The organism is Pseudomonas sp. efr-133-TYG-103a, from assembly GCF_030209235.1.
Classification (GTDB): Bacteria; Pseudomonadota; Gammaproteobacteria; order Pseudomonadales; family Pseudomonadaceae; genus Aquipseudomonas.
This window is the reverse complement of the sequence record NZ_JARVSK010000022.1, coordinates 57,672-115,342: the sequence shown is the minus strand read 5'-3', so window position 1 is coordinate 115,342 and position 57,671 is coordinate 57,672. Positions and strand designations below refer to the sequence as shown.

At 61.8% G+C, this 57,671-nt stretch carries 39 protein-coding genes (2 of these 39 cut by a window edge); 21 read left to right on the top strand and 18 right to left on the bottom strand.

Features of this window, described 5'->3' with window-relative positions; all coding sequences use genetic code 11:
* Positions 1-1,952: the 5' portion of a transcription-repair coupling factor gene (mfd, locus tag QRN36_RS19080; RefSeq protein WP_285425488.1), read on the bottom strand. It extends 1,510 nt beyond the left edge of the window; the window shows 1,952 of its 3,462 coding nt (coding positions 1-1,952); the start codon lies at positions 1,950-1,952; its stop codon lies beyond the left edge, outside the window.
* A 169-nt stretch (positions 1,953-2,121) separates the two neighbouring features.
* On the opposite strand from mfd, the gene QRN36_RS19075 reads away from it, so the two are divergent.
* The gene (locus QRN36_RS19075) at positions 2,122-3,585 is read left to right on the top strand and encodes a glyceraldehyde-3-phosphate dehydrogenase (protein WP_285425487.1); all 1,464 of its coding nucleotides are present in this window, start codon (positions 2,122-2,124) and stop codon (positions 3,583-3,585) included.
* A gap of 252 nt (positions 3,586-3,837) precedes the next feature.
* On the opposite strand, the gene QRN36_RS19070 is transcribed toward QRN36_RS19075, so the two are convergent.
* Positions 3,838-5,127, bottom strand: a complete 1,290-nt coding sequence (locus QRN36_RS19070; RefSeq protein ID WP_285425485.1) for an MFS transporter — start codon at positions 5,125-5,127, stop codon at positions 3,838-3,840.
* 292 nt (positions 5,128-5,419) lie between these two features.
* On the opposite strand from QRN36_RS19070, the gene QRN36_RS19065 reads away from it, so the two are divergent.
* Together QRN36_RS19065 and sthA are read left to right on the top strand one after the other, a co-directional pair.
* Entirely contained in the window at positions 5,420-9,976 is a 4,557-nt protein-coding gene (locus tag QRN36_RS19065) for a dermonecrotic toxin domain-containing protein (RefSeq protein ID WP_285425484.1), read from the top strand.
* Positions 9,977-10,375: 399 nt separating this feature from the next.
* A complete protein-coding gene (gene sthA / locus QRN36_RS19060) occupies positions 10,376-11,770 on the top strand; it encodes a Si-specific NAD(P)(+) transhydrogenase (protein ID WP_093459313.1) in 1,395 nt (464 codons plus the stop codon).
* Between the two features lie 42 nt (positions 11,771-11,812).
* On the opposite strand, the gene QRN36_RS19055 is transcribed toward sthA, so the two are convergent.
* Both QRN36_RS19055 and QRN36_RS19050 read right to left on the bottom strand, forming a co-directional pair.
* Complete coding sequence (locus QRN36_RS19055) at positions 11,813-12,535, bottom strand: glycerophosphodiester phosphodiesterase (protein WP_093459312.1); 723 nt, start codon at positions 12,533-12,535, stop codon at positions 11,813-11,815.
* 37 nt (positions 12,536-12,572) lie between these two features.
* The gene (locus tag QRN36_RS19050) at positions 12,573-13,160 is read right to left on the bottom strand and encodes a PilZ domain-containing protein (protein ID WP_285425483.1); all 588 of its coding nucleotides are present in this window, start codon (positions 13,158-13,160) and stop codon (positions 12,573-12,575) included.
* 126 nt (positions 13,161-13,286) lie between these two features.
* On the opposite strand from QRN36_RS19050, the gene QRN36_RS19045 reads away from it, so the two are divergent.
* From QRN36_RS19045 to QRN36_RS19035, 3 genes are all read left to right on the top strand, one after another.
* Positions 13,287-14,537, top strand: coding sequence for a lipoprotein-releasing ABC transporter permease subunit (locus QRN36_RS19045; RefSeq protein ID WP_285425482.1), 1,251 nt, complete (start codon positions 13,287-13,289; stop codon positions 14,535-14,537).
* 7 nt (positions 14,538-14,544) lie between these two features.
* The gene (gene lolD, locus QRN36_RS19040; RefSeq protein WP_177182059.1) at positions 14,545-15,228 is read left to right on the top strand and encodes a lipoprotein-releasing ABC transporter ATP-binding protein LolD; all 684 of its coding nucleotides are present in this window, start codon (positions 14,545-14,547) and stop codon (positions 15,226-15,228) included.
* Positions 15,229-15,293: 65 nt separating this feature from the next.
* Positions 15,294-16,538, top strand: coding sequence for a lipoprotein-releasing ABC transporter permease subunit (locus QRN36_RS19035; protein ID WP_285425481.1), 1,245 nt, complete (start codon positions 15,294-15,296; stop codon positions 16,536-16,538).
* 193 nt (positions 16,539-16,731) lie between these two features.
* On the opposite strand, the gene QRN36_RS19030 is transcribed toward QRN36_RS19035, so the two are convergent.
* Together QRN36_RS19030 and QRN36_RS19025 are read right to left on the bottom strand one after the other, a co-directional pair.
* Positions 16,732-18,093, bottom strand: coding sequence for a heavy metal sensor histidine kinase (locus QRN36_RS19030; RefSeq protein ID WP_285425480.1), 1,362 nt, complete (start codon positions 18,091-18,093; stop codon positions 16,732-16,734).
* Complete coding sequence (locus tag QRN36_RS19025) at positions 18,090-18,770, bottom strand: heavy metal response regulator transcription factor (RefSeq protein WP_093459306.1); 681 nt, start codon at positions 18,768-18,770, stop codon at positions 18,090-18,092. Before QRN36_RS19025 ends, QRN36_RS19030 begins: the two co-directional genes overlap by 4 nt.
* A gap of 159 nt (positions 18,771-18,929) precedes the next feature.
* Between QRN36_RS19025 and QRN36_RS19020 the strand changes: the two genes are divergently transcribed.
* Together QRN36_RS19020 and queF are read left to right on the top strand one after the other, a co-directional pair.
* Entirely contained in the window at positions 18,930-19,460 is a 531-nt protein-coding gene (locus tag QRN36_RS19020; protein WP_093459305.1) for a plastocyanin/azurin family copper-binding protein, read from the top strand.
* Between the two features lie 76 nt (positions 19,461-19,536).
* Positions 19,537-20,367, top strand: a complete 831-nt coding sequence (gene queF / locus QRN36_RS19015; protein ID WP_285425479.1) for an NADPH-dependent 7-cyano-7-deazaguanine reductase QueF — start codon at positions 19,537-19,539, stop codon at positions 20,365-20,367.
* A 77-nt stretch (positions 20,368-20,444) separates the two neighbouring features.
* Here queF and QRN36_RS19010 read toward each other — a convergent pair whose 3' ends face one another.
* Both QRN36_RS19010 and QRN36_RS19005 read right to left on the bottom strand, forming a co-directional pair.
* Positions 20,445-20,708 carry a DUF4404 family protein gene (locus tag QRN36_RS19010; protein WP_285425478.1) on the bottom strand — a complete coding sequence of 88 codons (264 nt, stop codon included), beginning with the start codon at positions 20,706-20,708 and terminating at the stop codon, positions 20,445-20,447.
* A 109-nt stretch (positions 20,709-20,817) separates the two neighbouring features.
* Positions 20,818-21,453 carry an HAD family phosphatase gene (locus tag QRN36_RS19005; RefSeq protein ID WP_285425477.1) on the bottom strand — a complete coding sequence of 212 codons (636 nt, stop codon included), beginning with the start codon at positions 21,451-21,453 and terminating at the stop codon, positions 20,818-20,820.
* A gap of 203 nt (positions 21,454-21,656) precedes the next feature.
* Here QRN36_RS19005 and QRN36_RS19000 point away from each other — a divergent pair, with 203 nt between their 5' ends.
* Positions 21,657-22,358 carry a VacJ family lipoprotein gene (locus QRN36_RS19000; protein ID WP_285425476.1) on the top strand — a complete coding sequence of 234 codons (702 nt, stop codon included), beginning with the start codon at positions 21,657-21,659 and terminating at the stop codon, positions 22,356-22,358.
* Between the two features lie 99 nt (positions 22,359-22,457).
* On the opposite strand, the gene QRN36_RS18995 is transcribed toward QRN36_RS19000, so the two are convergent.
* Complete coding sequence (locus tag QRN36_RS18995) at positions 22,458-22,757, bottom strand: PilZ domain-containing protein (RefSeq protein WP_093459300.1); 300 nt, start codon at positions 22,755-22,757, stop codon at positions 22,458-22,460.
* Between the two features lie 267 nt (positions 22,758-23,024).
* Between QRN36_RS18995 and rssB the strand changes: the two genes are divergently transcribed.
* Together rssB and rssC are read left to right on the top strand one after the other, a co-directional pair.
* The gene (rssB, locus tag QRN36_RS18990) at positions 23,025-24,206 is read left to right on the top strand and encodes a two-component system response regulator RssB (protein WP_285425475.1); all 1,182 of its coding nucleotides are present in this window, start codon (positions 23,025-23,027) and stop codon (positions 24,204-24,206) included.
* Positions 24,206-24,688 (top strand): anti-sigma factor antagonist RssC, encoded by a 483-nt coding sequence (rssC, locus tag QRN36_RS18985; protein WP_037009276.1) that lies wholly within the window; start codon positions 24,206-24,208, stop codon positions 24,686-24,688. The genes rssB and rssC overlap by 1 nt, the downstream gene beginning before the upstream one ends.
* A gap of 83 nt (positions 24,689-24,771) precedes the next feature.
* Here rssC and tal read toward each other — a convergent pair whose 3' ends face one another.
* Complete coding sequence (gene tal, locus QRN36_RS18980; protein WP_285425473.1) at positions 24,772-25,698, bottom strand: transaldolase; 927 nt, start codon at positions 25,696-25,698, stop codon at positions 24,772-24,774.
* A gap of 298 nt (positions 25,699-25,996) precedes the next feature.
* Between tal and dhaL the strand changes: the two genes are divergently transcribed.
* Both dhaL and dusA read left to right on the top strand, forming a co-directional pair.
* Positions 25,997-27,712, top strand: a complete 1,716-nt coding sequence (gene dhaL / locus QRN36_RS18975) for a dihydroxyacetone kinase subunit DhaL (protein ID WP_285425472.1) — start codon at positions 25,997-25,999, stop codon at positions 27,710-27,712.
* Between the two features lie 302 nt (positions 27,713-28,014).
* The gene (gene dusA / locus QRN36_RS18970; RefSeq protein WP_285425540.1) at positions 28,015-29,016 is read left to right on the top strand and encodes a tRNA dihydrouridine(20/20a) synthase DusA; all 1,002 of its coding nucleotides are present in this window, start codon (positions 28,015-28,017) and stop codon (positions 29,014-29,016) included.
* A 57-nt stretch (positions 29,017-29,073) separates the two neighbouring features.
* Here the strand turns inward: dusA and QRN36_RS18965 are convergent, their stop codons facing one another.
* The 7 genes from QRN36_RS18965 to xylA all read right to left on the bottom strand — a co-directional run bounded on the left by QRN36_RS18965 (position 29,074) and on the right by xylA (position 37,882).
* The gene (locus QRN36_RS18965) at positions 29,074-29,997 is read right to left on the bottom strand and encodes a hypothetical protein (RefSeq protein WP_285425471.1); all 924 of its coding nucleotides are present in this window, start codon (positions 29,995-29,997) and stop codon (positions 29,074-29,076) included.
* Positions 29,994-31,451 carry an AAA family ATPase gene (locus tag QRN36_RS18960; protein ID WP_285425470.1) on the bottom strand — a complete coding sequence of 486 codons (1,458 nt, stop codon included), beginning with the start codon at positions 31,449-31,451 and terminating at the stop codon, positions 29,994-29,996. The genes QRN36_RS18965 and QRN36_RS18960 overlap by 4 nt, the downstream gene beginning before the upstream one ends.
* A gap of 264 nt (positions 31,452-31,715) precedes the next feature.
* On the bottom strand, positions 31,716-32,306 hold the full coding sequence (locus QRN36_RS18955; protein ID WP_285425469.1) for a DUF4157 domain-containing protein: 591 nt from the start codon (positions 32,304-32,306) through the stop codon (positions 31,716-31,718).
* A gap of 173 nt (positions 32,307-32,479) precedes the next feature.
* Complete coding sequence (locus QRN36_RS18950; protein ID WP_285425467.1) at positions 32,480-33,616, bottom strand: sugar ABC transporter permease; 1,137 nt, start codon at positions 33,614-33,616, stop codon at positions 32,480-32,482.
* The gene (gene xylG / locus QRN36_RS18945; RefSeq protein ID WP_285425466.1) at positions 33,617-35,188 is read right to left on the bottom strand and encodes a D-xylose ABC transporter ATP-binding protein; all 1,572 of its coding nucleotides are present in this window, start codon (positions 35,186-35,188) and stop codon (positions 33,617-33,619) included.
* 218 nt (positions 35,189-35,406) lie between these two features.
* Positions 35,407-36,408 carry a D-xylose ABC transporter substrate-binding protein gene (gene xylF / locus QRN36_RS18940; protein ID WP_285425465.1) on the bottom strand — a complete coding sequence of 334 codons (1,002 nt, stop codon included), beginning with the start codon at positions 36,406-36,408 and terminating at the stop codon, positions 35,407-35,409.
* Positions 36,409-36,565: 157 nt separating this feature from the next.
* Positions 36,566-37,882 carry a xylose isomerase gene (xylA, locus tag QRN36_RS18935; RefSeq protein WP_285425464.1) on the bottom strand — a complete coding sequence of 439 codons (1,317 nt, stop codon included), beginning with the start codon at positions 37,880-37,882 and terminating at the stop codon, positions 36,566-36,568.
* Between the two features lie 173 nt (positions 37,883-38,055).
* On the opposite strand from xylA, the gene QRN36_RS18930 reads away from it, so the two are divergent.
* Positions 38,056-39,243: a DNA-binding transcriptional regulator gene (locus QRN36_RS18930; protein WP_285425463.1), complete on the top strand. Its 1,188-nt coding sequence runs from the start codon at positions 38,056-38,058 to the stop codon at positions 39,241-39,243.
* Positions 39,244-39,329: 86 nt separating this feature from the next.
* Positions 39,330-40,256 carry a Gfo/Idh/MocA family protein gene (locus QRN36_RS18925; protein WP_285425462.1) on the top strand — a complete coding sequence of 309 codons (927 nt, stop codon included), beginning with the start codon at positions 39,330-39,332 and terminating at the stop codon, positions 40,254-40,256.
* Positions 40,257-40,536: 280 nt separating this feature from the next.
* Here the strand turns inward: QRN36_RS18925 and QRN36_RS18920 are convergent, their stop codons facing one another.
* On the bottom strand, positions 40,537-42,318 hold the full coding sequence (locus QRN36_RS18920) for an OPT family oligopeptide transporter (RefSeq protein WP_285425461.1): 1,782 nt from the start codon (positions 42,316-42,318) through the stop codon (positions 40,537-40,539).
* Between the two features lie 164 nt (positions 42,319-42,482).
* On the opposite strand from QRN36_RS18920, the gene QRN36_RS18915 reads away from it, so the two are divergent.
* From QRN36_RS18915 to QRN36_RS18890, 6 genes are all read left to right on the top strand, one after another.
* On the top strand, positions 42,483-43,061 hold the full coding sequence (locus QRN36_RS18915; RefSeq protein WP_285425459.1) for a GDP-mannose pyrophosphatase: 579 nt from the start codon (positions 42,483-42,485) through the stop codon (positions 43,059-43,061).
* Between the two features lie 422 nt (positions 43,062-43,483).
* The gene (locus tag QRN36_RS18910) at positions 43,484-44,536 is read left to right on the top strand and encodes a hypothetical protein (protein WP_285425458.1); all 1,053 of its coding nucleotides are present in this window, start codon (positions 43,484-43,486) and stop codon (positions 44,534-44,536) included.
* A gap of 327 nt (positions 44,537-44,863) precedes the next feature.
* A complete protein-coding gene (locus tag QRN36_RS18905) occupies positions 44,864-45,433 on the top strand; it encodes a sigma-70 family RNA polymerase sigma factor (RefSeq protein WP_285425456.1) in 570 nt (189 codons plus the stop codon).
* Between the two features lie 51 nt (positions 45,434-45,484).
* Positions 45,485-47,179: a multidrug ABC transporter permease/ATP-binding protein gene (locus tag QRN36_RS18900; RefSeq protein ID WP_285425455.1), complete on the top strand. Its 1,695-nt coding sequence runs from the start codon at positions 45,485-45,487 to the stop codon at positions 47,177-47,179.
* A 162-nt stretch (positions 47,180-47,341) separates the two neighbouring features.
* Positions 47,342-48,667, top strand: coding sequence for a lysine N(6)-hydroxylase/L-ornithine N(5)-oxygenase family protein (locus QRN36_RS18895; RefSeq protein ID WP_285425454.1), 1,326 nt, complete (start codon positions 47,342-47,344; stop codon positions 48,665-48,667).
* Positions 48,668-48,796: 129 nt separating this feature from the next.
* Positions 48,797-57,671, top strand: partial view of a non-ribosomal peptide synthetase gene (locus QRN36_RS18890; RefSeq protein WP_285425453.1) — the 5' portion only. 854 nt of this gene lie beyond the right edge of the window; the window shows 8,875 of its 9,729 coding nt (coding positions 1-8,875); the start codon lies at positions 48,797-48,799; its stop codon lies off the right edge, out of view.

Below are 57,671 nucleotides of genomic sequence, written 5' to 3'. Positions count from 1 at the left end.
CCGTGCACGGCAATGAACGCGGCGCGCATGGCGACTTCGGTCTTGCCGAAGCCCACGTCGCCACACACCAGCCGGTCCATCGGTTTGGGCGCCAGCATGTCCGCGCGCACGGCTTCGATGGTGGTCTGCTGGTCCGGGGTTTCCTCGAACGGGAACCCGGCGCTGAAGGTTTCGTAGTCCAGCTTCGGATCGGCGAACGCATAACCTTCCCGCGCGGCGCGCCGTGCATAGATGTCGAGCAACTCGGCGGCCACGTCGCGCACCTGCTCGGCGGCCTTGCGCTTGGCCTTCTGCCACGCCTCGGAGCCCAGCCGGTGCAGCGGCGCCAGCTCGTCATCGCTGCCGGTGTAGCGTGCGATGAGGTGCAGGTTGGCGACGGGCACGTAGAGCTTGGCGTCCTCGGCGTAAGCAAGCATCAGGAATTCGGCGACCTGATTTTCCACCTCAAGCGTTGCCAGCCCCAGATAGCGACCGACGCCATGGTCGATGTGGACCACCGGTGCGCCTTCGCGCAGCTCGGCAAGGTTTTTGATCACCGCGTCGCTGGAATGGCCATCGATGCGCTTCTCGCGGCGACGGCGCTGCATGACCCGCTGACCGAACAGCGGGCTTTCGGCGACCAGCGCCAGCGCCGGTTGCTCCAGCATCAGGCCTTCGTCCAGCGGTGCGATGGTGATCGCCAACCGTTCCTTGCTGTCGACGAATTCCTGCCAGCTGTCGAGGGTTTTCGGGCGCAGTTTCAGGCGCTCGAGCAGTTCCAGCAGCACTTCGCGGCGACCGGCGGACTCGGCGGTGAACAGCACGCGGCCCGGGAAGTCGTCAAGAAAGTGCGCCAGCGCGGCGAGCGGTTCGTTGGCTTTGGCTTCAATGGCCAGGTTCGGCAACGCCTGCGCCGGGAAACGCTCGCGGCCGACGCCGGACTCGATGTCGTCCTGACTGGTGACCACACGCGGCCAGCTCTTCAGCCGACCGAAACAGTCCTCGACGGGCAGGAACAGTTCGTCAGGCGGCAGCAGCGGCCGGTCGGGGTCGACACGGCGCTCTTCGTAGCGATTGCGCACGTCTTTCCAGAACGTCTCGGCGGCCTGCTCGATGCCCGGCAGCGAGAACACTTGCGTGTCCTGCGGCAGGTAGTCGAACAGCGTGGAAGTTTCCTCGAAAAACAGCGGGATGTAGTACTCGATACCGGCAGGCGTAATGCCGCTGTTCAAGTCCTGAAAGATCGGGCTGCGACGGAAGTCGACATCGAAGCGCTCACGAAAACGTGCCTTGAAGCGGGTGACGGCTTCTTTCTGCAGCGGGAATTCCTTGGCTGGCAGCAGTCGCACCGAATCGACCTTGTCGATCGAACGCTGGGTTTCCGGCTCGAAGGTGCGCAGGGTTTCGATCTCATCGTCGAACAGGTCGATCCGGTAGGGCAGTTTGCTGCCCATCGGGAAGAGGTCGATCAGCGCGCCGCGTACCGTGAATTCGCCGTGTTCGTACACCGTGTCGACGTAGCGATAGCCGCTGGCTTCAAGTCGCGTGCGCATCGCTTCGACGTCGAGTTTCTGGCCGACATCGAGCACCAGGCTGCTGCCCAGCAGGAACCGGGTCGGCGCCAGACGGTGCAGCGCCGTGGTAATTGGCACCACCAGCACGCCATGCTCCAGCTCAGGCAGCCGGTACAGGCTGGCGATGCGCTGCGAGATGATGTCCTGATGCGGCGAGAACAGATCGTAGGGCAGGGTTTCCCAATCGGGGAAATGCAACACCGGAAGATCGGGGGCGAAAAACTTCAATTCCTGTTCCAGTCGCTCGGCACTCTGGCTGTCGGCGGTCAAAAGCAGGGTGAAGCGTTTCGCGGCGCTGGCAGCCTCGGCGATGGCAAGGCTTTGAGCGGCACCGGGCAGGTTGCCCCAATGTTGTTTGCCTGCGGCAGCAGGAAGAATCGGTAGGCGCAGAACGGGCACGGAAGATAAAGCTCCAGGCGTTGCGGCAAAGCCGGGGATTGTAACTAAATCGGGAATCCGCTGTCAGTTTTGTGCTCACGCATTTATGTAGTGCCCGGGTTGTTCAAAACACTGGATTGCTCATAAACAAAGGCTTGGGCATAATGTAGTCCCTTTTTTCAGCCCCTACATGTGGAAGGTTCCCGTGACTCAGAAGCCCGACCAGTGTCTTGGTGAATGGATTGATCGTGAAGCCCTCGCCGAGGCGATGATCCCGCTTATCGGTCAGCTCTACCGCAATAATAACGTGGTGAGTTCGATCTATGGCCGCACCCTGATCAACCGTTCAGTGATCGCGATTCTCAAAGCCCACCGCTTTGCGCGTCATCGTCAAGCTGACGCCACCGAGTTGTCCGTACACGAGACTTTCCCGCTCATCAAAGCAATGAGCGAGCTCAAGCTGGGTGCCGCTTCGGTGGACCTGGGCAAGCTGGCCGTCAAGTACAAGGCCGAGAGCAAAGGTCGCACCGCCGAGCAGTTCGTTCGTGACGAAATGGCCGAGATCGTCGGTCAGCAGAACTCCGGCGCGCGCAAGGGCACTGACGTCGTACTGTACGGTTTCGGCCGTATCGGTCGTCTGCTGGCGCGTATCCTGATCGAAAAAACCGGTGGCGGCGACGGCCTGCGTCTGCGTGCCATCGTGGTCCGCAAGGGCGCTGAAAACGACCTCGTCAAGCGCGCCAGCCTGCTGCGCCGCGACTCGGTCCACGGCCCGTTCGACGGCACCATCACCATCGATGAAGCGAACAACACCATCAGTGCCAACGGCAACCTGATTCAGGTGATCTACGCCAAGAACCCGACCGAGGTGGACTACACCCAGTACGGTATCAAGGACGCGCTGCTGGTCGACAACACCGGTGTCTGGCGCGATGCCGACGGTCTGGGCCAGCACCTGCAGTGCCCTGGCGTCGACCGCGTGGTGCTGACCGCGCCGGGCAAGGGCAAGCTGAAGAACATCGTTCACGGTATCAACCATCAGGACATCACGTCCGATGACAAGATCATCTCGGCGGCGTCCTGCACCACCAACGCCATCGTGCCGGTGCTCAAGGCCGTCAACGACAAGTTCGGTATCGTCAACGGTCACGTCGAAACGGTGCACTCGTACACCAACGACCAGAACCTGATCGACAACTTCCACAAGGGCGATCGCCGTGGCCGTAGCGCTGCGTTGAACATGGTCATCACCGAAACCGGCGCGGCCACCGCTGCTGCCAAGGCGCTGCCGGAACTGGCGGGCAAGCTGACCGGTAACGCGATTCGCGTTCCGACGCCGAACGTGTCGATGGCGATTCTCAACCTGAACCTGGGTACCGCGACCACCCGCGAAGAAATCAACGAATACCTGCGCCACACCGCGCTGTACTCGGACCTGCACAAGCAGATCGATTTCGTGAACTCTCAGGAAGTGGTGTCCACCGACTTCGTGGGCTCCCGTCACGCGGGTGTGGTCGACGCCGAAGCGACCATCTGCAACGACAACCGCGTCGTGCTGTATGTCTGGTACGACAACGAGTTCGGTTACAGCTGTCAGGTGGTTCGCGTGATGGAAGACATGGCGGGCGTTAACCCTCCGGCTTTCCCGAAGTAAGGTCGATGCACACGCGGGCGATTGGCGGGATGCCGCACGCCGCACGCTGAGTCGAAAGAAACGCTCCGATGGTTCGGGGCGTTTTTTTTGCTCTATCGAGTGGGGATCGAGTGCTGGCAGTTGCCAGACGAGTCTCGCCTGCGGTGAGCGACGCGGGCTTCTGCGGTTGACGCTGCCGCAGGCGTGGGGCAATAAAAAACGCCCCGACAATGTCGAGGCGTTTTCGCGTATCCGGAGTGAAGCGCCGGACCCTTAACCGGCGACTGCTTCCATCCGTGCCTGACCACCTTTGCGGAACAGCACCAGCGTCGCAATCAGGCCCAGCACTGCCGCGCCGCTGAGCCAGATGCCCGGCGCTGCCTTGTTATCCAGCACGTGAATCAGGTACGTACAGGCCGCCGGGGTAAAACCACCGAACGTTGCCGTCGCCAGGCTGTAGGCCAGCGAGAACCCTGTCGTGCGCACTTCCACCGGCATGATCTCGGTCAGCGAAACAACCATCGCGCCGTTGTAGGAGCCGTAAAGGAACGACAACCACAGTTCGACCATCAGCAAGTTGGCGAAGCTCGGGTTCGAGGTCAGCCAGGACAGGGCAGGGTAAGCCGTGACGATTGCGAGAATGGTCGCCGCCAGCAGCAAGGGTTTGCGACCGATCTTGTCAGACACCGCGCCCATCACCGGCAGCCAGATGAAGTTCGAAATACCCACGCACACGGTCACCAGCAAGCTGTCCAGGTCGGACAGGTGCAGCTCGTTTTTACCGAACGTCGGGGTGTAGGCGGTGATCAGGTAAAACGACACCGTGGTCATTACCACCAGCGCCATGCCCGCGATCACCAGGCCGAAGTTCTGGCCGATCGACTTGACCACTTCACCCAGGCTTGGACGGTGGTGCCTGGCGCGCGCTTCGAACTCTGGGGTTTCTTCCAGCGAGCGGCGGATGACGAAGATCGCCGGAACGATCATGCAGCCGACCAGGAACGGAACGCGCCAGCCCCACTGACCCATGTCTTCAGGGCTCAGCCAGTGGTTGAGCGCAACGCCCAGCAAACCGGCGAAAACCACTGCGGCCTGCTGACTGGCGGACTGCCAACTGACGAAGAAGCCTTTGCGGCCCGGCGTCGAGATTTCAGCGAGATACACCGAAACGCCGCCCAGTTCCACGCCCGCCGAGAAGCCTTGCAGCAGTCGGCCGATCAGCACCAGTAACGGCGCAGCGACACCCAGCGTGGCGTAGCCCGGCACGCAGGCGATCAGGATCGTGCCCATGGCCATCATGGCCAGCGTGATGATCAGGCCTTTCTTACGGCCATGGTGATCGATGTACGCGCCGAGGAAGATCGCACCCAGCGGGCGCATGAGGAAGCCGGCACCAAAGGTGGCCAGCGACAGCATCAGTGAGGCGAATTCGCTGTCGGCAGGGAAGAAGGTTTTGGCGATGGCTGTGGCGTAGAAGCCATAGACCATAAAGTCGAACATTTCAAGAAAGTTACCGCTGACAACGCGAAAAATCGCCTTGCCTTTGCCTGTGGTCGAGGCCATCTGGAATTACTCACTTAGGCTGTCTAGCTTGGGGATCCGTTGTATTTATGCGTCCTCTGCTGCGCCGCTCGCCGGTCATCTCGCGTGGCGCAGATTTGTAACGATATGTGTAAACAACTGGGTTGGCAATCAGAAGACCATTGCCGCTGTCGCACCGTTCGCCTCGTGTCATTGCAAAACAATATTTATGTATCCCACCGTTCAGTCGGCCCATGCATTAACTCGCCGCTTCTGGTTCTCACTGCTCCTGATGCATGAGAAGAATTAGCAATAATTGCGAGTTGAATCCGAAATGAGTACAAAGTTTGACCTGATCGACGCTTTTTCAATGCGTCCAACCGTTTCCAGCGTGGCGCGTGAGCGACTGTCAGCGGCCCTCGAGCAACAGTTTCCCGGCACAGGCTTGCTTCCTGATGTCTGTGAGATCACCCGAACCACAGCAGATGGCGAAAAAAAGTCTGAAACGCTGCTGGCCAACCTGCTGTACGTCTTCGCGAAAAAGCGCACGCCGCGCTGGAGCAGCGAAAAAAACCAGCTGGTGGTCAATCCATCGGCGACGGTACCGGACGTGATCCCGATCGACTTCGAGCAGCTCGGGGTCGTTGTGGACAGTGTGGCACTGGCGTTGGCTGACGATTTCGAGCAGGCAATGGTGAAATTCTGGCGTCAACCGCAAGCGAGCGGGAAAAGTCCTTGGGCGCTTGTGTCCGATACGCTCAGGGAAAGTCTGGCGAGCGCGGTGGCGAGCCGTTCTGTCCTGAGCGACGCACAGCGCGCACTGATGATGGCGATTACCTCGTTCGGCGAGAAAAGTCAGCGAGATTTCATGCTCAAGATCACTGAAAAGGGTCAGGGCGATGTCATCCGTGCCAGTGTCGTCGATCGCGCGCCGCAGACGCAGCCCTGGCAGCTGCCGGTGCCGTGGCTGGCGGTGACCGGGAAGTGGCAGGGCGTGGAGGTGTTTCTGAGCTGGCAACCCGCTGGCGATTTGCAGACCCATGCTTCGCTGCTCGCCCTTGAAGACGCTTTGAGCCTGACCGCTGCCGACGCTGGGCAAGCCCCGGGCGCCTGCCTGCGCGAAACCGAAGATGACATCTTCGATGTGCTGGCCCAGGTGGTTTTTGAGAATCAGTTGCAGGCACTGCGCAGCGCTGACCTCGCGCAAGCCAACACCACTGCCGAACTCGAACTGTGTCTGAGCAGCATGCTGGACATCACCCACGTGCTGTATGCCCGGCAGCCGGCTGTCGCCCAGTGGCCGCATCTGCCCCAATGGTTGCGCGATGCACGCCCGGGCGACCGGCTGGATTTCAGCCGCAGAACCGCTGCACTCGCCAGTGCCCAGGCGCAGAGCGGCGGGCAAGGCTTTAACGACGGTTTGCCGTCGTTGCTGGCCTATGCGAACGAGCAACTGCAGAAGAAGATCGACATCGATCATCCAGAGGACGGCGGCCTGTCGGTGGTCAGCCTGGATGTGCTGATCAATAAGGTGACAGGCGCTGCCGTGGCGTCAGGCGGACAAGTCGTTGCCCTTGGCAGCGTCGAGCCGGAGCGAACGAGCATGGCCGAGTTCGCCCTCGGTAACCTGTCCAGCGTCCCGAGCGGCACGCTGTCGGTGGTGAGCCGCGACGGCTCGCAGGTGCCGGAATGGTTCACCTCCGATTACCTGAAACTGCTGGTCTGCCATGTCGACATCGGCCGCACCTATCCCGCGCTGGTTCAGCGCGTGTTGATTGATGATCACGCCCAGCGCACTCGTCGTCAGGCCTTGTTCGCTCGCCAGTTGAGCATCCAACTGCCGCTCAAGGCGCTCGAACAGAAGCTGCGCGGCGAGGGCATCAGCAAAAAAGGCTATCGACGCGTCGCGGCCATCATGCAAACGGCCGATCAGCGCGAAAGCGACATGCGGCATACCGTGGTCATGCCGCTGGCATTTCGTGCGTCGGCCGGGCGCGCTGCCGATAAGGTCGCCGACATGTTCGTGATCGCGGACCGTGATCCCACCGTGGGCCCGGTGGTGCTGTATCGACCCTTGTCGAGCCACGGCCTGACCGAGTTCGAATCCTGGGGCGCGCTGCGAACGGCCATTGCAGCGCCGGGCGAGTTGCAAAACGAAGTGCTGGCTTGGATGAGCGAGCAGGCACAGCCGGTCTATGCCAACGGCGGATTCGACGAGCCGCATCTGTTGCGCTTCGGCCTCGGCTCCGACTTCGCCCCGATTGAAACGCCGCAGCCCGCGCAACTGGTGCACGAGGCAGTCGTCGGTGACCTGATGACGGTCTTGTACGACGCCAATGCACAGGCGCTGGTGGAACTCGCGGACCGGCAGTCGGTGTCCGATGCGGAAAGTCGCTGGGCAATGCTCAAGCGCGGCGGATGGCTGGCGTTGAACGCCGTCATGCCGTTCATCTCCGGGTCAGCGGGCACGGCGCTCTGGCTGGTACAGCTGATGAGCGATGTGCAAGCGGTGCTGGCGCAGGCGCCAGGCGATGACGGTCATCAGCGCTCGGTGCAAATGGGCGAACTGCTGCTGAGTCTGTCCATGATTCTGCTGCATCACGGCCTGTCGTCCGGCGCCCGCAGCCTGGCCGTTCGACGACCGGAGGCTGAAGCTCAGCGCGCGGCAGTCGTTGCGCATCCCGTCGCTGAGCTCGAGCCGACGACAGCGGGCACGGTGCTCGATTTTTCCTGGACCAGCATGAACGACCGGCTGACCCCGTCGCAGTCTGCGGCCCTGCAGCGATTCAAAGTCGCGGATCGTCCCGCGCTTGAGCCGGCTTCCGACGCGCCGGAATCCGCGGGCCTTTGCCGTGGCGCCGACGCCTGGTATGCGTCGGTGGGCGACGATCTTTTTCAGGTTCAGTGGCGCGATGAAGCGCTGTTCGTCGTCGACCCGCTGGACGCAAACGTCACCGGTCCGCGCCTGCTGCGCGACGGCGCCGCGTGGCGTCTTGACCTTTCACTGCGCCTGCGTGGCGGCGCGCCCAAGCGCAACGCACGCCAGATGGCCCTGGATAACGCCGCGACCCTCAAGCGCGTCGTCGCCCAGAAAACCGCGTTGGTGCACCGTCAGGCGGCGCTGATCAAAGAGATCGCCGATTACGACAAATCCCTGCAAACCGTCCCCGCGCAGATGCGAGGGCAAGTGACCACGATGTTCGAAGCGGCGCTGCGTGAAACCATCGAGATCATCGAGAAAAAACAGGTGCTGGACCAAGAGCTCAGGCCGGCGGACCGGATGGGCGAGAAGGCCTATGGCAAGGACCTGCAAGGCATCAGCCGTCGGGTGTGCCTGTTCGAAGGCATCCTGCTCAACGACATGCTCAAGTCAGCCCGTGAAGATTCGGAGCGCATGAACGCGATGTCTGGCGATTCGGTCACGTCCAGTAACGTCGACATCTACCTGGGCCTGTTCGAAAAAGTGCTGGCGCTGCAGGAGACCGGCGTGCACTGGTCCGGCGTCCGGGAAAAACTCTGGCAGCAACTGCGCGAGGTGCCCAAGGTCGGCGAGGCCTACTGGCGCGAGGAGGTGCTGGAGTTGCACGAGAGCAACATGTTCACCGCGCTGGAATGGAAAATCAGCCGCATGTGGTCGTACCTGGAGCTGTGTTTCAGTCGGGAAAGCATTCTGCAGCGACGCGAGGCCCTCGCCCTGAAAGCCTTGCGGCTGGACGAGCCATTGCATGCCGCGCTGACGTCGCAAGTGGAGCTGGAGAAGCCCAACGACTATTCGATGGACGAGCAGATCGGCGTGCTCGAAAGTTCGCTCAGGGAATACAACCGCGCGTCGATCATCGCCATGTCGGTCTTCGAGAGCGAGCCTGCGGCGGTCGAGAAGGCCCGTTTCAGCGCCTTTCTGGACGATCTCAGTGCCATCAGTGATAACGCCGAGGCACGCCTGTCGGACCTCATTCGTGAAACCCAGGAGCCGGCGCTGAAACCATCGGAATACGCCCCGCGGGTCAAGCAGCCACGTCGCCGGGTGATCAAAACGCAGGGTCAGCGAACCTTGATCGGCCGTCTGCGCGAGGGCGAGGAGCCGCTGCACGGCGAAGTGGTCGAGGTCAAGGATACGGTCGGCAACCGGGTCATCGGTTCCTATCACCAACATGCCGAAGGCGAATGGGTCGAACTGGAGACGCGACGTCCGCTGCCCCCAGTGAGGGAAAGCGTTGTGGCGCTGTCGGAGCTTCTGCGTCGCGGCCAGGCGCTGCTCGAACGCGTGGAGCCGGATATCGCCAGCGCCCAGCGTCAGGCCAGGCGTGTCAGCGAGCCTGAAGACATGGAAGACATCCTCGTGCAGAAGGCCGACAAGCTGCGGGATCTGGCCGGCAAGCTGAGCATGCATGAGGGGGATGAGCAGTTGACCGACGAAACCCGTGCCACCCTCGCGACTGTGCTGGCCGATTTGCAGGCCGGTGAGGCGCGACTGCGTGAGCAGGGTCGCAGTCTGCGCATCGCCATGATCAAGCGTCAGCCGCCGACTGCGGCGCGGGTCAATTATCTGTATCGGCAGCGTGAAGTCGACATCGCCCGTGTCGACGGACGCAAAAACATGTCGGGGGCTCGACGTAATGACTTCATGCAGGAGTACGTCATTCGCGACAAGGATCACAGCGTGCTGTGGTGGGCGCACTTTCACTATGCCGGCGAGGCCGACGCGGACGCGGCGTTCACGGCGGCGCACCTGAAACTGCCCGACCAGCGCTTTCTCGGCTACAAGGCGCTGGTCAAGGCCGCCAGAGACAATAAAGAGGTGGTGAGCATTTATCGCAGCTCGATCGGCAAAGAACTGGCCAAGCGCCTGTTTCTGCAGCCGGCCGTTAGTCCGGTGCAGCCCAACGACTAAGCGTCGGCAGGGTTGAGCCGCGTTGTATCGCGATCCGCAGCCGTGCGGTTGAGGCTCGCCGCAGACCAGACCGCCAGCCCCTGATCGGGCTGGCGGTTTCGTTGTGGACGACAAAAACGTACGGGTTTTCGCGCAATCGCACAAAATCGCAGCTTTTTTCATGCGCAGCCACGCCAACGGATTTATCATCCGCTGCAATTTGTCGCGCGACGGCTTTTCCAGCGTCCCGCGCACTGTTGCGCAGACACGTTTGGCCCGGGACGCGACCAAGGGTTAATGTTCGCTCCGCCGCCGGGCGTTTAGACTGCGCCGCGAATATCGATTCTTCATGCCGCCGGCTGCGGCGTGAGTTAGCCAGAGACGCCAGAGTGGTGTCTCGGCCTGTTCTGAGGAGTACGCATGGCTGTCTACAACTACGACGTAGTGGTGCTGGGTTCGGGTCCGGCAGGTGAAGGCGCGGCAATGAACGCCGCCAAGGCTGGGCGCAAGGTGGCCATGGTCGACAGCCGCCGGCAGGTCGGCGGCAACTGCACTCACCTGGGCACGATTCCGTCCAAGGCGCTGCGTCACTCGGTCAAGCAGATCATCCAGTTCAACACCAACCCGATGTTCCGGGCCATTGGCGAGCCGCGCTGGTTTTCCTTCCCTGACGTGCTGAAAAACGCCGAGAAGGTCATCAACAAGCAGGTGGCCTCGCGCACCGGTTATTACGCGCGCAATCGCGTCGACGTGTTCTTCGGCACCGGCAGCTTTGCCGACGAGCGCACCATCGACGTGGTCTGCAACACTGGTGTCGTGGAAAAACTGGTCGCCAATCAGATCATCATCGCCACCGGCTCGCGTCCTTATCGTCCTGCCGATATCGACTTTTCCCACAAGCGCATCTACGACAGCGACACCATTCTCAGCCTCAACCACACCCCGCGTAAGCTCATCATCTACGGCGCAGGCGTGATCGGCTGCGAATATGCGTCGATCTTCAGTGGCCTGGGTGTGGACATCGAGCTGATCGATAACCGCGACCAGTTGCTGAGCTTCCTCGACTCGGAAATTTCCCAGGGCCTGAGCTATCACTTCAGCAACAACAACGTGATGGTGCGGCACAACGAGGAATACGAGCGCGTCGAATGCCTGGAAAACGGCGTGATCCTGCACCTCAAGTCGGGCAAGAAGGTCAAGGCCGACGCCTTGCTGTGGTGCAACGGCCGCACCGGCAACACCGACAAGCTCGGCCTGGAAAACGTCGGCATCAAGGCCAATGGCCGTGGGCAGATCGAGGTCGATGAAACCTACCGCACCAGCAAGCCGAACATTTATGGCGCCGGCGACGTGATCGGCTGGCCGAGTCTGGCCAGTGCCGCGTATGACCAGGGGCGTTCCGCGTCGGGCAGCGCGGTCGACAATGGCGCATGGCGCTTCGTCAATGACGTGCCGACCGGCATTTACACCATTCCGGAAATCAGCTCCATCGGCCAGAACGAACACGACCTGACCGTGGCCAAAGTGCCGTACGAAGTGGGCAAGGCGTTCTTCAAGAGCATGGCGCGCGCGCAGATCTCCAACGAGCCGGTCGGCATGCTGAAGATTCTGTTCCACCGCGAGACGTTGCAGATCCTCGGCGTGCATTGCTTCGGCGACCAGGCGTCCGAGATCGTGCACATCGGTCAGGCAATCATGAATCAGCCGGGCGAGTTGAACAGCCTCAAGTACTTCGTCAACACCACGTTCAACTACCCGACCATGGCCGAGGCCTACCGGGTCGCGGCCTACGACGGCCTCAACCGGCTTTTTTGAGCGGCTCCGGCCGGTGGCCTGAGCCGGCCGGGGAGACCGATTTCAGTAATTCCCAAGCGTGGCGCTGGCCAAACCGGGAAAGTCTGTAATCAGGCTGTCAACGCCGAAGTCGGCGAGTCTGCGCATCAGCGCAGGCTCGTTGACCGTCCACACCGAGACATGCAGGCCCAGCGCCTGCGCTTTTTTCAGGCGTTCGGGCGTGCACAGCGTCCAGTTCAGCGCCAGTATCTCGCAGCCATATCCCACCGCGACTTTCAGCGGGTCCAGCCACGCATATTCGGCCACCAGCCCGCGGGACAGATCCGGTGTCAGCTCCAGGGCGGCGCGCAGCACTTCCCGCGAGCTCGACGTGATGGTCACCTTGTCCAGCAGGCCGTGGCGCTGAGCCAGTTCGCGTATGGCCAGCACCGTGGTCGCTGCGCGCGTGCGCGAGGCGCTTTTGACTTCCAGCTGCCAGTGGTCGAAGGCGCATTGCTCGAACAATTCCTCCAGACGCGGGATGGGGCAGGGCTGCACCCAACCCGGGCCACCCTTGCGCGCGTCATAGGTCACAAGGTCGGCGGCATCGTGCTCGACCACCTTGCCGCGCCTGTCGGTGGTGCGTTTGAGGGTCGGGTCGTGAATCACCATCAGCTCGCCGTCGCGGGAGAGATGAAGGTCCAGTTCGCAACGCTTGACCCCGTGCTTGAGGCATTCCTGAAAGCTGGTCAGGGTGTTTTCCGGTGCTTCGCCCTTGGCGCCGCGGTGGCCGTAAATTAAGGTCACAATTGTTCCTCGAATGCGCGCTAAGGCTGGAATCGGTTCATTTCACTTCAGGGTCGTTTTGCTCACGGGCCTGGCGCCGTTGCGCAGCCTGTCGTTGCAGAATGTGTCGGGCCAGCAATTGACGCTGGGCATCGCTCAGGCCGATCCATTCGGTACCGACCTCGAAGTCGCCGATGGTCAGCGACTGACATTGTGTCACTTTGGCCCGCAACATCATCCCGGAGGCCTGCGGCATCAGCACCATCTTCACCGACAGCAGGCTGCCAACGGGGAAGGGCTGATGGGATTCGAATTGCAGACCACCCTCCGACATGATCACCCGCTGCGGCGCGCCCAGCTTGCCGAGCACGGTTTGAGCCACGACCTGGCCGAGCAGGTCGATGCGCTTGCTCATCGCTCGCAGGAAGCTGTTGGTGGTGCGGTCGCGGTCATCGAGCTGGCGCAGCAGGTGCTGGGATTCGAACTCGGCGACGTGCAGTTCGCTCAGCAGATCGAACAGCGTGGAGGTGTCGTGCAGAGCAGGTTCGTCGAGGGCGCCGGGACCGGGAATGCGGTTAATTTCCAGTGCGACGCTGTCCTCGATACGGTAGTATTCGCGGCGTTCTTCTTCATCTAGTGTCGGCATGGCGAACCCATGGTAGCGGCGGTTGTCAGAGTGATTGCTCAGAATCGTAACCTAGTGATTCGAGTGTAAAGCCGCAGGCCCAGGCCCGCCACAAGGACGTTCCCATTCCTCCGAACAAGCCCCTAAATGTTCAGACCTCTTTTTGTATTCATCGGCACGCGTTACACCCGTGCAAAACGCCGTAATCATTTTGTCTCCTTCATTTCCCTGACATCGATGATCGGACTCGCCCTGGGCGTAGTCGTGATGATAGTCGTGTTATCGGTCATGAACGGCTTCGATCATGAAATGCGCACCCGCGTCCTGGGCATGGTGCCTCACGCAACCATCGAATCCGGTGAGCCTATCGGCGATTGGCAGGCGCTGGCGGACAAGGTCAAACGCAACCCGCAGGTCGAAGCCGTCGCACCCTTCACACAGATGCAGGGCCTGCTCACCAATAACGGCAATGTCCAGAAAATCCTGCTCAATGCCATCGACCCGGTTCAGGAACGCAAAGTTTCGATCATCGACGGCTTCATGAAGCAGGGCAGCCTCGACGACCTCGTTGCGGGCGGTTTCGGCGTGGTGGTCGGGGACAAGGCCGCGACCAAACTGGGCGTCGGGGTCGGGGACAAAGTGACCTTCGTTTCCCCTGAAGTCACGGTCACGCCAGCCGGGATGTTTCCGCGCATGAAGCGTTTCACGGTCGTGGGGATTTTCCACGTCGGCGCGGGCGAACTGGACGGTTATCTGGGCGTGACCAACCTGCAGGACCTGGCCCGGCTGCACCGCTGGAAGCCTGAGCAGGTGCAAGGCCTGCGCCTGAAGTTCACCGACCTGTTCAAGGCGCCGCGCACCGCTTACGAAATCGCCCAGAGCCTGGGCGAGCACCAATATTATTCCCGCGACTGGACCCGGACCCACGGCAACCTGTATCAGGCAATCGGCATGGAAAAATCCATCATCGGCCTGCTGCTGTTGCTGATCGTCGCGGTGGCGGCGTTCAACATCATTTCCACGCTGGTGATGGTGGTCAACGACAAGCGTGGCGACATCGCCATCCTGCGTACGCTGGGCGCCACACCGGGCCAGATCATGGCGATCTTCATGGTCCAGGGCACCGTGATCGGCGTGGTCGGCACGTTGATCGGCGCGGGCGTGGGCATTCTCGCCGCGCTCAACGTCAGCTCGGCGATCTCCGCGCTGGAAGGCCTGATCGGTCACAAGTTTCTCAACGCGGATGTCTATTTCATCGACTATCTGCCTTCGCAATTGATGGCCGAGGACGTGCTGCTGGTGTGTGGCGCGGCCCTGGTCCTGAGTTTCCTCGCCACCCTGTATCCAGCCTGGCGTGCGGCGCGCACCCAGCCGGCGGAGGCGCTACGTTATGAGTGAGTCGGGCATGAGTGATAAAGCTGTATTGAGTTGCCGCAACCTGGGCAAATCCTACGAGGAGGGGCCGGAGTCCGTGGTGGTCCTCTCGGGCCTGCAACTTGAACTGCACGCGGGCGAGCGCGTGGCCATCGTCGGCAGCTCGGGTTCCGGCAAAAGTACCTTGCTCAATCTGCTCGGCGGCCTGGACACGCCCACCGAAGGCAGCGTCTGGCTGGCGGGCGAGGAGTTGTCCGCGCTGAATGAAAAGGCCCGTGGCCTGTTGCGCAACCGGGCGCTGGGTTTCGTTTACCAGTTCCACCACTTGCTGCCAGAGTTCACCGCGCTGGAAAACGTCTGCATGCCGCTGCTGATCGGCAAGACGCCGATCCCCGAAGCCCGTCAGCGCGCCACCGCCCTGCTGGAGCGGGTCGGCCTCAAGCACCGTCTGGCGCACAAGCCTTCCGAACTCTCCGGCGGGGAACGTCAGCGCGTTGCGATCGCGCGCGCGCTGGTCAATCAGCCCGGGCTGGTGATGCTCGATGAACCGACCGGCAACCTCGACTCCCACACCGCGCAAGGCATTCAGGACCTGATGCTGGAGCTCAGCACGTCGTCGCGCACCGCGTTTCTGGTGGTGACTCACGACATGGCGCTGGCCCGGCAGATGGACCGCGTCTGGCGTCTGGAAGAAGGCCGCCTCGTCGAGGCGTGATGCATTGAACCCGGCGCCGCCTATGGGGCGACGGGGTGATCCTATTCAGCTACGGTGCTCCACGAATGTTCAGACCGTTATCCATCTTCATCGGCACGCGCTACACCCGGGCCAAGCGACGCAACCACTTCATCTCGTTCATTTCGATGACGTCGATGATCGGGCTGGCGCTGGGCGTGCTGGCGATGATTGTCGTGTTGTCCGTAATGAACGGCTTTCAGAAGGAAATGAGCTCGCGCATCCTGGGCATGGTGCCGCACGCGGTCATCTCCGGGGTCAAGCCGCTGGACGACTGGCAGCCGGCGGCCAGGGCGGCGGTCAAGGATCCACAGGTCACCGCCGCGGTGCCGTTCACTGAAATGGACGGCATGCTGTCGTACAAGGGCGCCATGCAGCCGATCCAGATCAACGGTGTCGATCCGGCGCTGGAATCGCAAGTCTCGATCGTGACGCAGCACATCGTCCAGGGCCGTCTGCAGGACCTCAAAGCGGGTGAGTTCGGTGTGGTGATCGGCGAAATCACGGCGCGACGTTTCCGCTTGAGCGTTGGCGACAAGATCACCCTGATCGTCCCCGAGATCAGCAGCGCGCCGGGCGGTATCACGCCTCGGCTGCAGCGGCTGACCGTGGTGGGCGTCTTCAAGGTCGGCGCCGAGCTTGACGGTTCCATGGCGCTGGTCAACGTCGCCGACGCTGCCGTGATTCAACGCTGGCAACCCAATCAGGTGCAAGGCGTGCGTCTGGCGCTCACCGATCTGTACGCCGCGCCGCAGGTTTCGACGGCAATCGCCGGCGGGCTGGGCGCGGACTACAAGGCCGATGACTGGACCCACACGCAGGGCAGTCTGTTCAGCGCGATGAAGATGGAAAAGACCATGATCGGCCTGTTGCTGCTGATGATCGTTGCGGTTGCGGCGTTCAATATCATCGCGACGCTGATCATGGTGGTGAACGACAAGGGCGCCGACATCGCGATTCTGCGCACCATCGGCGCCACGCCCCGGCAGATCATGACCATCTTCATGGTCCAGGGCACGGTCATTGGCATCGTCGGCACGATCATCGGCGGCGTGCTTGGGGTGATTGCCGCGATCAATGTCAGCCAGCTGGTCGGCTGGGTGGAGCGCATCACCGGGCAGCATATCTTCACGTCCGACGTCTATTTCATCAGCAACCTGCCGTCGCAGCTGGAAGGCAGTGACGTGGTGATGATCTGTGCGGCAGGGTTGATCCTGAGCTTTCTGGCGACGATCTACCCAGCGTATCGCGCCTCGCAGATTCAGCCGGCCCATGCGCTGCGGTATGAGTAAGACGCTGGGGTCTCGCAGACTTCAGCTAACGCTCGCGCGTGACCTGTAGGAGCGTGGCTTGTCCCGCGATCTGACGCGCAGCGTCAGTGAATGCTGTCGATGCGCTTCTCCTGACACTGCTGTGGCGTATGGGTTTGCTGCCGGTTCCCGGCAGATCGCGGGACAAGCCACGCTCCTACAGGGGACGGCGGTTTCAGATGGGCAATTCAATCAAAAACCGCGTCACGCCTTCCCGCGATTCACAACGGATCGTCCCGCCATGAGACTTGATGATCGACTGGGTAATCGCCAGCCCCAACCCCGCATGTTCACTGCTGCCCTCATGACGTGCCGGGTCAGCGCGATAAAACCGGTCAAAGAGCCGCGGGAGCGCCTCCGCCGGAATGGTTGGGCCTGTGTTTTCTATACCAATCCGCACGCGCTGGACAGATGATTCCAGTTTCACCGCCACCCGGCCCTGTGCGGGCGTAAAGCGCAGCGCGTTGTCCAGCAGGTTCGACAGGGCGCGGCGCAGCATGTGCCGGTCGCCTGCCAGTGTCGCTTCGCCCTCACGGCTCAGACTCACATCGGCCTCTTCGGCGAGCGGCAGAAAGAATTCCAGCAGCGCGTCGGTTTCATCCGCCAGTTGCAGCCGTTCGCGGTCGGGATTGAGCAACCCGTGCTCGGCCTTGGCCAGGTAGAGCATGTCGTTGACCATCTGCGCCATCCATTGCATCTCCTCCAGATTGCCCAGCAGTGCCTCGCGGTATTCCTCACGGTCGCGCGGACGGGTCAGGGTGACCTGGGTGTGCGTCAGCAGATTCGACAATGGCGTGCGCAGTTCATGGGCGATGTCGGCTGAAAACGCCGACAGCCGCTGGAAGGCATCGTCCAGGCGCCCGAGCATCGCGTTGAAAGCCTGACTCAACTCCGCAAGCTCCGCAGGCATTTCCTGATGAGGCAGGCGCGTGGTCAGCGAACTGGCGGAAACGCTGGCGGCAATTTCGCTCATGTTGCGCAAGGGGCGCAGGCCGCTGCGGGCCGCCCAGGCACCGAGCAGCGCAGTGGCCAGCGCAGACAGGCTGACGGTCAGCCAGATCAGGCGCTGCATGCGTTCGAGGAAGTGCTGGTGATGGGTGATGTCCAGTAGCAACGTCAGCGTTGGCGATTCAGGCCGATGGGGTTGCAGGGCAACGGTGTAAGCGCGGTAAGACGTCTGGTTATCGTTCAGGGTGTGCAGGCCGGTGTGGGGCGCCGTGTCCGGCAGCGCGCTGTTCAGGCTGTCGAACCACAGCGAGCCGTCGGGACCGCGGACCTGCAGCGCAAGGTCGGGCGAGTGACTCAGCTCGGCCTGCAGCGCCGGTTCGCGTGCGGTCAGCTGTTCGACGCTGGAGACGTCTGCCAACGCCCCGCGCAAAGTCGGCAGTTTGCTGTCCAGCAGTTGCTGATCGAGCTCCAGAAAGTGGGTTTCACTGGCCTGATTGAACAGGATGCCTGCGGTAAGCGAGACCACCGAGGTGCAGGCGGCGAACAGCAGCGCCAGCCGACTGCCCAGTGAAATACGCCTGAGCCTCACAGGCCGCGCTCTTCGAGCACATAGCCCATGCCGCGCACAGTGTGGATCAGCTTGTCGGGGTAATCGTCATCGACCTTAAGACGCAGACGGCGGATCGCCACTTCAATGACATTGGTGTCGCTGTCGAAATTCATGTCCCAGACCTGCGAAGCGATCAGCGACTTGGGCAGCACTTCGCCCTGACGGCGCAGCATCAACTCGAGCAGGGCGAACTCCTTGGCGGTCAGGTCGATGCGCTGGCCATTGCGCTCGACGCGGCGCCGGAGCAGGTCCAGTCGCAGGTCGGCAAGCTGCAGATGAGTTTCCTGATGGCTGCTGCTGCCGCGCCGCAGCAGGCTGCGCACTCGGGCCAGCAACTCGGAGAACGCGAATGGCTTGACCAGGTAATCGTCCGCACCCAGTTCCAGGCCGCGAACCCGGTCGGCCACGGCGTCGCGAGCGGTCAGAAACAGCACCGGAGTGTCCAGGCCCGCGCCGCGCACGGCTTGCAGGATCTGCCAGCCGTCGCGGCCGGGTAGCATGACGTCGAGAATCAGCAGCGCGTATTCGCCGGTCAGCGCCAGGTGCTGACCGGTCGTCCCGTCTGCGACCAGTTCAGTGTTGAAACCGGCTTCGTTCAGGCCCTGACGCAGGTATTGGCCGGTTTTCGCTTGATCTTCGATGATCAGTAATTTCATGGGTGGCTCGTGTTCATGAGGACGCCTGGCAGGCACGCTTTATAGCGTGAGCGGACAGGGCAGGGGCCAAGCTTACAAAGTTGTAATCCTGCGGTCAGCTCATTGCCAGCGGCCAAGGTCTAAGGTATGCCTATCGATTGTCGTTGACTGGAGATCCACATGTTCGCTCGTTTTGTCGCTGCTGCCCTGTTGCTGGGCGCGAGCCTGTCGTCGCAGGCCTCGCCGGGTGAGCACTTCGCTTTCGGTCATCCGGCCAAAGCGGAGCAGGCTACGCGCACGGTCGAGCTGACCTTGGGCGATATGTATTTCGAACCCAAGACGCTGACCGTCAAAGAAGGCGAAACGGTTCGCTTCGTCCTCGTCAACAAGGGCCAGCTGTTGCACGAGTTCAATCTGGGAGACGCCGCGATGCACGCGGCGCATCAACAAGAAATGCTGAAAATGGTCGCCAGCGGCATGCTGACCTCCACAGGCATGAACCACGATGCGATGAAACACGATGACATGCCGGGCATGGACCACGGCGGCGCAGGCATGAAGCACGATGATCCCAACAGCGTGCTGGTCGAACCGGGCAAGACCGCCGAGCTGACCTGGACGTTCAGCAAAGCCACCGATCTTGAATTCGCCTGCAACATCCCCGGGCATTATCAGGCGGGCATGGTCGGAAAAATCGCCATCGCCGAGTAATCGCTGAAAGCGCGGGACAAAACCTATAAACTCCTGGCCTTGGTCATTACATCCGTTTTCAGGTTCAGGTCCCGTCATGCATCCCGCAGCCGAACACTCGCCGCTGGGCAAGTCCAGTGAATACATCGCCACCTACACGCCGTCTCTGCTGTTTCCCATTCCGCGCACCGCCAAGTGGGCGGAACTGGGGCTGACTGCCGAGACGTTGCCGTATCAGGGCGTCGATTTATGGAATTGCTACGAGCTGTCCTGGTTGTTGCCGTCGGGCAAGCCGGTGGTGGCGATCGGGGAATTCAGCATTCCCGCCGATTCGCCGAATATCATCGAATCGAAGTCCTTTAAGCTGTACCTCAACTCGCTGAACCAGACGCCGTTCGCTTCCCAGGCCGATCTGGTCGCGACACTGGAACAGGACCTGTCGACAGCTGCCGGCAAACCGGTGGGCGTGCGCATTCGTTCGCTCAAAGACATCGAGTCAGCGGGCATTGAAGCGGTACCCGGCGTCTGCGTCGATGACCTGGACGTGTCCATCAGCAGTTATGACCGGCCTCAGCCGGAGCTGTTGCGCTGCGACGAATCACAGGTGATCGAAGAGGCGCTGCACAGTCATCTGCTCAAGTCCAACTGCCCGGTGACCAGTCAGCCGGACTGGGGCAGTGTAGCGGTGCACTATCGGGGCGCGGCGCTGGATCACGCGAGTTTTCTGGCCTACATCGTAAGTTTCCGCCAGCATTCGGATTTCCACGAGCAGTGCGTGGAGCGAATCTTCATGGACCTGCAGCGTTTGCTGAAGCCTGAAAAGCTGACGGTGTATGCGCGGTATGTGCGTCGCGGCGGACTGGACATCAACCCCTATCGCAGCACCGAGACACTCACGCTGGAAAATGGGCGCCTGGCGCGGCAGTGATCTGTAGCCTGGGTGAAACCTGGCACAAGACAATGCCCGCCATTACGACGGGCTTTTTCGGCTATGCAGCAGGGTGTTCAGATACCGATGCTGCCCAGCGTGTTCATGATGTTGCGCAGGGTTCCGGCGATGGTGGGGTGCTCGACCTCGAATCGCTCTACGGCCAGATTCACGCCATCGGCCAGATTATTGTTGGGCGTTGCTGACTCAAGCTCGATCTGAGCCTGGATCTGGGCCATCAGCTCCTTCAAATGCACGTGTTCTTCAGCAGTCAGCGGCGGGTTCTGCTCCAGTTGCTCGCGCAGGGTGTCGAGTTGTGCTTGCAGTTCGCGGGCGGGCATAGGGTGCTCCCTTCATTGATAGTCTCAGCATGGACCGCAGCGTGTGGGCAAAGGTCCTTTACATCGTAAGACTAATCCACTCTTGGCGAGCTTGCATGACACCTTCGTGCTAGGGCTTTTCTGACTTCTGACGGCGAAGGGTGATGTCTGCGAGGCAGGAATCCAGTTCGCCCAGGTGGTCGATGACCGAGTGCGCACCGCTGGCGTACAACTCAAGGGTGGCCCTGGCGCGACGGCGTTCGCGATCCAGGTCGCTGAGGTTTTCCCACTGCGCGGGCGACAGGCCACACAACGGGCCGCACGAGGCCAGACCGACCGTCCACAGGCCTGCGTTGAGGCCGGCCATGAGCAGGCGCGGGTCGCCGCTGACCAGTACACAGCCATCGAGCTGACCCACGTTGAGTGTCATCAGCGCCTGCCAGCAAGCGTCCGGCGCGGGCCAGTGATGGTTCGGTGCAGGCGTCGGCTGAATCAGGCCGTGCAGCGGCTCGGCCAGTTGTTCTGCGATAGCGGCGGGGTATTCATCGATCCAGGCACAGGGAATGCCCTGCTGCCTGAGCTGTTTCAGCGCATGCAGCGCACCGGGAGTGGGTGTGGCGAAGGGCTGCGCATTGTGGGAATGAAAGGATTTGCCATCGACGCTGCGCAACGTCCGCGTCTGCGCCCCGAAGTCGACCAGACAGCCACTCAGGCCGAACAGCACGGCGGTAAAAGACGGGGCAGGCGCAGCGACGGGGGCAAGCATGGAATTCCCTCTCAAATGAGCATGACGCTAAGGGATTTGCATGACAACGCGATGACCGGAAGATGACTTGATGAGTAAATGTTTAAGCCTGACAGAACTCACCCTGCATTGGGCGGGGTAAATAATCGCAGAACGCTTTATACTCCCAGCCTTTGGTTTGGGGCGTAGCGCCCGCTTCATTACTTTGACTGGGAGTCTCAGCTATGCCCGTGACCGGTGCAGGCTTTATCAATCGTCTGGTACGAACGTGTTTCTGGGCCGGCCTGGCAGTCGTGCCGATGGCCGCTCAGGCAGCTGAAGAAGATCCATGGGAAGGCGTCAACCGCGCAATCTTCCGTTTTAACGACACCCTCGATACCTACGCGTTGAAACCGATTGCCCAGGGTTACGAGTTCATCACGCCGCAGTTCCTCGAAGACGGCATCCACAACATGTTCAAGAACATCGGTGAGGTCACCAACTTCGCCAACGATGTGCTTCAGGCCAAGCCTGAAGCGGCCGGCGTCGACACTGCCCGCCTGATCGTCAACACCACCTTCGGCCTGCTGGGCTTCTTCGATGTCGGCACCAAGATGGGCCTGCAACGCAACGATGAAGACTTCGGCCAGACGCTGGGCCACTGGGGCGTTGAAAGCGGTCCGTTCGTGATGCTGCCGTTTTTCGGCCCGAGCACCGTGCGTGACGCCGTGGCGAAATACCCTGACACCTATACGCTGCCTTACCGCTACATCGATCACGTGCCGACCCGTAACACGGCGCTCGGTGTAAGCGTGGTCGATACGCGCGCAAGCCTGTTGTCGGCTGAAAAACTGATCAACGGCGACAAGTATATTTTCATCCGCAACGCCTACCTGCAGAACCGCGAGTTCAAGGTCAAGGATGGCAAGGTCGTCGACGATTTTTAATCGTTTCCGGCCGTTGCGAGATGCAAAAAAGGCGACCTTCGGGTCGCCTTTTTCTTTTTTCGGATTTTTTCGAAACTGTGAAGTAGTTCCGCAGTGCCATCACTTCATCGCAAGGATGGTGAGGCCCAGCTTCTGCTCGCCGCCGTCGACATCGGCAATCCAGACGACTTCCGTATCGGCCTCAAGACCTTTGAGCGCCGCGTGTTCGGAGTCGATACGCACGCTGATCTTGTCCCCGACCTTGAACGTGCGCGGCGCCTGTATCTGCATGCCGGAGCTCGATAAATCCACGCACACGGCCGGGATGATCTGGCCGGCATAGATCAGGCTGATGTCGGCGTCGACCCGCATGCGGATGTAGTCTCGTTTCTCGGCGTAGTCGCGATCGATCTGGCCCATGGCTCATCCTTCGTTTTCGTTGCTGATTTAAGGGTTCTTATAACTCTCGGCGATTTGCGGTGTAAAGACGTTGGCCGACCGCTGGAGCGAGCTTGAAACGCCCGTCGGATGGGAGTACCGTCTGCGCCTTGAAGGGCACCTCTGTACACGTGAAGCGTTTGACCAAAAGTCCGCCACCTTGAACCAGAGAGGCTAGAAGCGAATCCAGTAAGCGGTCCGACAGCATCCGACCGGTTACGCCAACCTAATCTGGCGCCGTTTGCCCACATGCAAAAAACCAGTGCCACGCTGCTGATTATCGATGACGACGAAGTAGTGCGCGCGAGTCTCGCGGCCTATTTGGAAGACAGTGGGTTCAGCGTCCTGCAAGCCGGAAACGGCCAGCAGGGTCTACAGACATTCGAGCAGGAAAAGCCCGATCTGGTGATCTGCGACCTGCGCATGCCGCAAGTTGGCGGCCTCGAGCTGATTCGCCAGGTCACCAGCCTAGCGCCGGAAACACCGGTCATCGTGGTGTCCGGTGCGGGGGTCATGAGCGATGCCGTCGAGGCATTGCGTCTGGGCGCGGCCGATTACCTGATCAAACCGCTGGAAGACCTTGCCGTGCTGGAGCACTCGGTGCGACGCGCGCTGGACCGTGCCCAGCTGCTGCAGGAGAACAAGCAGTACCGGCAGAAGCTGGAGACCGCCAATCGCGAGCTCGAGGCCAGCCTGCACCTGCTTCAGGAAGATCAGGATGCCGGTCGCCAGGTGCAGATGAACATGCTGCCGACCAGTCCCTGGGCGATTGACGCGTTCGAATTCGAACATGAAATCATCCCGTCGCTGTATCTTTCCGGCGATTTCGTCGATTATTTCCGCGTCGACGAGCGCCGCGTGGCCTTTTACCTGGCGGATGTCTCCGGTCATGGCGCGTCATCGGCATTCATTACCGTGCTGCTGAAGTTCATGACCACGCGCTTGCTCTTCGAATCCAAGCGCGGCGGCAGCTTGCCGGAATTCAAGCCTTCGGACGTCCTCGGCCACATCAATCGCGGTCTGATCAGCTGCAAGCTGGGCAAGCATGTGACGATGGTGGGCGGGGTGATCGACGAAGAATCCGGGCAATTGACCTACAGTGTCGGTGGCCACTTGCCGCTTCCGGTGCTGTATACGCCTGCCGAGACCCGTTATCTCGAGGGCCGCGGTTTGCCGGTGGGGCTGTTCAATGAAGCGACTTACTCGGACCACGTGCTGGATCTGCCCGAGTCCTTCAGTCTGACCCTGCTGTCTGATGGCATTCTGGATCTTTTGCCAGGTGATACACTGAAAGAGAAAGAGGCCAACTTGCCCGAACTGGTCAAGTCGGCGGGCGGCAGCCTGGATGGCCTGCGTCGTAAGTTTGGATTGGCCACACTCGGGGAGATGCCGGATGATATCGCCTTGTTAGTGTTGAGCAGGAACCTTTAATGAGTACCGGTAGAATCCAGTTTGCCGAGCAAGATGGCACGTTCGTCCTGAAATTCGTGGGTGAAGTGCGTCTGACTCTATGCTCGGCGTTGGATGCGACGATTGAGCGGATCTTCACCTCGATGAATTTTTCGACCGTGGTGATCGATCTGACCGAAACCCGCAGCATTGACAGCACGACACTCGGCCTGCTGGCCAAGCTGTCGATTTTGTCACGTCAGAAAGCAGGGCTCTTGCCGACCGTCGTGACCACCCACGAAGACATCACGCGCCTGTTGCAGTCGATGGGCTTCGATCAGGTGTTCAACATCGTCGGCCGACCGATTCCGCGGCCCGAGGCACTGAGCGATCTTCCGTCGCAGGATCAGTGCGAAGATGTGGTCAAGGCCAAGGTGCTGGAAGCGCACAAGATCCTCATGGGCCTGAACGACTCCAATCGCGAGGCGTTTCGCGACCTGGTCAACGCACTCGAGCATCAGTAAGCTCGGCATTCGCCCGTTGTCTGAAACGCGGGCATGAAAAAGGGCGGCACCTGTGAAGGTGCCGCCCTTTTTGTGTCTGCGCGTTACTGCTTGGCGGACAGCAGCGCTTCGAGTTTTTCCTGATCGCGGGCGAACTGGCGGATACCTTCGGCCAGTTTCTCGGTGGCCATCGCATCTTCGTTGGACGCCCAGCGGAACTGGCTTTCGTTCAGCGTCACGCGAGGCTCGCCGCCGTTGCCCGGCTTGAGTTTCTGTTCCAGCGTGCCGGTGTCTTCGGAAAGTTTCTGCAGCAGGTCAGGGCTGATGGTCAGGCGATCGCAACCGGCCAGTTCTTCGATCTGGCTCAGGTTGCGGAAGCTGGCGCCCATCACGACGGTCTTGTAGTCATTGGCCTTGTAGTAGTTGTAGATGCGGGTCACGGATTTCACGCCCGGATCTTCTGCACCAACGTAATCCTTGCCTTCGGCTTTCTTGTACCAGTCGTAGATGCGGCCCACGAACGGCGAAATCAGGAACACGCCAGCGTCGGCACACGCCTGGGCCTGAGCGAAGGAGAACAGCAGGGTCAGGTTGCACTGGATGCCTTTCTTCTCCAGTTGCTCGGCCGCCTTGATACCTTCCCAGGTCGAGGCCAGCTTGATCAGGATGCGGTCGCGACCGATACCGAACTCTTCATACAGGCCGACGATACGCTCGGCGCGCGCGATACAGGCCTGGGTGTCGAACGAGATGCGGGCGTCCACTTCGGTGGAAACACGGCCCGGCACGACTTTGAGGATTTCGCGGCCGATGGCGACGGCGAAACGGTCGCTCGCCAGATTGATGTCGCCCTTGGCGCCGGTGAAGGCTTCTTTCAGGCGGTCAGCGTTGCTGTCGCTCGAACCCGCCTTGAGCAGCAGGGAAGGGTTGGTCGTCGCATCGACCGGCTTGAGCTTTTCTATGGCGGCAAAATCGCCAGTGTCGGCAACGACGGTCGTGAATTGCTTGAGTTGTTCCAGCTTGGAAGTCATGAGCGTGCTCTGTCCTGTGGGTTTGATGACATTACCCGAGCGTCGCCGGTCACTCAAGGGCGTAAACCGCAACAAACCCGCTGATTCAGCGGCCTGCGTTTGCGCAAACAGCCTGCCAGCGTTTTCGCCGGGCGATTGATTGAACAGCCCTGTTCGCGGGCTGCCAAGTGGCAGGGTTGTCGGTGGCCGAAGAGGGCGGACGCTCGATCCAGACTGGTTGGAGCATGGGCGCGGCAGGTTGTTCCCGCCACCTTCGTCTATTGTGCTGAGGACCGATTCGGGACAAGGGGCACCCACCATGAAGAAACTGATCAACGATCCGCTGAGCGTGGTTGACGAGATGCTTGAAGGCGTCGTTATGGCGGATCAGCGCCGGGTTCTGCTGGAGGGCGAAAACATCGTCGTGCGCAGCGATTATCAGGACCTGATGATGGCCGGAAAGGTGAGCATCGTCTCCGGGGGCGGGGCCGGCCACGAGCCAGCGCATGCCGGCTACGTCGGCAAGGGCATGCTCACTGCGGCGGTGGCGGGGCCGGTGTTTACATCGCCGAGCGTGGATGCGGTGCTCAGCGCGATCATGACCGTGGCCGGTCCGGCGGGCGTGCTGTTAGTGGTGAAGAATTACACCGGCGACCGGCTGAATTTCGGACTGGCAGCGGAAATCGCCTCCGCCGCCGGCGTCAGGGTCGAGATGCTGGTGGTGGGCGACGACGTGGCACTGGATGACGACGCAGGACGCGTCGGGCGACGAGGGATTGCCGGCACGGTGTTCATTCACAAGGTCGCCGGGGCGGCTGCCGAAGCCGGTCTGTCCCTCGCGCAGGTCAAGGCTGAAGCGCAGGACGCTGCCGCCGGTCTGTTCAGCATGGGCCTGGCGCTCAGCCCGTGCACTGTCCCTGCAGCGGGTCAACCGGGCTTCGCAATCGCAGACGACGAAGTCGAATATGGCCTGGGGATTCACGGCGAAAGCGGCGTGCGGCGCGGCCGGATTCAGCGAGCGGGCGACATGGTCGAGGTTCTGTTGCAGCGGATCGTCGAGCGCGGAGCGCTGGCACGGGGGGACCGCGTGGTCCTGATGGTCAACAACCTGGGTGGCAGCGCCGTGCAGGAACTCGACATTGTTGCGCGGCATGTCCTGTCAGGCTGCGCGTCTCGCGGGATCAGCGTCGAGGCGGCGATGGTGGGCACGTTTCTGACGGCGCTGGAGATGGCCGGCTGCTCCCTTTCGCTGATGCGGGTCGATGACCGGACATTGAAGCGCCTGCAGGCGCCCAGCGACGCCAGTGCATGGCACGGGATGACCGTACCTGCCGCGGCTGTCAGGCGGATTCCTCGCGTCAAGGCCGCCGAGCAGGACACGCTTCAGGGCAGCGGGTGGCCGCAGCGCAACGAGCATGTATTGCGCGCTGTCCTTCAGACTGTCAGCCAGGCGCTGCAGGACAACGAGTCCGTGTTGACCGAGCTAGATTCACAGGTGGGTGACGGCGATATCGGCATCAGCCTCGCCCGTGGCGCCAGGGCAATCGACGACGCCCTGGACTCGCTTGCCCTCGACCGCCCCGGCGTTGCGCTTCAGCAGCTGTCGGCGATTCTGCGACGCGTGTTGGGAGGCACGTCCGGTCCACTGTATGCCGTGTTCGCCCTGCGCGCGGGCGTCACCCTGGCCGCGCATCCTCATCCGGATACGATAGCGGCGTGGGCGCAGGCATTGCAGGCCGGTTGCGAGGCGATGATCAGACTCGGCGGAGCCAACGCTGGCGATCGGACGATGCTCGACGCACTGATTCCGGCAGCAACAGTGCTCGCGAGCCAGCCACAGGACGCAACGCCTCTGGTCGCTGCGACTCAGGTGGCGAGCGCCGCGCAAGCGGGTGCCGAACAGACGCGCCATCTGTTGCCGGCGAAGGGGCGGTCGTCTTATCTCGGCGAGCGGGTACTGGGCCACGTGGATCCGGGCGCTTTCGCAGTTGCGCTGTGGATGCAGGCGATCGCCAACGCGCTGGTGGCTGACTGATAAACGTCATTTTCGCGCCGCAGCCATAGCGAAAGGCTTACGCGCGCAGGCGAAAACTCGCCCTATGAAACATCGGACGACGGCGGTAAATTGGATCCATCAACTGAAGCGAAGGACCCGCTTCAGAGATCAAGGATGATCAGCCATCGCGCGGAGCGCTACCGAACGGATCTCGGGATGGCCATGAACTGAAAAAACAACCCGCTTCGGCGGGTTTTTTTATGGCTGACTGCTAAATCCTCGCGAACTGGTAAACTACGCGCCCTTTACGCCTGACCCGCCTGATCAATTCCATGTTGCCGATGACCGCCTCTTCCAATGCCAGCCAGCCCGTTCAAGCCTCGCGGCGCTTCTCCGTGGCGCCGATGATGGACTGGACTGACCGTCACTGCCGATTCTTCCTGCGCCTGCTGTCGAAGAGTGCGCTGCTCTATACGGAGATGGTGACGACGGGTGCGCTGTTGCATGGCGACGCCGAACGTTTCCTGCGCCACGACCAGACCGAGCACCCGCTGGCCCTGCAACTGGGTGGCAGCAACCCGGCGGACCTGGCGGCCAGCGCTCGCCTGGCCCAGACGGCGGGCTATGACGAGGTCAACCTCAACGTCGGTTGCCCAAGCGATCGGGTGCAGAACAACCTGATCGGCGCCGTGCTGATGGGCCACCCGCAGTTGGTCGCCGACTGCGTCAAGGCCATGCGCGACGCGGTGTCGATCCCGGTCACCGTCAAACATCGCATCGGCATCAACGGCCGCGACAGCTACGAGCAGTTGTGCGAGTTCGTCGGTACGGTGCGTGACGCCGGCTGCACCAGCTTCACCGTGCATGCCCGCATCGCCATTCTCGAGGGCCTGTCGCCCAAGGAAAACCGCGAAATCCCGCCCTTGCGCTATGACGTGGCCGCGCGTCTGAAGCAGGATTTCCCTGATCTTGAGTTCGTCCTCAACGGTGGCATCAAAACCCTGGAGGAGTGCCAGGACCACCTCAAGACCTTCGATGGCGTGATGCTGGGCCGCGAGGCGTACCACAACCCGTACCTGCTGGCTGAGGTCGACCGCGAACTGTTCGGCGACAGCCGACCGTCCATCTCGCGCGCCGAAGCGCTGGCGCAATTGCGCCCTTACGTCGCCGCGCACCTGCGCGACGGCGGAGCGATGCACCACATCACCCGCCACGTGCTGGGCCTGGGAACCGGCTTCCCCGGCGCACGAAAATTCCGCCAGTTGCTCTCGGTGGACATCCACAAGACCGATGATCCGCTGGGCTTGCTGGACAAGGCTGGGGAGTTGCTGGAAGGGCGGTGATTGGCGTGTTGCAGGCGCTCTGCCTTCAGTGCACCGATCTATACCGCCTTGACTTCTTTACCTTCTGAATTGGTTGTCTAGATCGAGATAGAGTTTTCCAAGCAGGTACTCTCGATAGTCCTCTGGCACGAAGCGCAAGAGCCGAGCCTTGAGAATTCGCGGATCCAGCTTCACTGCGGTACCGTTCGTGACGCTCAGATTCTCGATCAGCTCTCTTGTTTGGAGTTGCGCTATGGCAAAGTCGATGCCTTCTTTTTCCAGAAGTTCGTAACGCTCCCGCAGGGCGAATGTGTCCATGCTGTTTATTGCAGCGGCGGACGTAGCCTTCACGCTCAGGGTAAGGCTACTGCGCTGCGAATCGAGGAACGAAACCGTTTTCACGATAGTCCCGCCCGCTGCTGAACACCTGAATGAAACGTCCTCGTCGTCGAATAACGGATGCAAGTGTTTTTTCGTTCTGAAATTAATGCTGCCTTTTAAAGTCGAATTGCAGGTGTAGCAACTGGGTATCAGATTGGTAAGCGTCAGCGCAAGGTGTGGGTAATCGGACTTCGCGTAGTAGTGATCAAGCGTCGGTCGCAGCAAACCCATCTTGTCGCGATGCAGGGTGAATGCATAGCTGTGGTGACAGTAGGGACACACTCTGAACTTCGAAAGCGCACAGAGGTTATACGCATTCCAGATCGTCTTCTTCTTTTGTGTGAAATAGGTGTAGTTGAATAGCTCACCGAGCTCGGCGAGCAATTGCTCTTGATCGGCGTCTGACAGGGTTTCCAGTACATTGTCGAGATGATCGGCCGCACGTTCCAGATCGTCTCGACGATCTGAAATCACCCAGCGTTCTACATCGGCCACGAATTTGTCGATCAAAGCGGGAGCAAGTGTGACTCGTCTATTTTTGAAGTCATTGATGATGTTCTCCAGATAGGCAGTGTGAGGTGTCTGCGCATCCTTCCAGTTATCTTTCAGGCCAATGATCACGAGTTTTGCTCTTTCATGTAGATCAGCTCGCGCTTGATAATAGGGTCCTCAATGGCCTCGATGATGTAGTCATCCTGCTCGGTCAATGTCCCTTTTTGAATATTATCGATAGTTTCGTTGATCCGTCGCGTTGCCAACTCGCCTATCGTGCTCGAGTCAAAACCGAGGTTGAGGATTTTTTGTAGCGGCGCGGCGAAAGACGGTGCCGCAGGTAGAGGCAGCCCGCGCTCGTCCAACCGGCAAATGAACTCATTCGGAACGTCTGACGTCAGCAACGGCGAGTGGCTGGCAATGATGACTTGCACATTGAGATAGCCGAACCTGGCTTTGGTTTTCTTGAGAAACTGGTTGATCTTCTGAATGTATTGCCGCTGCCACTGGAGGTGCAGAAAAGCATCCCCCTCGTCCAGCAGAATCAGCAGTTTCTTGCGCTTACTCAGCTTTTCCATCGCCTCGTGGATGCCGATAATCTGCCTGAGGATCGCTTGCTGACCAGAGCTCATGCCTGGGGGGGCAACGTTAAATATCTGACGGATTTCGGCACGTTCGAACCAGTCCCGATCCGCATCGACGTCAAGCGTATAGCTGTAAGTCAGTGGGTAATCAGGCGTTTCTTCGAACGGAAAACGCTGAAAGGTATTGTCGACTCTGGAAATGATGTCTTCAATTTTCCGACGCGTAGGGACCCGGATCGATAGGTTGTGATTGAAAGCGTTCAGTCCGCTGATCTGCACAATCGCCCAGCAGATGGCTTGAATGTCAAAACCCTTAATTTTGAACAGGTGTTGTGCAACCGTGAGCGCGGTCAGATACGTATGTGCGTCCCGCCGTAACTCCTCTACAAGGATAGAAGCAAGCCGAGCAATGCTCGATTTGTGCCGCTTTTCTGCGTGCAGATAAGCGGCTTCATCGGAGGCGAAATCCGACAGTCCTTTGAGCTTTCGCTGGAAGTTCTCTGCTTCCTCGTAATCGAAGTCTGTTGATCCGCCGCGCAGTACCTTGTTGGAGATCAACGCTTCTGCCAGGGTTACGCCTATTCGCTTGACGTCAAGCTCGATCCGCGCGGTCAATGCCACCGAAATGTTGAAGTCGACCAGAATATCCTCATGGTCAACCAGCTCGAAAAAGTTTCGGCCTCTTGACTTCGAGGCGTCCACGAAGCGCGTATATTTGGCGAGCATGGGCCCGTTCGGCGTCGGGGAGTAATAAATTACGCCCCATTCGGACAGACTTTTCGATGAGAAATACTCTCGCTCGTTGAATAAAAGTCGACAATCTTGTAATTGCGTGCGCGAACGCGGGTTGAATTTTTCTATCGTCGCTTTGAGAAATTCCGTCTTTCCCGCACCGTTTGGGCCAATGATGAGCGACAGAGAGTCGATATCGAAAATGTTCGGCTTGTTTCGAACAGCTAACAGCAAGCGCGAATCCTTGTATTGAATACTCGTCAGCATCACTAAACTCGTTACGAAGGCCTTCCGCAGTTTATTCTTGGGCGGTGTTGGCAATGATCATGATTCTAAAGTGAGCAGCAGGCTATCTGCTAGACGCCGTCACTCACACCGTTGTGCAGATTATGTGCAGAGGTACCCGCGCCGCGTCTCCAGGCCTTAGTGCATTATTGACGCCGTTCCATGAAAGTAATCGGTTCAGGTCCGGCCTTGCGCTCCTTCCTGCACGGGGATCGTACAAGTTTACAAATGGCGGCGACAGCCGTTTCACGGGTCCAGCCCACGCACCACTCGGCTGACGGTGGTCTGTATCTCGTACGCCGGCGCTTCCACGGCGTTGAAGTCCTGGGTGTAGCGCTGGGCGAATCCGTCGACGCCCCATTCCTGATATTGCTGCACGTGTTTGAGCTCGTGGGCCCACAGGGCGACGTTGTTTTCGGCGTCACTGGCGCTGCGGAACACGATGATGTCGATCAGCGTGACGGCGCCGATATCGGGATTTTGCATCATGGCGTGGGCGGCGCTGAGTTCGCCGTCGTCGCCGACCTTGTACAGCGCTGCATCGAGGACGCTGGCAGGGTACCAGCGCAGCAGTTTCTCGCGGATCTGTTCGGGAATGGGTTGGGTCAGACCGGTTGCGGCTTCGGCGCGAGACTGGCTGAGCCACAACGCCAGGGCTGGCCCGGCGATCTGGGTGATGTCGGTGGGCATGCCGCTGCCCAGTATCTGGCCGATATCGGGCAGACAGAAGCAACCGTTCAGGCAGATGAGTTTTTCGCCGGCAGGGCAGGTGGTGGGTTCGGCGGCTGCGCTTGCGCATAGACATGCCAGGAGCAGGGCGAATAGACGTGGGCGCATCGGGTTTCCGCAGAAGGGACGAGAGCGTCAGCGTAGCCTTTTGTGCGGGATTTCAGAACCGATGTCGATGAGGATTTCGACCCGGTGGGTGCAAGCGTGCTTCTGCAGAAGCCGTGTCTGTCGCCGACCACGTTTCTGCAGAAGCCAGCCTGATTGCGCTGGGTCCCTTGGCCTCAGCGCCGTCCGCTACGCGTGCTGACATCGACCCACACGGCCAGCACCAGAATGCTGCCCTTGACGATCATCTGCCAGTAACTGTCGACGTCGAGCATCGACATGCCGTTGTCCAGGCTGGTGATGACCAGCGCACCGAGCAGCGCGCCGTAGACGGTGCCGGAGCCGCCGCGCATGGACGTTCCGCCGATGAAGCACGCGGCAATCGCGTCGAGTTCGCCCATGTTGCCCGCCGAGGGCGAGCCGGCTGCCAGCCGCGCAGTGTTGACCAGACCGGCCAGTGCGCACATGACGCCCATGATGCCGAAAATCCACAGCTTCACGGCCTGCACATTGATGCCGGAAAGGCGCGTGGCCTCCATGTTGCTGCCCACCGAATAGATGCGGCGCCCGAACACCGTCTGACTGGTGATGTAGCTGAACACCCCGAGCAACACCAGCAGCAACAGCACCGGCACGGGAATCCCGTCGTAGCTGTTCAGGGTGTAGACGAAGCCCGCCAGCACGGCGCCGATGGCCAGCACCCGCACGACATCGCGCATCAGGGCGTGCGCAGCGAGGCCGTGCAGCGCACGGTTGCGACGCTGGCGCCAGGTCAGGAACAGCGTCAGGGCGAACAGCAGCACACCCAGCGTGACGCCCGCCAGCGGCGGCAGGTAGCCCTGGCCGACATACACCAGTTGCGGCGAAACCGGGGCGATCGTCGTGCCGCCGGTGATGCCCAGCAGAATCCCGCGAAACGCCAGCATCCCGCCCAGACCGACGATGAACGAGGGTATGCGCAGGTAAGCGGTCATGCAGCCATTGACAAGGCCGATCACCAACCCGCATGCCGCGACGATGGCCAGGTTCAACGGCAGCGGCACGTGGTAGACCACGTCGAGGATGGCCGCGACGCCGCCCAGCAAACCCAGCAGCGAGCCGACGGACAGGTCGATTTCGCCGCTGATGATCACCAGCACCATGCCGCACGCGAGAATCCCCGTGATCGACATCTGCCGCAGCAGGTTGGAGAGGTTGCGCGGCGTGACGAAACCGCCCTCGGTCTGCCAGCTGAAAAACACCCAGATCAGCGCGATGGCGATGACCAGCGCAAGCATCTTGTAGCGGGTGAAGAGTTGTTTGACCTGATTCATTTACGCGCTTCTCCCCACGGCATCCGGTCGATCATTATTGTTATGTCCCTGGGGCTGGCTGAGTGCGGCAGCGAGGACCTGCTCCTGAGTCAGCCCCTGATTGAGGAAGTCGCCGCGCAACTGGCCGTCGCCGATCACCAGCACGCGGTCGGAAACGCCCAGCACCTCGGCCAGCTCGGACGACACCATGATGATCGACACACCCTGGGCGGCCAGCGCGCCCATCAGCTTGTAGATCTCGTACTTGGCACCGACATCGACGCCGCGGGTTGGCTCGTCGAGGATCAGCACGCGGGGCTGGGTCAGGAGCATTTTCGCCAGCACGGCCTTTTGCTGGTTGCCGCCGGAGAGGCTGGTGATGGGCAGAAACGGGCTCGCGGTTTTCAGGTGCATGCGCGAGATTTCCTTGTCGATGCTGCCCAGTTCGGCTTCGGCGTCGATGCGCGTCAGGTGCGCAAAGCTGTCGAGCACCGCCAGGGTGATGTTCTGACCGACGCCTAGGTCGGGGATGATGCCCTGACGCTTGCGGTCCTCAGGGACCATGCACAGCCCGGCGCGAATCGACTTGAGTGGCGTCCGGGTGTCGATCGGCTTGCCGTCCAGCCAGACTTCGGCCTGATAGCGGCCCGGATAGGAGCCGAACAGGGCCGACACCAGCTCGGTGCGACCGGCACCGACCAGGCCGGCAATGCCGAGGATTTCCCCGCGCCTGAGCACGAACGAGATGTCGTCGACGCGCTTGCGTTTCGGGTTGTCCACGTCATGACACGTGACGTGCCTGGCCTCGAAAATCACCTCGCCGATGTCGTGGGGCTCGGTGGGATAGAGGTTGCTCATTTCACGGCCGACCATCTGCGTGATGATCTGCGCGATGTCCATGTCGGCCATGGCCGTGGTTGCAATGTGCTTGCCGTCACGGATCACCGAAATGGTGTCGCACACCGCCGCGACTTCATCGAGTTTGTGGGAGATGTAGACGCACGCCACGCCTTTGGCCTTGAGGTCGCGGATGATGTCGAGCAACACGTCGATTTCCGAGCGGGTCAGGGCCGAGGAGGGTTCATCGAGGATCAGCAGGCGCGCTTTCTTGTTCAGCGCCTTGGCGATTTCGACCAGTTGCTGATAGCCGCCGCCATACTGCGAAACCGGCAGCGCGACGTTCATGTCGGGCACTTTCAGCTCGCGCATCAGGGCTTCGGCGCGGTGGATCATCGCCGGGTAATTCATGCGCCCGCCGGGCAGCGTCAGTTCGTGGCCCATGAAGATGTTTTCCGCCACCGACAGGTCGGGCACCAGGGTCAGCTCCTGATGGATGATGACGATGCCGGCCGCTTCGGTTTCACTGATGGAATGGGCTTTCAACGGTTCGCCGTCCCAGAGGACTTCACCCTCCCAGGTGCCGTATGGGTACACCGCGGACAGGACTTTCATCAGCGTGGATTTGCCGGCGCCGTTCTCGCCACACAGGCCGACGCACTCGCCGGGGCGCACCTTGATATCGATCCCGTTGAGGGCTTTGACACCGCCGAAGGCTTTGACGATGCCGTTCATTTGCAGCAGGTAATCGGACATTGCGGAGTATTCCAGGACAGACCGGAGTTCTCGAGCAGGCGCGCGGCTTGCCCTGCGACTGGCTGAGAAGCCGTCGTGAAGTCAACCGAGGCGTTGTGTCAGGCAAACCACAGCGTCAGGTTTCACGACGGGGTGCCCGCCAGCCGCGGGACAAGCCACGCTCCTGCAGGTGTCGGTGCAGGGCTCACGCTGCAGCTATGGCAGCCTGCAGAGGGTGATCACTTCCCGGCGATCTGATCCTTGGTGTAGAACCCGTCTTTTTCCAGCAGGTCGATGTTGTCCTTGGTCAGCGGCGTCGGGGTCAGGAGGATGGTGTCGACCTTTTTCGTGCCGTTGTCGTACTGCGAGCTGAACGCCGGTTTCTCGTTGCGCGCCAGCTGCACCGAAAGCTTGGCGGCTTCTGAGGCGATGAGTTTCAGCGGCTTGTAGACGGTCATTGTCTGAGTGCCGTCGATGACCCGCTTGACCGCTGCCAGGTCTGCATCCTGCCCGGAAATCGGCACTTTGCCGGCGAGTTTCTGTGCGGCCAGCGCCTGGATCGCGCCACCGGCCGTAGCGTCGTTGGATGCAACGATGCCGTCGATCTTGTTGCTGTTTTTGGTCAGGGCGTTTTCGACGATGCTCAGCGCCTCGGTCGGGTTCCATTCCTTGACCCACTGCTGACCGACAATCTTGATGTCGCCCTTGTCGATGGCCGGCTGCAAGACCTTCATCTGGCCTTCGCGCAGCACTTTGGCGTTGTTGTCGGTCGGCGCGCCACCCAGCAGGAAGTAGTTGCCCTTGGGAGCCGCCTTGAGGACGCCCGAGGCCTGCATCTCGCCGACCTTCTCGTTATCGAAAGAGATGTAGGCGTCGATGTCAGCGTTCAGAATCAGCCGGTCGTAAGACACGACTTTGATGCCGGCCTTCTTCGCTTCGGCGACGGCGTTGGTCAGCACCGTGGCGTTGAAAGGCACGATAACGATGACGTCCACGCCCCTTGAAATCAGGTTTTCGATCTGCGATATCTGCTTCTGCTCATTGGCGTCGGCGGACTGGACGTAGACTTTGGCGTCCATTTTCTCAGCGGCGGCCACGAAGTAATCGCGGTCTCGCGACCAGCGTTCCAGGCGCAGATCGTCGATGGAGAAACCGATTTTCGGATGAGCCGAGTCGGCCATGACCGGAAGGCTGAGCAGGGCCAGAGCGCTGGCGAGCAGGGTGACTTTCAGGTTCTTCATTGTGGTGCGTCCTTTTATTTTTGTTTGGGGCACTTCATGAGCGTGTACGTGTTGCCGGTAGAACTGTAGATAGCTGCCGCGCGCCGCGAGCAGGGAATTGTCGTGAGAATGTAACCGGCCTCTTTACGTGCAGAGACCGGCGTTGGCCTGTAGGACCTCAGGGATAAATAAACCGGTTCACCACGCCCTCGAGCATCTCTTGCCGTCCGCTCACCGCTTTGGGGTCGAACGCGTTTGCCAATGCATGCTGCGCGAGTGATTCAAGGCTGAAGTCGCCGGACAGCACTCCTTGGCCGAACGGCGTGTCCCAGCCGGCATAGCGCTGGGTCTTGAACTGTTGCAGGACATCGTTTTCGATCATGGCGGCGGCGCGCTCCAGGGACAGGGCGAGGACGTCCATGGCGGCGACGTGGCCGTAGAACAGGTCGATTTCGTCCAGGCTCTGGCGGCGGACTTTGGAGTCGAAGTTGTAACCACCGTTGCGGAATCCCCCGGCCTTGAGAATCTCGTAGGTCGCCAGGGTCAGCTCTTCGACGCTGTTGGGGAACTGGTCGGTGTCCCAGCCGTTCTGCGGATCGCCGCGGTTGGCGTCGATGCTGCCGAAGATGCCCAACGAGGCGGCCGTGGCGATTTCGTGATGGAAACTGTGACCGGCGAGGGTGGCGTGGTTGGCTTCGATGTTGACCTTGATTTCGTTCTCGAGTCCGAACTGGTGGAGGAAGCCGAACACCGTCGCGCTGTCGTAATCGTACTGATGCTTGGTCGGCTCCTGCGGCTTGGGCTCGATCAGCAGATCGCCCTTGAAGCCGATTTTGTATTTGTGCTCGACGACCATGCGCATGAAGCGCCCCAGCTGCTCGCGCTCGCGTTTGAGGTCGGTGTTGAGCAGCGTCTCGTAGCCCTCGCGGCCACCCCACAGCACGTAATTGGAGCCTTTGAGGCGCAGCGTGGCGTTCATCGCGTTGAACACCTGAGCGGCTGCGTAGGCGAAGACCTGCGGGTCCGGATTGCTGGCCGCGCCAGCGGCGAAACGCGGGTTGCTGAAACAGTTGGCGGTGCCCCACAACAGCTGGATGCCGGTCTGCTCCTGATGCCCTTCGAGCACGTCCACCATCTGCGCGAAGTTATCGCTGTACTCCTTGAGCGACGCGCCTTCCGGGGCCACGTCGGTGTCGTGGAAACTGTAATAGTCGATGCCCAGTTTGGAGAAAAACTCGAACGCGGCCTCAGCCTTCAGGCGCGCCAGCGCCATCGCATCGCCGGGTTTGACCCAGGGCCGTTTGAAGGTGCCGACGCCGAACATGTCCGCGCCCGGCCAGACGAAGGTGTGCCAGTAACAGGCGGCCATCCGCAGGTGTTCGCGCATGGGTTTGCCAAGGATGATCTTGTCGGCGTCGTAGTAACGGAAGGCCAGGGGCGACTGGCTGGCAGGGCCTTCGTAGCGAATTCGGTCGATATCGGGAAAGCAGGGCATCGGACGTTTCCTTGTTGTTCTGTTTTTGATCTGAGGCTGCCTGGATACTAGCAACGGCCCGATGCCCGCCGATTACGAAAATCACCAACTCGGTGTTCGATTTTGAGTATTGAGATTCCCTCGGCGCAGGCCTAGTCTGTGCCGACCTGTTTCACAGGCTCGGGGAAACAACAATGAAAACCGTCCCGCCCGTTCACCGTATTGCCCTGTTGTTCAACGGCGGCAAAATCTACGATCGCGGCATCATCACAGGCATCGGCAACTACCTGAGCAGCACCCGCGCGTCGTGGGATCTGTTTCTGGAGGAAGATTTTCTCTGCCGCCTCAAGGGCATCGAGCGCTGGCAGGGCGACGGCATCATTGCCGACTTCGACGACCCGCTGATCGGCGAGGCCTTGGCTGGCAGTCGCTTGCCGGTGGTCGCGGTGGGTGGCTCCTACGAAGACGAACGGGCCTATCCCAACCACATTCCCTACGTGGCCACCGACAATTTCGCGCTGATCAAACTGGCGTACGAGCATTTGATCGAGGCCGGACTGACCCGCTTCGCCTGTTTCAGCCTGCCCGAGGCGCAAAGCAATCGCTGGGCACAGGAACGCGAGAAGGCGTTTCGCCGATTGCTCAAGCGCGATGGGTTGACTGGCGAGGTCTATCGGGGCCTGAGCACCAGCGCGCCGTTGTGGGACAGCGCCGTTGAACAGCAGATCGCCTGGCTGCAGAGCCTGGCCAAACCGATCGGCATCATCGCCGTCAGCGACGCCCGTGCGCGTCAGCTGTTGCAGGCCTGCCTGACCGCCGGCATCGCGGTGCCGGAACAGGTCGCGTTGATCGGCATCGACAACGATCCGCTGACCCGCACGCTCACCCGCGTGCCGCTCAGTTCGGTGATTCAAGGCACCCAGAGCATGGGCCGCACGGCGGCGCGTCTGCTGCATCAGATGCTGCACGGCATGCCCGCGACGGGAAGTCAGATTCTGGTGCCGCCGGAGGCAATCAATGTGCAGGCGTCGAGTCTGCATCAGCCATTGGGCAATCCCTACGTCATGCAGGCGCTGCACTTCATCCGCCAGTACGCTTGCCAAGGCATCAAGACTGCGCAGGTGGCGGGCTACGTCGGTGTCTCACGGTCTTCGCTCGAGGCGCATTTTCGCAAGGAACGAGGCTGCAGCGTGCACGATGAAATCCTGCGCTTCAAACTGGCCGCCGCCGCGACACGGCTGGAAAAGACCGATTCGGCCATCGCCGACATTGCTCAGCATTGCGGTTTCAAGTCGGCGCAGTACCTGCACACCGTGTTCCGTCGCGAATTTGGCTGCACGCCGCGCGAGTACCAGCAAGGGGCCGGGGCAGCGATTCACTGAGCAGATTGATTACACGACGCCCCGCGGGCGCGGCGTCGGACGACAACATACGACTGCAAATAAAGACAACATCACAGGAGTCATCGATGCATCCGATTCGTTTAGGGCTGGTGGGGTACGGCAAGATCGCGCAAGACCAGCATGTGCCGGCGATCAATGCCAGTAAGCAGTTCAAGCTGGTGTCCGTCGCCACGCTGGGAGCGCCGTGCCCCGGCGTCGATAATTTCAGCTCGCTGGCCGACCTCCTGGAAAACGGCCCGCCGGTGGATGCCATCGCGTTCTGCACGCCCCCTCAAGGTCGCTTCGCGCTGGTGCAACAGGCGCTGAAAGCAGGCAAGCATGTGTTGGTGGAAAAGCCGCCGTGCTCGACCCTAGGCGAGGCCCTGGCGCTGATCGATGAGGTCAACGCGGCGGGGGTCAGCGGCCTGTTCGCCTGGCATTCGCGGTTCGCCCCGGGCGTGTCGAATGCCAGAGACTGGCTGCACGGCAAGACCCTGAAGCAGGTGCGCGTGGACTGGAAGGAACAGGTGCGCAAGTGGCATCCCGGTCAGGCGTGGATCTGGCAGGCGGGCGGCTTGGGGGTGTTCGATCCGGGGATCAATGCGCTGTCCATCGTCACGGATCTGCTGCCTGACGCGCTGTTCGTCGAAGCTGCTGCGCTGAGCGTGCCGAGCAATTGTCAGTCGCCGATCGCCGCCTCGTTGCAGATGCGTTCAGGCCCAGCGGTGCACGTGGTGGCCGAGCTGGATTTCGATCACAGCGTGAATGAGCAATGGAGCATCGAGCTGCACTGCGAGGAGGGTGTGATGCGCCTGGACGCCGGTGGCGCGCAGGTGGCTATCGACGGGGTCAGCCAGCCGGTGGCCGAGGAGGGCGAGTATCCGGCGATGTACCGGCACTTCGCGCAGCTGATCGCCGATCGGCAGAGTGATCTGGACCTGCAGCCGCTGCGCATCGTCGCCGACAGTTTTTTCGTCGGCAGCAAACAGACGGTGGCTGAGTTTCACGAGTAACGGGTGAGCGCTGGCAGGCCCCGTGAGGTGACCTGCCGGGCTTCAGAACTGGGCGACGCCTGCCAGTGCGATGGAAAACGATACGATCAGCATCAGCAGAAGGGTCATGTTGACTGTCATGGGTGAAAATCCTTGTCCGGTTTCGAATCAATGGCGCCATGATCCCGGTTTGCCGCCCTGAATTGAACGGCGCCCGTGCGGATGATGGCTATCGACACAATCGATAGTTCAGGACTTGAGCGCGTCGCAACGCCTGTGCTTGACGGGCCCGCGAACGCCGCTAGAGATTTTTCAGCATCTCCCAGAACGACGCGCCGACGCCGGTAATGCTCTCGCCGGCGATCAATCCTGCGGCAGCGGTGATCGCGAAACGCTCGGTCACGCTTGGCCACCGGCGGCTGATCGCCCAGGTCAGCACCGCGCCAAGGCCCATCATCAGCGACGTCGACGCAGGCAGCACGAATGCCAGCCCCAGCGCTGCCGTACTGGGCAGCCAGCGGGCCAGGCGCTGAGGCAGCAGGCTGTCCAGCGCACCCAACAGCACGCCGACGAATCCGCCAACAAAAATGGCCCAGCGAACATCCGGCGGCAGCGACTGCAAACCGTGGGTCAGCGTCTGCGCGACGGCCTTCCAGGTCGCGACGGCGGGCGCCGGCCATTGCTCGGTCAGCAACATGTGCTGAGGATCGGGAATGAGCGTGATGTAGACCAGCACGCCGACCACGCTGCCGATGGCGATGCCGATGCATTGAGCGATGACCTGCTTCTTCGGTGTCGCGCCAATCGCCAGGCCCACCTTGAAATCGTTCATCAGGTCTGTGGACTGTCCGGCCGCGCCGCCTGCGGTATTGGCGCTCATCAAGTTGATGCCCACCTGGCCCGGCGCGACGAGGCCGAAGGTTAGTTGCGACAGTTTGCCGATCGCGCCTATGGGAGCGATGCCCGTGGCCCCGACCACCCGCGCCGCCACCACGGCCAGGCAGATCGCCAGCGGGATGCTCAACAGCGCCATCCACACGTCGATGCCGAACAGCAGCGCCTGCAGCGTCACGACCAACGCAATCGACAGGACGAGCCCCAGCGCCGGCGGCCAGGCGAAGGGCGCCCGGGCCTGCGGCATCGTTGCGTCGGCGCCAGGTTCGGTCGAGCGTGCCGGCGGGCTGTGGAACAGCCGCACGCCCAGGGATGTGAGGGTTGCGCAAACCATCAGGCTCACGCCTGGCCACAGCAGCCATTCCACCAGCCGGGCGAATTGCGGCCCGCTGGCATCCGGGGCGAGGGTCACCAGACCGCTGTCGATCAACCACGGTCCGAGACCCGCCCACGCCAGCAATGCACCCAGCAGCAGTGTCAGCCCGACACGAATGCCGATGATGCCGCCAAAACCGATCAACAGCAGCGACGGATCCAGGGTGAAGGTCAGCCGCTCCAAGTGTGCCGTCGGCGCCCAGCGCGGTATCGCCCACACGAAGTCATCGACCCATTTGAGCAAACCCGACAACAGCGCAGCACCGAACAGCACCTTGATCCGGGACACGGCTTCGCGGCCGTGATGATAGATGTGCTGCAGGGTCTCCAGCGTCGCCATGCCCTCGGGAAACTTCAGGCCATGGTCATTGAGCAGCGTGGGACGCAGATACCAGGCGATCCAGATGCCAAGAAAACTGACGGAAAACACCCACGCCATCATCGGCAATGGGTCCAGTTGCTGACCGGTCAGCAGCGTGTACGCAGGAATCGGCGCGACCAGCCCGCTGGAGATGATCGACGCTGCCGCCGACGCCACCGTCTGGTTGATGTTGCTCTCATGAAGTGTCCAGGGCGCCAGGTTTCGGTTGCGCCCCAGACTCTGCCAGATGCCGAAACCCACCAGCAGCGCGATGATCGACATGTTGAAGGACCAGCCGATTTTCAGCCCCGCATACACATTCGAGGGCGTCAGCAGAATGCCTAACACGGCACCGGTCAACACGGCGCGAGGGCTCAGTTCACGCTCGACGCGCAGGGGCAGCGCGCTGGTCGAGCCGGACGTCGAAGCGGTTGCGGCGGGGTAAAGGCCCATGTCAAATCCTGTGCGGGAGGTCGGGAGCGGGTCTTGAACTAGGGAGCCCCGTCGCGGCGGAAGGTTCAGCCAGCCGATGACCGGGTCGCGCCCGAAGGCTCGCTCCAGACGGCCGGTGCTGCTACGGTATGGGCGTTTTCGACGACCTGCTTTCAAGGACCTCCATGCCCTCCGCACCGATCCGCATCACCGCCGAACAGACCCTCTCTGACAATTGGGGCGTGCTGAAAAAGTACAGCTTCGACCTCAAACGCCGGGACGGCAGCTGGCAGCCGCAGACACGTGAGGTCTACGACCGCGGCAACGGCGCGACCATCCTGCTGTACAACCTGGCCCGGCGCACGGTGGTCCTGACGCGGCAGTTCCGCCTGCCGGCGTACGTCAACGAGCACGACGGCTACCTGATCGAGGCCGCGGCCGGCCTGCTGGACAACGCCAGCCCCGAGGAGCGGATCCGTCTGGAAGCAGAAGAGGAGACCGGTTACGCGGTCCGCTCGGTCAAGAAAATCTTCGACGCGTTCATGAGCCCCGGATCGGTCACCGAGCGGATTCACTTCTTCATCGGCGAATACCAGCCCCACGACCGGGTCAGTGACGGCGGCGGTCTGCAGGAAGAGGGCGAGGACATCGAGGTGCTCGAGCTGGGCTTCGATCAGGCCATCGCGATGGTCGACAGCGGCGAAATTGCCGACGGCAAGACCATCATGCTGCTGCAGTACCTGGAGCTGCGATTGATGCGCTGAATGCGGTCGTCGCGAGCGCTGACTGAGGGCTGTAGGCGCTGGACATTGCAAAGGAAGTCGCAGCGGATGACGTTGAGTGCGCTCCATGCGCTCTAGCCCGGATCAGCGTCAGCGCAATCTCACGCCGTACGCTCGCACGATCTTCGAATATTGCGGCAGCGGATGTGGGTAAAGGGTTTGTCGACCTTTCATGTATTTGAGGGAACGTGATCTTGTCGCTGCAGTTTTATTCACTCATAAACAAGATAAATGTTTAGCTGACCGTCAAAGGGATATTGCCAATATGGCCGTTTGGGTAAATAGCGGTCACCCCGACGATTAGAAGTTTGTCGGCTCCAGTTTATATTTCTTCGTCCAGTGTTGACAGGGATGCTTGATTGAGCTTGAGTTTGACTATGTCGAACTCCCCGGAGGACTTGTTCATGAAACTGGCCATCATTGTCATGTGCTGTTTCGTTTCGGCATGCAGTTCCGATAGCTCACTGAATCCCGCAAAAGCAGCGCGTGATCTTGACTTGGTAAAGTCAGGACGATCCAGCGGCATTGTGGACGATGAAAGTTTGCAAAAAGAACAACTCGAAGTATTGTTCAGTCCGTCCGTGGGGCAAGCGGCCAGTCCGGCCTATCGAAATCAGGTTCAATCCCGCCTGCTGGCGAAGTCCGATATTAACTGCAATCAGTTCATCGAGGCCGTGGATACGCGACGTGCCGCCAACAACGTCAGTTTAGGTTTCTTTGCCACGGCCACTGCGACCGCAGCCGCAATAGTTGCAGGCCGCGCCGGACAGAATCTGGCGGGTGTTTCCGCCGTTACTTCCGCGACACAACAATCGATCAATGATGAGATGTTTGCAGGTATTTTAATGCCGAATATTGTAAAAGAAATTCGCACCTCCAGGTCTGTGCTGCGGGATGCCATTTCGTTGAAATTCGGCGAGCCAGTCAGCAGCTACAGTTATTATACGGCGGTCTCGGACGTTATTTATTATCACAATCTGTGCTCGTTGACCGTGGCACTGTCTTCGATCGTCAGTAAAGCCACTGCGCTGGAAGCGCGCAAGACTGTGAGCACGACGGAAATGCTTGCGGCATTGGACGCAGAAATATTAACGACCCGCAACGCAATTTTGAGTAGCGACCTTGGGTTGACTGAAGCGCAGAAAAAACAACTGAGAGAGGACCTGGTAAGGCAATACCAGCGGCGATCTGAGTTGGTGAAGACATTCGCATTGCCAAGCCGATCCGAATCCTCTTCGGAACAAGGGGAAGGCAATGGCAGACTCCCGAGTGCAGATGAGTCCAAAACGGACTTGCCGCCTGCGGGGGGGAAAGGAAACGCCCCGGTTGAACAAAAATCTCCCAATGGAACCGCTGTCACCGGTAAGGCAGGGGCCAGTGGTGGAGCGGTGCCCGAGAAGTCGCTACCCAGGCCCAGCGGTGCAGCGGCGGCAGGTGCCGAACTCTTGCTGAAGTGATGCCGCGCTTTGGTTCCCAACTCCATTCACTGCGGACGCCCGCCGACCGATGACGTTATGTATCGACACCGACACATTTTTTTCACCGCAAAAAATCCCGCCATGCGCTGAGTGGGCTGCATCGTCGCGGCAACGGCCATCCCCGCGCGAGCTTCTGATTCCGGGCATCCCGGCCGTTCTGCCACTGTTTCGCCGCCATCTTGGCGACCTCTCCGCGACATTTCCCATATATCCAAAGTTTCACTAATCGGTAAAATTTCTTACATTGCAATGAGAATCGTTTGCGTTATTCTTCGCGTTCCTTTGTAACCAGGGATGTCGAACAAGATGGATTTTCGTCCTGCAATGAGCCGGCCTGCCAAGCTGCGAGGTGCCTGTGCCGCAGAGGCCTGCGCATCGGTCGATCCTCGTCTGGATGCGTTGATGGGGACGTACCACACCCATCGCGAAGGGCTGATGCGGCTGGCTGCGAAATTCCTCGGCTGTCGCGCCCGCGCGGAAGATGTGGTTCAGGACGCCTTCGTGAAGATGCTCGAAAGCGACCTGGCCTCCACCGAGCCTGCGCGGTACATGTACCGCGTGGTGCGCAACCTGGCGATCGACCGCCTGCGTCGCCAGCGCCTGGAGCGTTACCACGGAAGCGAAAGCGAGCTGGACGAGCAGCCGCGCTTCGAGGTGTCCCCTGAACGCGTGCTGGCCGGGCGCGAATCGCTCACCCAGTTGGTCGGCGCGCTCAACGAGCTGCCCAAGCGCATGCGCATCGTGTTCAACCTCAGCCAGATTCAGGGCTACACCCAGCGTGACGTCGCCAAGGTCATCGGCACTTCGCCCACGATGGTCAATTTCCTCCTGCGCGACACCCTGTCCCACTGCCGCGCGCGCGTGGGCGAGATCTAGGTCTCGTTGAATCGACTGCACTTGTTTCTGCCTTAATTCCCGGAGTCATCCATGAAATTAATTCGTCTGGTCTTCCAGCAATACCGCTGGCCGCTCGCGATGGTGCTGCTGCTGAGCATCAGCAGCGGCCTGTTGAGCGTGGGCGTCATTGCCTTCGTCAATCAGCGCATGATCAGCACCCATGACGGTCTGGGCACCGCGTTGTGGCAGTTCGGCCTGATGCTCGTGTTGCTGCTGGCGCTGGCCTCGGGCGCTTCGCTGTCGCTGACCGCGCTGGGCCATCGCTTCGTTTACGGGCTGCGCCGGGTGATGGTCAAACGTCTGCTGGACACCAACATCGAGCGCATCGAATCCATCGGCGGCGCGAAGATTTTTGCCAGCCTTTCGAGCGACATCCGCGCCGTGACCATGGCGTTCGTGCAACTGCCGGACCTCATCTACGGCACCGTCCTGAGCGTGGCCGCGTTCAGCTACCTGGCCTGGCTGTCGCCTTCGCTGTTCATCACCACGTTGTGCTGGATGGCCTTCACGCTGGGCGTCGGCTGGCTGCTGGTCGGCAAGCTCAACGCGCACATCCGCGCCCTGCGGGAATCGGAGGACAAGCTCTATCAGAGCTATCAGGCGGTGATCGATGGCCGCAAGGAGCTGACCCTCAATCGCGATCGCGCCCGGCGTCTGTACGAAGAAACCTTCGACACCGCGGCCCTGCGTTATCGCGAGCATTTCACCCTGGCCGACCGTTATCACGGGCTTGCCAGCAACTGGGCGAACATCATGGTGCTGGGCACGATCGGTCTGGCGTTCTACCTGGCCAACGGCCTGGGCTGGGCACCCACCGAGGTGGCGGCGACGTATGCGTTGACCGTGCTGTTCATGCGCACGCCGCTGGTGCTGGCGGTGGCAGCGATTCCCGCGCAGATCTCCGGCCGCGTGGCGCTGGACAAGGTCGAATCGCTGGCGCTCGCCGAGCATCACGACAGTTTTGAGGTCGCGCCCAGTCACATCGTCGGCAACTGGCAGACGCTTGAGCTGCGCGACGTCGAGTACCACTACCCGGCGCAGGGCGATGAGCCGGGGTTCGATGTCGGCCCGGTCAATCTGACGCTGCACCGTGGCGAAACCGTTTTCCTGATGGGCGGCAACGGCAGCGGAAAATCCAGTCTGGCGCGTCTGCTCAGTGGGTTGTATCGACCGTCGGCGGGTTCGATTCTGATCGACGGGAAGGTGATTGCCTCAGGCGACTGGCTTGCGTATCGGCATTTGTTCGCCAGCGTCTTCACTGACTTCCATCTGTTTTCCCAGCTGCTGGGCGCCGATGGCCAGGACGCCGACGCCGTGCAGGTCGAGCACTGGCTGGACCAGCTGCACATGAAGCACAAGGTGCAGATCGGCGCCGGTCATCTGCTCGACACGCGCTTCTCGCAAGGGCAGCGCAAGCGTCTCGCACTGCTGCTGGCGCTGCTGGAAAAACGCGACATTCTGCTGCTCGACGAGTGGGCCGCAGATCAGGATCCGTTGTTCCGCCGCTTCTTCTATCGCGAGCTTCTGCCGATGTTCAAGCAGGCGGGTGTCACCGTATTCGCCATCAGCCACGACGATCAGTACTTCGATCTGGCGGACCGTCTGGTGAAGATGGAGTCCGGCCAGCTCAGCGAATTGCAGGGCGATCGCCGCGACAACGCCAGCCGCGATGCGGTGGAAGAAATCGGCGGCGCCTACCGCCTGGAAAATGTAAGCACTTTGTAAATTTTTCATCCGCAGAGACTAAACAGCCGGAAGGCTCAGGCGTCTTTGTAATGATAATCAGTCTTACTCATTCTCGATGCGTGTGAGCTGCCCCTGGCGCCGGCAACTGTCGTTGCTGCCTTGCCGGAACCGATCGCGCATCGCTCCTTACGAGAGGGAAGCATGGAACTCGTCTACGACTACATCGGCATCGGTTTCGGCCCGTCGAACCTGGCGCTGGCTATCGCCACCCAGGAGCATGCACTGCGCAACGGTCTGGCGCCCCAGGTGTGTTTCCTCGAAAAAAAGCCAGCGTTCAACTGGCACGAAGGCATGCTGATCGACGGCTCCACCATGCAGATTTCCTTCCTCAAGGACCTGGTCACCTTACGCAATCCGGCGAGCCGCTTCACCTTCGTCAATTACCTCAAGGAACGCGGTCGTCTGCAGGATTTCATCAACCTCAAGACCTTCTTCCCCACGCGTGAGGAGTACACCGATTACCTCGGCTGGGCGGCGTCGCATTTCAGCGAACAGGCCCACTACGGTGAGGAAGTGATGTCGGTCGAACCGCATTTTCAGGACGGCCGTTTCGTGGCCGTGGACGTGCTGTCGCGGGGCCCGACTGGTAATGTCTCGCGCCGCCGCGCGCGCAATCTGGTGTTCGGTATCGGCGGCATTCCGCAGGCGCCGGCGGCGTTCGATGGCCTGGATGATCCGCGTGTCCTGCACTCGGCCGGCTATCGCGGCGGTATCGAAAAACTGTTGACCAATCGTCCCGGCCCGGTGCGCGTGGCGGTGGTCGGCGGCGGTCAGAGCGCCGCGGAAATCTTCGAGGACCTGGCCACCCGCTTCGATAACGTCGAGGCCTCGCTGATCATCCGCGGCAGCGCGCTGAAGCCTTCAGATGATAGTCCGTTCGTCAACCAGATCTTCAATCCGTCGTTCACCGACACCATTTTCAACCACAGCGAAGAGCGTCGCGGTGCGTTGTTCAACGAGTTCCGCAACACCAACTATTCGGTGGTCGACACCGACCTGATCGAGACCATTTTCCAGCGCATGTATCAGCAGAAAGTGCGGGGTGAGCAGCGTCACCGGTTGCTGACCAATCGCGAAGTGGCGCACGCCGAAGTGGGCGCCGGCGGCATCGAGTTGTTCCTGCGCGACGCGCCCCATGACGAGACGCACAGCGAGTCGTTCGACGTCGTGGTGCTGGCCACCGGTTACCGACGCGACTATCACCTGGAGCTGCTGGCCGGTCTGCAGGATTACGTGCAAGGCGCCGGCGTCGACCGTCACTACCGCCTGCCACTGCGTCCGGGCAGCGAGGCGGGGATCTTCCTGCAGGGTTGCTGCGAGGAAAGTCACGGCCTGAGCGACACGCTGCTGTCGGTGCTGGCGGTGCGCTCTCAGGAAGTGGTCGAGTCGATCTTCGCCGATTGCGAGCAGCCCTGTTCGAGCCGACCGGCGCAGACCGAGCGGGTGGCGCTGAAGCTGGCGCGCTGAGTCGGCGCGCCACGCCAGAGCCGTCATGACGGTGGCCGTCCAGGCCACCGAATTCCTTTTCACAACGTTGCGGGCCAGGCCGTCGGGCCGTCCGTGGGTTGAGCCTTGCCGAAACAAATAGGTGAAAGAATGAAATCCATACGAGATCAGGCCGCGCATTTTCCCGAACTGGTGGGCCTTTATGCGCAGAGCCAGCCGGACCGGATTGCCCTTCGACACATCGTCCACGAAGACCAGGAACCGCTGCTGACCAGCTACGCGCAGCTGGATACGCAGGCGCGCTCGATTGCCGGGCTGTTGCAGCACCACCTGGGAACCCGTGGTGGCGAGCGATGTGTGCTCATTCTGCCGACCGGTGCGGATTACGCAGCGGCGTTTCTCGGTTGCCTGTATGCCAATGTCATCGCGGTGCCGGCATTCGCGCCGGAGTACAACCGCCAGACCCATCTGGACCGCCTGACCGGTATCCTTCACGACGCGGCGCCGGGCATGGTGCTGGGCCGTCGCGAAGATCTGGATAAATTCCAGCACCTGCTGCAGCCCTTCATGCCGGCTGGCGGGCGCTTCGTCGCCATCGAAGAGGTGCACGGCTGGCAGGGCCAATTTCAGCCGTCGCTGATCGACACGTCGTCGCTGGCGTTTCTGCAGTACACCTCGGGTTCGACCAGTGCGCCGAAAGGAGTGATGGTTTCCCACGACAACCTCATGGCCAACGAACTGGCGATGGCACGGCACTTCGTCACCGATGCCTCGACCGAAAGCTGGGTCAGCTGGCTGCCGCTGTATCACGACATGGGCCTGATGTGCGGACTTCTGTTGCCGCTGTACTACGGCGGTACGCTGACCCTGATGTCGCCAAACTACTTCCTCGGCCGTCCGGCGCGCTGGCTCGAAGCGATGAGCCGGTACCACGGCACCTTCTCCGGCGGCCCGGATTTCGCTTACCGCCTGTGCGTGGAGCGAATCAAGCCAGCGGCGGTCGAGCATCTTGATCTGCAAGGCTGGAGCCTGGCGTTTTCCGGTTCCGAGCCGATCCGCATCGCGACCCTGGACGCCTTCAGCGAGCACTTTGCCCCGGCCGGTTTCGATCGCCGCGCCTTGACGCCCAGCTACGGTCTGGCCGAGGCGACGCTGTATGTCAGCGCCGCAGAACGTGAGGTGCCGTTCGGCATCAGGCACTTCGATGGCAGCCAGTTGGCGGCAGGAGACGCTGAAGAAGCGGTGTTCGCCCGGCAGCGTTCCACCAGCCGCTTGCCCGGCTGTGGCTGGTGCCGCCCGGATCACGACCTGCGCATTGTCGACCCCGCGACTCAGCAGGTTCTGCAGGCCGGGCAGGTCGGCGAAGTGTGGATCGCAGGCCCCAGCGTCGCCCAGGGTTACTGGCAGAACGCCGAAGCCACCGCCGCCACCTTCGTACAGGCAGACGGCAAGCGCTGGCTGCGCAGCGGCGATCTGGCGATCGCCAGTGAAGGCGAGCTGTTCATCACTGGCCGCCTGAAGGACCTGATCATTCTCAACGGCCAGAATCTTTACCCGCAGGACATCGAGCAGGCGCTGGAGAAGAGCGTGGAGTTGCTGCGCCGTGGCCGCATCGCGGCGTTCCCGGTGACCGACGAGCAGGGCGCCGAAGGGGTGGGGCTGGCGTTGGAAATCAGCCGCAACGTGCGCCGTCTGATGAAGCCGCAGATGATTTGCGATACGGTGCGCGACGCGGTCTCCGAGCTGTTTCTGGTGGCGCCGAAAGTCATCGTGCTGCTGGAACCCGGCGCCTTGCCGCGCACCACCAGCGGCAAGCTGCAGCGCGCCGCCTGCCGCAGCGGTTGGCAGGACGGCAGCCTCGACAGTTTCGCGATCTGGCAGGACGGGCGTCTGCTCGATGCGCCGATCGAAGAGGGCACCGGCGAGGCGACGCCGCTGTTGCCGCAGGTGGTTGCGGCGTGGGCCGAAGTGCTCGGCAAACAGGGCCTGGGCGCCGACGATCATTTCTTCGCCCGTGGCGGTGACTCGGTGAGTGTGGTGCAGGTGCTGTCGCGCCTGAACGCCGAACTGGGCCTGAAACTTGCGCCTGCTCACCTGTTCGAACACCCGACGCTGGGCGCCTTCAGTGCCCATGTCGCCAGCCAGACGCTCAGCCCGGAACGCCCGCAGGCCGTGGCGCGGATTTCTCGGGACACGCCTGCGGAGCAATCCTTCGCGCAGCAGCGCCTGTGGTTCCTTGCCCAACTGGAACCCGACAGCAGCGCCTATCACCTGTGTGGCCAGTTGAGTCTGAGCGGCACCATCGATGACCTTGCCCTGCAGCGCAGTCTTGACGACCTGGTCGCCCGGCATGAAAGCCTGCGCACCACGTTCGCCATCGATGCCGATGAACGGCTGGTGCAGCACGTTCACGCGGCGCAACCGGTGGCCGTCGAGCGCCATGACCTGAGCCGCCACGCGCAACCGCTCGAAGCCCTGGGCGAACTGGCTAGGGCCGCCGTCGAGCAGCCCATGGACCTGCAGACCGGGCCGTTGTGGCGGGTGATCAACGTGCGTCTGGCGCCGGACCAGCAGCAACTGGTGCTGGTGTTGCACCACATCATTTCGGACGGCTGGTCGGTGCAGGTCCTTCTCAAGGACTTCGCTGCGCTGTACAGCGCCTGCGCCGAGGACCGGACTCCGACGCTGACGCCGCTGCCGATTCAGTACGCCGATTTCGCCGCCTGGCAACGTGAGCGCCTGGCTGGCGGCGAAGGCCAGCGTCAACTCGACTATTGGCGTGAGCGCCTGGGCGACACCCATCCGGTGCTGACCCTGCCGAGCGACCGTCCCCGTCCGGCGCAGCAAAGCCATCGCGGCGCGCGTTACGCCCTCGCGTTCGATGCTGCGTTGAGTCAGGGCCTGCGCGAGCTGGCGGCGAGCCACGGCGCCACCTTGTTCATGGTCATGCTCGCGGCCTACAAGACCCTGTTGCATCGCTACAGCAGCCAGACCGATCTGCGCGTCGGTGTGCCGGTGGCCGGGCGCACCTGCGCCGAGGCCGAGGGGCTGATCGGACTGTTCGTCAACACGCTGGTGCTGCGCACGGACGTCTCTGCGCAGCAGCCCTTCAGTACGCTGATCGAGGGGGTCAAGGACGCGGCGCTGGGCGCGCAGAATCATCAGGACCTGCCGTTCGAGCAACTCGTCGAAGCCTTGGGCGTGACCCGAGATCTCAGCCACAACCCGCTGTGTCAGGTGAAGTTCACTCAGCAGTTCCCGCTGCCGCAGAACCTGGAAATGGCCGGCATGCGCATGGACGTCAATCAGTTGGATGACTTCTCGGCGCACTTCGATCTGGGGCTGGACATTACTGACACCGCCGAAGGCATACAGGCGGTATTCACTTACGCCTGCGACCTGTTCGATGAGCCTCGCATTGCAGGTTTCGCCGCCGATCTGCTGCGCATCTGCGCGCAGGTGGTGGCTCAGCCACAGCGTCACCTGGGCGACTTGCAGGTGGCGGCCGTGCCGTCGCGGCTGCAGGCTGAAACGCTGGCATTCCCAGGCAGCGACGTGCTGACGCTGTGGGACGCCAGTGTCCGCTCGCAGCCCGGCCATCCGGCGCTGCGCAGCGAGGCACACAGCGTGGACTTCCAGACCGTGGAGGCCGACGCCAATCGACTGGCTCAGTACCTGCGCTCGGTCGGTGTCGGTCCTGAAAGCCGCGTCGGCGTGGTGCTGGAGCGCTCGGTAGAGTTCGTCGTCGGTCTGCTGGCGATCCTCAAGACTGGCGCGGCCTATGTGCCGATGGACCCGAAATGGCCGGCAGAACGTCAGGCCTTCGTGCTGGCCGATAGCGGTGCGCGCGGGTTGCTCAGTGATGCCCCGGCGCCTGGCGGTTTCACCGGCGAAGTCATCGGCATGGACGCCCACGCTGCATGGCGTTCACTGCCTGCTGCAGCGCTGCATGGGCGTCTGCATCCCGAGCAGGCCGCGTACCTGATCTACACCTCCGGCACCAGTGGCACGCCGAAAGGCGTGGTCATCAGCCATGCTGCGCTGGCCGATTACGTTCAGGGCCTGCTCAAACGTCTGGACCTGTCATCTGAGGCGAGCATGGCGATGGTTTCCACGGTCGGTGCCGATCTGGGCCATACCGTGTTGTTCGGCGCGCTGTGTTCGGCACGCACGCTGCACCTGATCAGCCCTGAACGCACCAACGACGCCGACCGTTTTGCCGCTTACATGGCCGAGCACTCGGTGGGCGTGCTGAAGATCGTGCCGACGCACCTGAGCGGTCTGCTGCAGGCCGCAAATGCCGCCGACGTTCTGCCCGAACAGGCGCTGATTCTCGGCGGCGATGCATTGCCCTGGGCGCTGGTGTCACAGGTCCAGCGCTTGAAACCGGGCTGCCGCGTGATCAACCATTACGGCCCGACCGAGACCGCAGTCGGCGTGCTGAGCAATGAACTGACGCACGCCGGTGGCGCTGCGCAAACCGCGCCGATTGGCCGCCCGCTGCCGAATGCGCGAGCGATGATCCTCAACGATCAGCTGGAGCCAGTGGTGCAGGGCGACATCGGCGAGCTGTACATCGGCGGACCGGGTCTGGCTCGCGGCTATCACGACCGACCTGGCATGACGGCGGCGGTGTTCATTCCCGATCCAGTCGGCTCGGGCAGCCGTCTCTACCGCAGCGGTGACCGCGCGCGCCTGCTGGCTGACGGGCAGATCGAGTTCCTCGGTCGCGCCGACGATCAGGTCAAGGTTCGCGGCTACCGTGTGGCACTGGGTGAAATTGCCCAGCGCCTGCGCCAGCTGGATGGCGTGCGTGATGCGCACGTGCGGGTCGACGATCGCGGCCAGTTGATCGCCTATGCGTTGACCGAGAAGGCGGCACACACCGACGGCGACAGCCTGCGGGCGCGCCTCGCGGAGCACCTGCCCGATTACATGCTGCCCAGCCATGTGCTGACGCTGGAGACTTTCCCGCTGACGGCCAACGGCAAGCTCGATCACCACGCATTGCCGACGCCGAACGTGACGTCGCAGACTTTCGAAGCCCCCCACGATGGCGTCGAGGCGACCCTCGCTGCGCTCTGGGAAAAGGCCCTGAACGTCGAGTCCGTAGGCCGTCACGACAACTTCTTTACCTTGGGCGGCGACTCGATTCTCAGCCTGCAGATCATCGCCCGGGCTCGCCGTCAGGGGATTCGCCTGACACCCAAACAGCTCTTCGAAAAGCAGACCATCGCCGAGCTGGCGCAGGTGGCGGTGCTGGCCGATGCCAAGCCTGCCGCAGCCGCATCCACGCCAGCGGTTGCCCCGCGGGATTTCGCCCTGACGCCGATTCAGGCACGTTTCTTCAGCCTGCCGATGGCGCAGCGCTCGCACTGGAACCAGTCACTGTTGCTGAACCTGCCGCAGGCGCTGGACGTGACGGTGCTGGGGCAAGCGCTGGGGCTGTTGCTGGTGCAACACGACAGCTTGCGCCTGAGCTTCCATCAGGGTGACGACGGGCAATGGCTGCAGCGCTATCGCGACAGCGAAACCGTCGACCGCGTGCTCTGGACCTGTGAGCTGAGCCGTGAAGAAGACCTTGCCTCACTGAGCGACGAAGCCCAGCGCAGCCTGAACATCGAGACCGGTCCGCTGGTGCGCGTGGTTCATGCTCGGCTGCCGTCAGGCGAGGGGCGTCTGCTGCTGGCGATTCATCACCTGGCCGTTGATGGCGTGTCCTGGCGCGTGCTGCTGGAAGACCTGCAGCACGTTTACAGCCGTCTGGCCGCCGGACACAGCGCCACGATGGCGGAGAAAACCGCCAGCTTCCAGAGCTGGTCAAACGCCCTCCACGCTCGGGCCCGCAGCCCGGAACTGGCCGCTCAATTGCCGTACTGGCAAGCGCTGGACGCCGCCGAAGCCTGCCTGCCAGGCGACACCTCGATTGAAAGCCGGGTCGGCGACGGTCAGACCGTCGACCTGACAGTGGGCGCGGACGACACCCGGCGCCTGCTCAGTGAAGCCCCGGCGGCGTATCGCACACGCATCGACGACCTGTTGCTGGCGGCGCTGTCCCAGGCGCTGCAGCAATGGACCGGACGCCGTCGTCACGTCATCAGTCTCGAAGGCCATGGCCGCGAGGATGCCAGCGGCGCGCTGGACCTGAGCCGCAGCGTCGGCTGGTTCACCAGCCTGTATCCGGTAGCGTTGCAAGCCGGTGACGACGTGGTCGCCACGCTCAAGTCGGTCAAAGAGGCCGTGCGTGCCGTGCCCGACAAAGGCCTGGGTTATGGCGTGCTCAAATACCTGACTGGTGCCGACTTGCCTGAACTCACAGGGCAGGGCGTGACCTTCAACTATCTGGGCCGTTTCGACGACGCCGAAGGGGTGCGGTTTGCACGAGCGGAACAGACCCCCGGCCATCTGCGCGACCCGCAAGGCCCATTGGCCAACGCGCTGGCGGTGGACGGGCAGGTTCGCGACGGCCAGTTGCAGCTTCACTGGACCTACAGCCACGCGCGTTTCAGTCGTGACAGCATCGAGCAACTGGTGGCGCTGTACCGCGAGCAATTGTCGCTGCTCATCGCCCACTGCAGCGATGAGCGCCACGGCGGCGTGACGCCGTCGGACTTCCCGCTGGCAGGGCTCGATCAGGGCCAGCTCGATGCGCTGGCAATCGCTGCGCGGGACATCGAAGACATCCTGCCGCTGGCGCCGATGCAGCAGGGGATCCTGTTGCACAGCCTGCTGGAACAGGGCAACGGCATCTATCTGATGCAGGATCAGTACGCCGTCGGCAGCCACGTGGATTTCGACGCATTCAAGTTCGCCTGGCAGCAAGTGGTGCAGCGTCATCCGGCCCTGCGCACGGCGTTCCATGGCCTGGAAAGTGGCGTGCAGCGTCAGGTGGTGATGCGTCGCGTGCCGTCGGTGGCGCAACTGATCGACCTCAGTCATTTGCCTCGCGCGGCTGCCGAAGCGGAGCTGGACGAATTGCTCGCCGCCGAGCGTGAGCAGGGCTTCGATTTCGCCCGGGCGCCGTTGCTGCGCCTGCGTCTGGTGAAGTTCGGCGAGGCGGATTTCCGCATCGTGCAAAGCCATCACCACGCGCTAATCGACGCCTGGTGCCGCGGCCTGATGCTCACTGAATTCTTCGCCCATTACCGCGCGTTCCTCGACGGTCGCCAGGTCAGCCTCCCGGCGGCGCGGCCGTACCGTGACTTTCTTGCCTGGCTGGCCGAGCAGGACGAAGCGCTCAGCCGCGATTACTGGCGCAACGCCCTGGCCGGTTTCACCGACGTCACACCGTTGCCCTACCGCCACAGCCCGCAAAGTCACCTGCAGCGCGAATCGCAGATGCGCGATGTCACGCTGGCGCTGGGCAGCGGGCAAACCACGAAGCTGGCCGAGCAGGCGCGGCAGTATCGTCTGACTGCCAACACCTTCGTGCAGGCCGCCTGGGCGCTGTTGCTGATGCGCCATGCCGACCGCGACGAAGTGCTGTTCGGCGTGACGGTCGCCGGTCGTCCGACCGAGCTTGAGGGGATCGAAGGGGCCTTGGGCCTGTTCATCAATACCTTGCCGCTGCGCATCAAGCGTCCGGGCGTCGGGGCTTCTGCGCTTGAACTGCTCAACGCGCTGCAAGGCCAGAACGCCGAGATGCGTCAGCACGAACACCTGTCCCTGGCAGACATTCAGCTGCTGGCCGACACACCGCGCGGGCAGCCGTTGTTCGACAGCCTGTTCGTCTTCGAAAACGTTCCGTTGGGCGCCGAGGTTCAGCAGGCCGTGAACGAATACCGGATCAATCCGCTGGCAAACCGTACTCACACCAACTACCCGTTGACGGTGGTGCTGCTGCCCGGCGAGTCGCTGCAATTGCAGCTCACTTATGACAGCCGACACTTCAACGACGCCGACATGACCTCGCTGGTCGGGCATTTCCGTCGCCTGCTCACGCAGCTGATCGACGATCCGCAGCAGACCCTCGATCAGTTGCAGGTGCTGGACCAGGCCGAGCGCGAGCAGTTGCTGGCGCAGGGGCGCGGAGCGCTTGAGACGCATTGGTACGGCATCAGTTATCTGGAGCGTTTCGAGGCGCGCGTGCTCGCCCACCCGGCGCGGGAAGTGGTGCGCTGTCAGGGCCAGAGCCTGACCTACGATGAACTCAACCGCGATGCCAACCGCATCGGTCACGGCCTGATCGCCGCCGGTGTGCAGGGCGATGACGTGGTGGCGCTATTCGCCCCGCGCGGTCTGCCGCTGCTGAGCATGATCATCGGCGCGTTCAAGGCCGGCGGTGCCTATCTGGCACTGGACGATCGTCACCCGGCCGGCCGCAGCGCGCGCATGCTGGGCAGCAGTGCCGCGCCGGTGTTGCTGACGCCCCTTGACTGCCTGGCTCAGGTCGAGGCGATTCTGGCGCTGGCACAGGCCAGGCCGCGCGTGCTGATTCTCGAAGACCTGCTCGCCAGCACCGCCGACAGCAATCCGGGCCGCTACGCCAGTGCCGAGCAACTGGCCTACGTGATTTACACCTCCGGCTCCACGGGCGAGCCGAAAGGGGTGATGGTCAACCAGCGCGGCATGCTCAACAACCAGATGTCCAAGCTGCCGTATCTGCGCCTGGGCGAGGGCGACGTGATTGCCCAGACAGCCGCCACCGGTTTCGATATTTCCGTCTGGCAGTTCCTCACCGCGCCGCTGTTTGGCGGACGCGTGGAGATCCTTCCGGACGCCGTGGTGCACGACCCGCAACGCCTGCTGGAAGAGGTCGTGGTCAATCAGATCACGGTGCTCGAATGCGTGCCCGCGGTGATCGACGGCATGCTCGCCGTGGCGCCGCACAAGCTCGATGCGTTGCGTTGGTTGCTGCCGACCGGTGAAGCGTTGACCGTGGATCTGGCCACGCGCTGGTTTGCCCGCTACCCGAACGTGCCGATGGTGAACGCCTACGGCCCGGCCGAATGCGCCGACGACGTCGCCTTGCATACGCTGACCGCCGCACCTGCGGCCAAGACGAACATGCCGATCGGGCGTGCGA

Excerpts from the sequence above, each read along its gene's own strand:
- QRN36_RS19075 (WP_285425487.1), top strand. The coding sequence starts at position 2,122 with ATGTGGAAGGTTCCCGTGACTCAGAAGCCCGACCAGTGTCTTGGTGAA.
- QRN36_RS19070 (WP_285425485.1), bottom strand. The coding sequence starts at position 5,127 with ATGGCCTCGACCACAGGCAAAGGCAAGGCGATTTTTCGCGTTGTCAGC.
- QRN36_RS19065 (WP_285425484.1), top strand. The coding sequence starts at position 5,420 with ATGAGTACAAAGTTTGACCTGATCGACGCTTTTTCAATGCGTCCAACC.
- sthA (WP_093459313.1), top strand. The coding sequence starts at position 10,376 with ATGGCTGTCTACAACTACGACGTAGTGGTGCTGGGTTCGGGTCCGGCA.
- QRN36_RS19050 (WP_285425483.1), bottom strand. The coding sequence starts at position 13,160 with ATGCCGACACTAGATGAAGAAGAACGCCGCGAATACTACCGTATCGAG.
- QRN36_RS19045 (WP_285425482.1), top strand. The coding sequence starts at position 13,287 with ATGTTCAGACCTCTTTTTGTATTCATCGGCACGCGTTACACCCGTGCA.
- lolD (WP_177182059.1), top strand. The coding sequence starts at position 14,545 with ATGAGTGATAAAGCTGTATTGAGTTGCCGCAACCTGGGCAAATCCTAC.
- QRN36_RS19035 (WP_285425481.1), top strand. The coding sequence starts at position 15,294 with ATGTTCAGACCGTTATCCATCTTCATCGGCACGCGCTACACCCGGGCC.
- QRN36_RS19025 (WP_093459306.1), bottom strand. The coding sequence starts at position 18,770 with ATGAAATTACTGATCATCGAAGATCAAGCGAAAACCGGCCAATACCTG.
- QRN36_RS19020 (WP_093459305.1), top strand. The coding sequence starts at position 18,930 with ATGTTCGCTCGTTTTGTCGCTGCTGCCCTGTTGCTGGGCGCGAGCCTG.
- queF (WP_285425479.1), top strand. The coding sequence starts at position 19,537 with ATGCATCCCGCAGCCGAACACTCGCCGCTGGGCAAGTCCAGTGAATAC.
- QRN36_RS19010 (WP_285425478.1), bottom strand. The coding sequence starts at position 20,708 with ATGCCCGCCCGCGAACTGCAAGCACAACTCGACACCCTGCGCGAGCAA.
- QRN36_RS19005 (WP_285425477.1), bottom strand. The coding sequence starts at position 21,453 with ATGCTTGCCCCCGTCGCTGCGCCTGCCCCGTCTTTTACCGCCGTGCTG.
- QRN36_RS19000 (WP_285425476.1), top strand. The coding sequence starts at position 21,657 with ATGCCCGTGACCGGTGCAGGCTTTATCAATCGTCTGGTACGAACGTGT.
- QRN36_RS18995 (WP_093459300.1), bottom strand. The coding sequence starts at position 22,757 with ATGGGCCAGATCGATCGCGACTACGCCGAGAAACGAGACTACATCCGC.
- rssB (WP_285425475.1), top strand. The coding sequence starts at position 23,025 with ATGCAAAAAACCAGTGCCACGCTGCTGATTATCGATGACGACGAAGTA.
- rssC (WP_037009276.1), top strand. The coding sequence starts at position 24,206 with ATGAGTACCGGTAGAATCCAGTTTGCCGAGCAAGATGGCACGTTCGTC.
- tal (WP_285425473.1), bottom strand. The coding sequence starts at position 25,698 with ATGACTTCCAAGCTGGAACAACTCAAGCAATTCACGACCGTCGTTGCC.
- dhaL (WP_285425472.1), top strand. The coding sequence starts at position 25,997 with ATGAAGAAACTGATCAACGATCCGCTGAGCGTGGTTGACGAGATGCTT.
- dusA (WP_285425540.1), top strand. The coding sequence starts at position 28,015 with ATGACCGCCTCTTCCAATGCCAGCCAGCCCGTTCAAGCCTCGCGGCGC.
- QRN36_RS18960 (WP_285425470.1), bottom strand. The coding sequence starts at position 31,451 with ATGCTGACGAGTATTCAATACAAGGATTCGCGCTTGCTGTTAGCTGTT.
- QRN36_RS18955 (WP_285425469.1), bottom strand. The coding sequence starts at position 32,306 with ATGCGCCCACGTCTATTCGCCCTGCTCCTGGCATGTCTATGCGCAAGC.
- QRN36_RS18950 (WP_285425467.1), bottom strand. The coding sequence starts at position 33,616 with ATGAATCAGGTCAAACAACTCTTCACCCGCTACAAGATGCTTGCGCTG.
- xylG (WP_285425466.1), bottom strand. The coding sequence starts at position 35,188 with ATGTCCGATTACCTGCTGCAAATGAACGGCATCGTCAAAGCCTTCGGC.
- xylF (WP_285425465.1), bottom strand. The coding sequence starts at position 36,408 with ATGAAGAACCTGAAAGTCACCCTGCTCGCCAGCGCTCTGGCCCTGCTC.
- xylA (WP_285425464.1), bottom strand. The coding sequence starts at position 37,882 with ATGCCCTGCTTTCCCGATATCGACCGAATTCGCTACGAAGGCCCTGCC.
- QRN36_RS18930 (WP_285425463.1), top strand. The coding sequence starts at position 38,056 with ATGAAAACCGTCCCGCCCGTTCACCGTATTGCCCTGTTGTTCAACGGC.
- QRN36_RS18925 (WP_285425462.1), top strand. The coding sequence starts at position 39,330 with ATGCATCCGATTCGTTTAGGGCTGGTGGGGTACGGCAAGATCGCGCAA.
- QRN36_RS18920 (WP_285425461.1), bottom strand. The coding sequence starts at position 42,318 with ATGGGCCTTTACCCCGCCGCAACCGCTTCGACGTCCGGCTCGACCAGC.
- QRN36_RS18915 (WP_285425459.1), top strand. The coding sequence starts at position 42,483 with ATGCCCTCCGCACCGATCCGCATCACCGCCGAACAGACCCTCTCTGAC.
- QRN36_RS18910 (WP_285425458.1), top strand. The coding sequence starts at position 43,484 with ATGAAACTGGCCATCATTGTCATGTGCTGTTTCGTTTCGGCATGCAGT.
- QRN36_RS18905 (WP_285425456.1), top strand. The coding sequence starts at position 44,864 with ATGGATTTTCGTCCTGCAATGAGCCGGCCTGCCAAGCTGCGAGGTGCC.
- QRN36_RS18900 (WP_285425455.1), top strand. The coding sequence starts at position 45,485 with ATGAAATTAATTCGTCTGGTCTTCCAGCAATACCGCTGGCCGCTCGCG.
- QRN36_RS18895 (WP_285425454.1), top strand. The coding sequence starts at position 47,342 with ATGGAACTCGTCTACGACTACATCGGCATCGGTTTCGGCCCGTCGAAC.